The 57,671-nt window shown below is 64.9% G+C and carries 48 protein-coding genes, 1 tRNA gene and 1 other annotated feature (1 of these 50 running past the window's edge); of the genes, 33 read left to right on the forward strand and 16 right to left on the reverse strand.

The features are described 5' to 3' along the window. The coding region (locus ACWIVK_RS11410; protein ID WP_448576831.1) for a DODA-type extradiol aromatic ring-opening family dioxygenase at window positions 1-860 on the reverse strand (860 nt) is incomplete at its 3' end. A 159-nt stretch (window positions 861-1,019) separates the two neighbouring features. Between ACWIVK_RS11410 and ACWIVK_RS11415 the strand changes: the two genes are divergently transcribed. From ACWIVK_RS11415 to moaD, 19 genes are all read left to right on the forward strand, one after another. Then, window positions 1,020-1,571 carry a heme-binding domain-containing protein gene (locus ACWIVK_RS11415; RefSeq protein WP_448576832.1) on the forward strand — a complete coding sequence of 184 codons (552 nt, stop codon included), beginning with the start codon at window positions 1,020-1,022 and terminating at the stop codon, window positions 1,569-1,571. A 156-nt stretch (window positions 1,572-1,727) separates the two neighbouring features. Then, window positions 1,728-1,956: a binding site (T-box leader), on the forward strand. Between the two features lie 194 nt (window positions 1,957-2,150). Beyond that, entirely contained in the window at window positions 2,151-3,689 is a 1,539-nt protein-coding gene (locus ACWIVK_RS11420; RefSeq protein WP_448576833.1) for a 2-isopropylmalate synthase, read from the forward strand. A 5-nt stretch (window positions 3,690-3,694) separates the two neighbouring features. Further along, window positions 3,695-4,954: a 3-isopropylmalate dehydratase large subunit gene (gene leuC, locus ACWIVK_RS11425; protein WP_448576834.1), complete on the forward strand. Its 1,260-nt coding sequence runs from the start codon at window positions 3,695-3,697 to the stop codon at window positions 4,952-4,954. Between the two features lie 74 nt (window positions 4,955-5,028). Continuing rightward, on the forward strand, window positions 5,029-5,547 hold the full coding sequence (gene leuD / locus ACWIVK_RS11430) for a 3-isopropylmalate dehydratase small subunit (RefSeq protein ID WP_448576835.1): 519 nt from the start codon (window positions 5,029-5,031) through the stop codon (window positions 5,545-5,547). Continuing rightward, window positions 5,544-6,665, forward strand: coding sequence for a 3-isopropylmalate dehydrogenase (gene leuB / locus ACWIVK_RS11435; RefSeq protein ID WP_448576836.1), 1,122 nt, complete (start codon window positions 5,544-5,546; stop codon window positions 6,663-6,665). Before leuD ends, leuB begins: the two co-directional genes overlap by 4 nt. Window positions 6,666-7,196: 531 nt before the next feature. Next, window positions 7,197-8,429 (forward strand): hypothetical protein, encoded by a 1,233-nt coding sequence (locus tag ACWIVK_RS11440; RefSeq protein ID WP_448576837.1) that lies wholly within the window; start codon window positions 7,197-7,199, stop codon window positions 8,427-8,429. A 26-nt stretch (window positions 8,430-8,455) separates the two neighbouring features. Beyond that, window positions 8,456-10,129: a glycosyl hydrolase family 18 protein gene (locus ACWIVK_RS11445; protein ID WP_448576838.1), complete on the forward strand. Its 1,674-nt coding sequence runs from the start codon at window positions 8,456-8,458 to the stop codon at window positions 10,127-10,129. Beyond that, on the forward strand, window positions 10,126-10,581 hold the full coding sequence (aroQ, locus tag ACWIVK_RS11450; protein ID WP_448576839.1) for a type II 3-dehydroquinate dehydratase: 456 nt from the start codon (window positions 10,126-10,128) through the stop codon (window positions 10,579-10,581). The genes ACWIVK_RS11445 and aroQ overlap by 4 nt, the downstream gene beginning before the upstream one ends. Further along, on the forward strand, window positions 10,578-11,681 hold the full coding sequence (locus tag ACWIVK_RS11455; protein ID WP_448576840.1) for a M24 family metallopeptidase: 1,104 nt from the start codon (window positions 10,578-10,580) through the stop codon (window positions 11,679-11,681). The genes aroQ and ACWIVK_RS11455 overlap by 4 nt, the downstream gene beginning before the upstream one ends. A 96-nt stretch (window positions 11,682-11,777) precedes the next feature. Further along, the gene (gene efp / locus ACWIVK_RS11460; protein ID WP_448576841.1) at window positions 11,778-12,338 is read left to right on the forward strand and encodes an elongation factor P; all 561 of its coding nucleotides are present in this window, start codon (window positions 11,778-11,780) and stop codon (window positions 12,336-12,338) included. 2 nt (window positions 12,339-12,340) lie between these two features. Beyond that, complete coding sequence (gene accB / locus ACWIVK_RS11465) at window positions 12,341-12,820, forward strand: acetyl-CoA carboxylase biotin carboxyl carrier protein (protein ID WP_448576843.1); 480 nt, start codon at window positions 12,341-12,343, stop codon at window positions 12,818-12,820. Window positions 12,821-12,832: 12 nt separating this feature from the next. Beyond that, window positions 12,833-14,050, forward strand: coding sequence for an exodeoxyribonuclease VII large subunit (gene xseA / locus ACWIVK_RS11470; protein WP_448576845.1), 1,218 nt, complete (start codon window positions 12,833-12,835; stop codon window positions 14,048-14,050). 12 nt (window positions 14,051-14,062) lie between these two features. Next, window positions 14,063-14,353, forward strand: a complete 291-nt coding sequence (gene xseB, locus ACWIVK_RS11475; protein WP_448576846.1) for an exodeoxyribonuclease VII small subunit — start codon at window positions 14,063-14,065, stop codon at window positions 14,351-14,353. Between the two features lie 1,276 nt (window positions 14,354-15,629). After that, window positions 15,630-17,564, forward strand: a complete 1,935-nt coding sequence (locus ACWIVK_RS11480) for a S8 family serine peptidase (protein WP_448576847.1) — start codon at window positions 15,630-15,632, stop codon at window positions 17,562-17,564. 333 nt (window positions 17,565-17,897) lie between these two features. Beyond that, complete coding sequence (locus tag ACWIVK_RS11485) at window positions 17,898-18,485, forward strand: protoglobin domain-containing protein (RefSeq protein ID WP_448576848.1); 588 nt, start codon at window positions 17,898-17,900, stop codon at window positions 18,483-18,485. Window positions 18,486-18,687: 202 nt separating this feature from the next. Further along, on the forward strand, window positions 18,688-19,362 hold the full coding sequence (locus tag ACWIVK_RS11490; protein WP_448576849.1) for a MarR family winged helix-turn-helix transcriptional regulator: 675 nt from the start codon (window positions 18,688-18,690) through the stop codon (window positions 19,360-19,362). A 341-nt stretch (window positions 19,363-19,703) separates the two neighbouring features. Next, window positions 19,704-19,776 (forward strand) — tRNA-Arg (locus ACWIVK_RS11495). Between the two features lie 117 nt (window positions 19,777-19,893). Next, complete coding sequence (locus tag ACWIVK_RS11500) at window positions 19,894-20,109, forward strand: hypothetical protein (RefSeq protein WP_448576850.1); 216 nt, start codon at window positions 19,894-19,896, stop codon at window positions 20,107-20,109. A gap of 17 nt (window positions 20,110-20,126) precedes the next feature. Continuing rightward, window positions 20,127-20,840 (forward strand): molybdopterin converting factor subunit 1, encoded by a 714-nt coding sequence (moaD, locus tag ACWIVK_RS11505; RefSeq protein ID WP_448576851.1) that lies wholly within the window; start codon window positions 20,127-20,129, stop codon window positions 20,838-20,840. A gap of 9 nt (window positions 20,841-20,849) precedes the next feature. Here moaD and ACWIVK_RS11510 read toward each other — a convergent pair whose 3' ends face one another. Beyond that, window positions 20,850-22,076, reverse strand: coding sequence for a molybdopterin molybdotransferase MoeA (locus ACWIVK_RS11510; RefSeq protein ID WP_448576852.1), 1,227 nt, complete (start codon window positions 22,074-22,076; stop codon window positions 20,850-20,852). Between the two features lie 354 nt (window positions 22,077-22,430). Here ACWIVK_RS11510 and ACWIVK_RS11515 point away from each other — a divergent pair, with 354 nt between their 5' ends. After that, window positions 22,431-24,686 carry a RelA/SpoT family protein gene (locus tag ACWIVK_RS11515; protein ID WP_448576853.1) on the forward strand — a complete coding sequence of 752 codons (2,256 nt, stop codon included), beginning with the start codon at window positions 22,431-22,433 and terminating at the stop codon, window positions 24,684-24,686. A 7-nt stretch (window positions 24,687-24,693) separates the two neighbouring features. Here ACWIVK_RS11515 and obgE read toward each other — a convergent pair whose 3' ends face one another. From obgE to lysA, 3 genes are all read right to left on the reverse strand, one after another. Further along, window positions 24,694-26,097 carry a GTPase ObgE gene (gene obgE / locus ACWIVK_RS11520; protein WP_448576854.1) on the reverse strand — a complete coding sequence of 468 codons (1,404 nt, stop codon included), beginning with the start codon at window positions 26,095-26,097 and terminating at the stop codon, window positions 24,694-24,696. A 62-nt stretch (window positions 26,098-26,159) separates the two neighbouring features. Further along, the gene (gene rpoD, locus ACWIVK_RS11525; protein ID WP_448576855.1) at window positions 26,160-27,689 is read right to left on the reverse strand and encodes an RNA polymerase sigma factor RpoD; all 1,530 of its coding nucleotides are present in this window, start codon (window positions 27,687-27,689) and stop codon (window positions 26,160-26,162) included. An 81-nt stretch (window positions 27,690-27,770) separates the two neighbouring features. Next, a complete protein-coding gene (lysA, locus tag ACWIVK_RS11530; RefSeq protein WP_448576856.1) occupies window positions 27,771-29,120 on the reverse strand; it encodes a diaminopimelate decarboxylase in 1,350 nt (449 codons plus the stop codon). 32 nt (window positions 29,121-29,152) lie between these two features. Here lysA and ACWIVK_RS11535 point away from each other — a divergent pair, with 32 nt between their 5' ends. From ACWIVK_RS11535 to ACWIVK_RS11550, 4 genes are all read left to right on the forward strand, one after another. Continuing rightward, a complete protein-coding gene (locus tag ACWIVK_RS11535; protein WP_448576857.1) occupies window positions 29,153-31,138 on the forward strand; it encodes an ABC-F family ATP-binding cassette domain-containing protein in 1,986 nt (661 codons plus the stop codon). A 1-nt stretch (window position 31,139) separates the two neighbouring features. Beyond that, window positions 31,140-31,889 (forward strand): dephospho-CoA kinase, encoded by a 750-nt coding sequence (gene coaE, locus ACWIVK_RS11540; RefSeq protein WP_448576858.1) that lies wholly within the window; start codon window positions 31,140-31,142, stop codon window positions 31,887-31,889. Next, window positions 31,834-33,024, forward strand: coding sequence for a dipeptidase (locus ACWIVK_RS11545; protein ID WP_448576859.1), 1,191 nt, complete (start codon window positions 31,834-31,836; stop codon window positions 33,022-33,024). Before coaE ends, ACWIVK_RS11545 begins: the two co-directional genes overlap by 56 nt. A 126-nt stretch (window positions 33,025-33,150) precedes the next feature. Further along, window positions 33,151-34,320 (forward strand): CBS domain-containing protein, encoded by a 1,170-nt coding sequence (locus ACWIVK_RS11550; RefSeq protein WP_448576860.1) that lies wholly within the window; start codon window positions 33,151-33,153, stop codon window positions 34,318-34,320. Between the two features lie 7 nt (window positions 34,321-34,327). On the opposite strand, the gene ACWIVK_RS11555 is transcribed toward ACWIVK_RS11550, so the two are convergent. From ACWIVK_RS11555 to pyk, 10 genes are all read right to left on the reverse strand, one after another. Beyond that, window positions 34,328-35,440: a hypothetical protein gene (locus ACWIVK_RS11555; RefSeq protein WP_448576861.1), complete on the reverse strand. Its 1,113-nt coding sequence runs from the start codon at window positions 35,438-35,440 to the stop codon at window positions 34,328-34,330. After that, complete coding sequence (locus tag ACWIVK_RS11560; RefSeq protein WP_448576862.1) at window positions 35,437-37,089, reverse strand: hypothetical protein; 1,653 nt, start codon at window positions 37,087-37,089, stop codon at window positions 35,437-35,439. Before ACWIVK_RS11560 ends, ACWIVK_RS11555 begins: the two co-directional genes overlap by 4 nt. A 30-nt stretch (window positions 37,090-37,119) precedes the next feature. Then, window positions 37,120-37,728, reverse strand: a complete 609-nt coding sequence (locus ACWIVK_RS11565) for a zinc ribbon domain-containing protein (RefSeq protein ID WP_448576863.1) — start codon at window positions 37,726-37,728, stop codon at window positions 37,120-37,122. A 78-nt stretch (window positions 37,729-37,806) separates the two neighbouring features. Then, window positions 37,807-38,271, reverse strand: coding sequence for a D-aminoacyl-tRNA deacylase (gene dtd, locus ACWIVK_RS11570; protein ID WP_448576864.1), 465 nt, complete (start codon window positions 38,269-38,271; stop codon window positions 37,807-37,809). Between the two features lie 5 nt (window positions 38,272-38,276). Beyond that, window positions 38,277-38,786, reverse strand: a complete 510-nt coding sequence (gene ispF / locus ACWIVK_RS11575) for a 2-C-methyl-D-erythritol 2,4-cyclodiphosphate synthase (protein WP_448576865.1) — start codon at window positions 38,784-38,786, stop codon at window positions 38,277-38,279. After that, a complete protein-coding gene (gene ispD, locus ACWIVK_RS11580; RefSeq protein ID WP_448576866.1) occupies window positions 38,783-39,478 on the reverse strand; it encodes a 2-C-methyl-D-erythritol 4-phosphate cytidylyltransferase in 696 nt (231 codons plus the stop codon). Before ispD ends, ispF begins: the two co-directional genes overlap by 4 nt. After that, window positions 39,478-40,611: a hypothetical protein gene (locus tag ACWIVK_RS11585; protein WP_448576867.1), complete on the reverse strand. Its 1,134-nt coding sequence runs from the start codon at window positions 40,609-40,611 to the stop codon at window positions 39,478-39,480. The genes ispD and ACWIVK_RS11585 overlap by 1 nt, the downstream gene beginning before the upstream one ends. A gap of 33 nt (window positions 40,612-40,644) precedes the next feature. Then, window positions 40,645-41,502, reverse strand: a complete 858-nt coding sequence (locus tag ACWIVK_RS11590; RefSeq protein WP_448576868.1) for a PHP domain-containing protein — start codon at window positions 41,500-41,502, stop codon at window positions 40,645-40,647. 52 nt (window positions 41,503-41,554) lie between these two features. After that, window positions 41,555-41,953, reverse strand: a complete 399-nt coding sequence (locus ACWIVK_RS11595; RefSeq protein ID WP_448576869.1) for a stage V sporulation protein S — start codon at window positions 41,951-41,953, stop codon at window positions 41,555-41,557. Between the two features lie 542 nt (window positions 41,954-42,495). Then, on the reverse strand, window positions 42,496-43,935 hold the full coding sequence (gene pyk / locus ACWIVK_RS11600; RefSeq protein WP_448576870.1) for a pyruvate kinase: 1,440 nt from the start codon (window positions 43,933-43,935) through the stop codon (window positions 42,496-42,498). Between the two features lie 237 nt (window positions 43,936-44,172). Between pyk and ACWIVK_RS11605 the strand changes: the two genes are divergently transcribed. The 6 genes from ACWIVK_RS11605 to ACWIVK_RS11630 all read left to right on the forward strand — a co-directional run bounded on the left by ACWIVK_RS11605 (window position 44,173) and on the right by ACWIVK_RS11630 (window position 51,535). Next, window positions 44,173-44,478 (forward strand): alcohol dehydrogenase catalytic domain-containing protein, encoded by a 306-nt coding sequence (locus ACWIVK_RS11605; protein ID WP_448576871.1) that lies wholly within the window; start codon window positions 44,173-44,175, stop codon window positions 44,476-44,478. Between the two features lie 750 nt (window positions 44,479-45,228). After that, the gene (locus ACWIVK_RS11610) at window positions 45,229-45,726 is read left to right on the forward strand and encodes an adenosine-specific kinase (protein ID WP_448576904.1); all 498 of its coding nucleotides are present in this window, start codon (window positions 45,229-45,231) and stop codon (window positions 45,724-45,726) included. 115 nt (window positions 45,727-45,841) lie between these two features. Further along, entirely contained in the window at window positions 45,842-46,855 is a 1,014-nt protein-coding gene (pdhA, locus tag ACWIVK_RS11615; RefSeq protein ID WP_448576872.1) for a pyruvate dehydrogenase (acetyl-transferring) E1 component subunit alpha, read from the forward strand. Between the two features lie 18 nt (window positions 46,856-46,873). Further along, window positions 46,874-47,878, forward strand: a complete 1,005-nt coding sequence (locus tag ACWIVK_RS11620) for an alpha-ketoacid dehydrogenase subunit beta (RefSeq protein ID WP_448576873.1) — start codon at window positions 46,874-46,876, stop codon at window positions 47,876-47,878. A gap of 30 nt (window positions 47,879-47,908) precedes the next feature. After that, a complete protein-coding gene (locus ACWIVK_RS11625) occupies window positions 47,909-49,237 on the forward strand; it encodes a dihydrolipoamide acetyltransferase family protein (protein ID WP_448576874.1) in 1,329 nt (442 codons plus the stop codon). A 198-nt stretch (window positions 49,238-49,435) separates the two neighbouring features. Beyond that, window positions 49,436-51,535 carry a DUF4815 domain-containing protein gene (locus ACWIVK_RS11630; RefSeq protein WP_448576875.1) on the forward strand — a complete coding sequence of 700 codons (2,100 nt, stop codon included), beginning with the start codon at window positions 49,436-49,438 and terminating at the stop codon, window positions 51,533-51,535. Between the two features lie 1,098 nt (window positions 51,536-52,633). Here ACWIVK_RS11630 and ACWIVK_RS11635 read toward each other — a convergent pair. Further along, a complete protein-coding gene (locus ACWIVK_RS11635) occupies window positions 52,634-52,801 on the reverse strand; it encodes a hypothetical protein (protein WP_448576877.1) in 168 nt (55 codons plus the stop codon). 102 nt (window positions 52,802-52,903) lie between these two features. On the opposite strand from ACWIVK_RS11635, the gene uvrA reads away from it, so the two are divergent. The 3 genes in view from uvrA to serS are tightly spaced (at most 57 nt apart) and all read left to right on the forward strand, a layout consistent with a single transcriptional unit that may run on beyond the window. After that, complete coding sequence (gene uvrA, locus ACWIVK_RS11640) at window positions 52,904-55,789, forward strand: excinuclease ABC subunit UvrA (protein WP_448576878.1); 2,886 nt, start codon at window positions 52,904-52,906, stop codon at window positions 55,787-55,789. Between the two features lie 53 nt (window positions 55,790-55,842). Then, window positions 55,843-56,556 (forward strand): HNH endonuclease, encoded by a 714-nt coding sequence (locus ACWIVK_RS11645; RefSeq protein WP_448576879.1) that lies wholly within the window; start codon window positions 55,843-55,845, stop codon window positions 56,554-56,556. A 57-nt stretch (window positions 56,557-56,613) separates the two neighbouring features. Beyond that, a protein-coding gene (serS, locus tag ACWIVK_RS11650; RefSeq protein WP_448576880.1) for a serine--tRNA ligase crosses the window boundary here: on the forward strand, window positions 56,614-57,671 show its 5' portion. It continues 280 nt past the right edge of the window; the window shows 1,058 of its 1,338 coding nt (coding positions 1-1,058); it begins with the start codon at window positions 56,614-56,616; its stop codon lies beyond the right edge, outside the window.

The following is a 57,671-nucleotide window of genomic DNA, read 5'->3' on the forward strand; positions in this document are numbered from 1 at the left end:
GGGCTGAACGCGGCGACGATCATGCTGTAGTAGCTCGGCGCCTCGTAGCAGAGAACCTCGCCGCGCAAGGGAACCCGTCGCATCACCCCGGCCAGCATCAGGGTCTGCCACAAGCCATCGATCGCCGCGTTCGTCGCCTTCTCCTCTGGTAGCTCGATCAGTCGGCCCGGATCGTTAGCTTCGAGCGCTTCCACGACCAACCGGTCGACCTCGGCGGCATCGGGATGAAATCCGTAGGGGCCATCGGCGCGGTGGGTATGGGCCCAGTCACAGCTGGCGATGAAGGCGATGCGCCGGCCGTCTCGCTCAGCAGCGAGCGCCACGGCTTCACCGAACGTCACCAAGCGTTCGCGCGGCAGCCGACGGGAGGGAGTCACGATCACGACTGGCGGGCCACTCTCTTGCTCGGGCGGCGGCGCCAGGACATCGCCATGGCCGACCAGATTCCGGCCGTGCCCGAGAAACCAGAGCGGCGTCATCGTCCCCCAATCGAGCGGAATGACCGATTGATCCCAGCGATTCCCGGCAAAACCAGCCAACGCCACCGGAACACCCAGTTCGCGCGCTGCTCCCGCGATCGCCTCCGTCGCTGCCCGATCCAACGGGACGTTCATCTCGATCTGTCGCCCACGCCAGCGGAGTGTCCCTGCTCCCCGCGCTGTAAAGGCCAGGCAGACCATGCTATCCACGCGCACACCATGCGGTGTCGCCACGACGAGAACGTCCGGCTGGGCCGCAGCACAGCGCCGCCCCAGCTCGAACATCGCGACCCGCGTCGCCAACCCGCCTTCGGCATCCTCGGAAAGCTCAGGGATGATCGGAAAACCGTGCGGTGCCACGGCACCGAAAACGATTCCCATCGCCGTTGCCTCCTTCCCCAGGCAGTATCCCATGACAGCGAAGGCAGGACAACGTGTCTCAACCGGTTCGTTTACGCAGCGTTGACCGAGGGTAGCGAGACTCCGTCTCGAAAGCCAGATGACGACCGGCTCGGGAAGACCAGAACAGGGAGGTGACCGATGGTCCAACCGCAAACGCTCCGACGAGCCGAGCGCTCCAGTCGCGGCAAACGGATCGCACTCGTTGTCGGAGGGATGCTGCTCACTTTCTTCGTCGTACTGCAGGGCGTCGCCCTGGCGCTCCCGCGCACCAATCCACCGGTAATCGCTGAGCCCGCCTGGGACAGTCCCCAGACACGCGAACTCTTCATGCGTGCCTGTGGCGACTGTCACTCCAACCAAACCAACTGGCGCTGGTATACCTACGTCGCACCGGCTGCTTTCCTGGCCTATCGCGACGTCACCGAAGGACGGCAGAAGTGCAACGTCTCGGAGTGGGGAAGCGGAGGCGAAGCGGAGTGTGACGAATCGGTCGAACAGATCCGCAAAGGCAAGATGCCGCCGTGGTTCTATCTCCCGCTCCACCCTGAAGCCGACCTCTCAGCCCAGGAGAAGGACCAACTCATCCGTGGCCTCCTGGCGACCTTCGGCGAAGGGGGCGGCGAACGAGAGCGACGTGGCGAACCCGGCACATGGCCAGGCGAGGACGAATCACCTGAGGAAGACGAATGAAATGAGGAAGGGGCACGCACCGGCCCGCTCGCTCTCCGCCTCACCTGAGCGTGGCACTCGCTAACTCGGAGCATGCCGGCATGCTCCAGCGGCGGGTGAAACGAGTTCGACGACACAGCACTTGACGAAGCGTGTGCGGATCTGCTAGTCTCAGAAACAAAGGCGCGGAAGGGAAGCAGTAGCGCGCCGAACCCGGTCAGCGAGCCGGGGCTCGCGGTGGAAGCCCGGTCCGGTGCGGTGCGCGAACTCGTCCCAGAGCTGCGCTCGCGAACCTGGTCGAGTAGCGAGCGTCGGGTTGCGCCCGTTATCGCGCAGCGAGTGGGCGTCGCTTCTTCGGAGGCGACGGCCAAGTAGGGTGGTACCACGGGAGCGGCCCGTCCCTTCGCGGACGGGCCGCTCGGCATCTGAGGGGAACGATGTTCTATCGGGTCTCGAGCCTGCTCCGACTCTCCCTTAGTCGGCCCCGGGGAGGGGCCAGGATGATCGCGGGACGGTCGTGATAGCCTCTCGGAACGGGTCACCGGCCTCCCGCACGAGAGGGCGGTTCCATAAGCTGAATCCAGGTACTGGAGGGAGTCGATGAGCGAGCGATTGATCATCTTCGATACCACACTGCGGGACGGTGAGCAGTCACCGGGCGCAACGATGACCGAGGACGAGAAGATCGAAGTCGCCCGGCAGTTGGTCAAGCTCGGGGTAGACGTCATCGAGGCAGGCTTTCCTGCGGCCTCACCCGGTGACCTTCGCGCCGTCCAGCGGATCAGTCGCGAGATCAAGGGTGTGACGATCTGTGCGCTGGCGCGTGCCAATCAGCAGGACATCGATGCGGCGTGGGAAGGGGTGCGCGACGCTGAACAGCCGCGCATCCATACCTTCATCGCGACCTCGCCCATCCATATGGAATACAAGCTCCGCAAGACACCAGAGCAAGTTCTGGAGGCTGCCCGCTTCGCGGTGCGGACCGCCAAGCGCTATGTCAGCGACGTCGAGTTCTCCGCGGAGGACGCGACCCGCTCCGATTGGGACTTCCTTTGCCGTGTCTTCGCTGCCGCCATCGAGGAAGGCGCCACGACGATCAACATCCCGGATACCGTCGGGTATGCGGTGCCCTATGAGTTCGCCGAACTCGTCCGCTACATCATGGAGCACACGCCGGGCATCGAGAAGGTCACGGTGAGTGTCCACTGCCACAACGATCTCGGTCTGGCCACCGCGAACACGCTGGCTGCGATCCGGGTCGGAGCACGGCAGGCGGAGGTGACGATCAACGGGATCGGCGAGCGCGCCGGGAACACCGCGCTGGAAGAGGTCGTGATGGCGCTGCACGTGCGCCGCGACGTCTTCGGGGGCATCCTGCCACGCGTCGTGACCGAACAGATCGTGCCGACCTCCAAGCTGGTCCAGCGGATCACCGGTATCCAGGTCCAGCCGAACAAAGCGATCGTCGGGGCCAATGCCTTCGCGCACGAAGCGGGCATCCACCAGGACGGGATGCTCAAGCACCGCATGACCTACGAGATCATGACCCCGCAGTCGGTCGGCTGGGAAGCCAGTCGCCTCGTCCTGGGCAAGCATTCCGGTCGTGCCGGATTCACCGCCCGGCTCAAGGAACTGGGCTACGGCGATCTCTCGCGCGAGCGGATCGAGCAACTGTACCAGCGTTTCATCGATCTCTGCGACCGGAAGAAGACGGTCACCGATGCCGACATCATCGCGATCGTCGAGGATCAGCTGGCCCAAGTGCCGCAACGCTACACCTTGAAGGGCTGGCGCGCACACTCGGGCTCGGAGGGCCGAGCCGAAGCCTGGGTCAAGCTGGACATCGATGGTGTCGAGCGAGAAGCATCCGCCTCCGGTAACGGGCAGATCGATGCACTCTTCAAGGCGATCGACCGGCTGGTGGGTCGCCACTGTGAACTGGAGGCATTCCATGTCGATGCCGTGAGTCCGGGCGAAGACGCGCAAGGGCAGGTCACTGTCCATCTGCGTTGTGGCACGCAGGTCTATAATGGCCGGGGCGTCGCGACGGACGTCATCGAGGCCAGCCTCCGTGCCTATCTCATGGCCCTCAACCGGGCTGCGCTGACGACACCGGTCACGGTCAGTGGAGGTGAGTGACGAGCATGGGTATGACGATGGCAGAAAAGATCCTGGCCCGGGCGGCAGGGCGTCGCCGCGTCGAGCCGGGAGAAATCGTCGAGGTCGCGGTCGATCTCGTGATGACCAACGACATCACTGCCCCACTCTCCATCGCTGAGTTCAAGAAGCTCGGCGTCGAACGCGTGTTCGACCCGAAGAAGGTCGTCTTCGTGCCCGACCACTTCGTGCCCGCAAAGGACATCAAGGCAGCGGAGCAGTCCAAGATCATGCGCGAGTTCGCGCTCGAGCAGGGGGCGATCTACTTCGAGATCGGACGGGCGGGTATCGAGCACGTCGTTCTCCCGGAGCACGGGCTCACCCGCCCGGGCATGGTCATCATCGGTGCCGATTCCCATACCTGCACCTATGGCGCCTTCAATGCCTTCGCCACCGGGATGGGATCGACCGACATCGCTGCCGCGATGGCCACCGGCACGACCTGGATGCGTGTCCCGCAAACGATCAAGTTCGTCTACACCGGCACGCTCCCCCCGTACGTGACCGGAAAAGATCTCATCCTCTACACCATCGGGCAGATCGGCGTCGACGGGGCGTTGTACGCCTGCATGGAGTTCACTGGCCCGGTGATCGACCAACTGCCGATGGACGACCGGATCACCATGGCCAACATGGCCATCGAGGCCGGTGCCAAAACCGGCATCTTCGCCTGCGACGACAAGACGCGCGCCTGGCTGGCTCAGGTCACTACGGAACCGTACGAGCCAGTGGACAGCGATCCGGATGCCCACTACGCCCAGATCATCGAATTCGATGTCTCCAACCTGCGACCGTTGGTGGCGCTTCCTCACCTGCCGTCCAATGTGCGCCCCGCCGACGAGGTGCGTGATCTGCCGATCGACCAAGTGGTCATCGGCTCCTGCACCAACGGTCGGCTGAGCGATCTCCGCATCGCCGCCGAGATCCTGAAAGGGCGACAGGTGCACCCGCGCGTTCGCTGCATCGTGATCCCGGGCAGTCAGGAAGTGGCCAAGCAAGCGACCAAGGAGGGGTTGGTCGACATCTTCTTGGAAGCCGGCGCTGTCTTCTCGGTCTCGACCTGCGGCCCCTGCCTCGGCGGATACATGGGCGTGCTGGCCAAGGGCGAGCGCTGCGTCTCGACCACCAACCGCAACTTCCGCGGGCGCATGGGACACCGCGAATCGGAGGTCATCCTGGCCAGCCCAGCCGTGGCGGCAGCGAGCGCCGTTCTGGGTCGTGTCGCCTCCCCGTTCGAACTGAACTGAAGCGAGGAGCGGAGAGCGGAGCAGGTTTCCGCTCTCCGCAGGCAGTCGACGTGCAAGCGAGGAGGGCAGTTCCCGTGCCGATGCGCGGGCGTGTCTGGAAGTTCGGTGACAACATCGATACCGATGTCATCATCCCGGCCCGGTACCTGGTGACGATCGATCCCCAGGAACTGGCACAACACGTCATGGAAGATATCGACCCCGAGTTCGCTAGTAAGGTGCAACCGGGGGACATCATCGTGGCTGGGCGCAACTTCGGCTGTGGCTCGTCACGCGAACATGCACCGATCGCGATCAAAGCTGCCGGTGTCCAAGCGGTGGTGGCCGAATCGTTCGCCCGGATCTTCTTCCGCAACGCCATCAATATCGGGCTTCCGGTCGTGGAGGCTCCCGAGGCGGTCCGCGAGACCGAAACGGGCGACGAACTCGAGATCGACACCGAGAACGGAACCGTCCGCAACCTGCGCACCGGTAAGACCTACAAGGCGTCGCAGTACGACGAGTTCATCCAGCACATCATCCGCGCTGGTGGGCTCTTGAATGCCGTCCGGGAGCGCCTCGCCGCGCGCCAGGCAGCGGGGGGAAGCCAGTGAGCGAGGTGCACGTGCTCCTCTTGCCGGGCGACGGTATCGGCCCAGAGGTAGTCGCCGCGGCCCAGCGTGTCCTCGAACTGGTAGGGCGCCAGACTGGCTATCGTTTCGTCTTCTCGGAAGACCTCGTCGGTGGGGCAGCGATCGATGCCTACGGCACGCCGCTCCGCGACGAGACGATCGAGATGGCGCTTCGTTCCGACGCCGTTTTCCTCGGGGCGGTCGGAGGTCCCAAGTGGGATCATCTCCCGAAGGCTACTCGCCCGGAAGCCGGTCTCTTGCGCTTGCGGAAGGAACTCGGACTCTTCGCCAACCTGCGACCAGTGCGCGTCTTCGACCCGCTCGCTGATGCCACGCCGCTCAAGCCGGAGATCGTGCGCGGCGTCGACCTCATCGTGGTTCGCGAGCTGACCGGGGGACTCTACTTCGGTCAGCCGTCCGAGCTGCGCCGCGAGCCGACTGGCCGTTGGGCGATCGACACCCTTCCCTATCGAGAGGAGGAGATCGCGCGGATCGTCGACCTCGCGTTCCAGCTCGCCCAGGCACGTCGCCACAAGGTGACGAGCGTCGACAAGGCGAATGTTCTCAACACCTCGGCGCTCTGGCGCGAAGTCGCCAGCGAGATCGGTCAGCGCTATCCAGACGTCACGCTCGAGCATGCGCTGGTCGATTCCTGCGCGATGCGTCTGGTCGCCCGGCCGCGCGATTTCGACGTTCTCGTCATGGAGAATCTCTTCGGTGACATCTTGAGCGACGAGGCGGCAGTCTTGGCCGGTTCGCTCGGCATGCTCCCTTCCGCGAGCTTGCACGGTCAGCCACCGCAACGGCCTGGCTCGCCGGCGGTCCGCTTCGGCCTGTACGAACCGGTGCATGGCTCAGCCCCTGACATCGCAGGCAAGGGAATCGCCAATCCTATCGGCGCCATCCTGAGCGCGGCCCTGCTCTTTCGCTGGACACTCGGGAACGAGCGTGCTGCTGCGGCGATCGAGCAGGCAGTCGAGGAAACGCTCGCCTCCGGTGCACGGACGGCTGACTTGGCCCATCCTGGAGAGCCAGCCATGGGGACCGAGGCCTTCACCGATCGGTTGCTGGAGCGACTCGCGACGATCCTTTCTGCTTGACACGCTGCGGCAGGTGCCCCGACTCGTTGCACTGATGGCTGGACCATCGCGACCAGCTCGTCACCCACGAGCGTGTTCGATCCGACCCCGGTGCGTGCAGCGTACTGGGGTCGGTTTCGTTCCCTGACGACCAGAGAAGCTGGTCCATCCGGCTGCGTTCGGCGTGACCGGTTTCGCGAGCTGAACAGGCATTCTCGCGCTGCCGCAACCGGTACCGATCGCACGCCGGGATCGTTCCTCGGGGACGACCGCTGCACCGGCTCCTCCCCCTCGCTCGCGTTCGTCGCACGGCACCAGGAGAGAGCGATCGATCGGTTCGCACACCAGGAGGCGTGGAACACGGTCGGGCGTGCATCACGAGCTGCCCCGCTGCGAAGGACCTCCCGTCGGCAGGCGATCGGCCCGATCGGTTCTGTCTGTCGTCCGCCGCGACGGTCGTCAGGATGACGACCCACGATCGACCAACGCGCCACGCTGCGCATGCCCCCTCGCCAGTGGTACCCTCTGGGGATGAGCGGGAAGGGGAGGGACGTGGCGAGCAGCAAGCGTCCGCGGCGCAATGACCGCCGCACCGCCAGGCGAGCCAGCACGCCCCAGAGCAGCAGCGAGCGTGGCCCGATCGTCTTCGCAGCGCTCGCGTTGATCGCCATGCTGCTCGTCGCTGTCTGGGCCATCCGCGGTCTCTGGCGCACTGCCCCATCAGAAGCTCCAGGGGCGGCAACGACCCCATCCGTCGGGTCTGCCTTACCGGTCGTGACCGCTCCCGCGGGTTCGCCAAGTAACCCGACTCTGTCCGTGGTGGAAACGCCGGACGTTGAGGCGACCCCGACACCGGCTCCGACTCCGACACCGCCTCCACCGATCGTCGTCGGCGCCTTCGGCGAGTTGCCCGTTCCGAACATTCCACAACCGGCCTACCCGCCGAACTTCCTGAACATGACCTACGAATTGGCCCTCGATCTCGCGCGCCTGCCGCAGGACGCTCCGGTCTATCGCTTGGTTCCTCGCCAGTGGGAGGAGACCACTGTCATGGCTCTCGCCCGCTCGCTCGGCATCGACGGAACAGTCGAGCGGACAGCCGGTGGCGGTTTCCTCGTCCGCAGCGCGCAGGGACAGCTCATCGTGAACGAGCTGACGATCCAGTACCAGGCCGAACTCCCCAGCCCGACACCTCAGCCGACGAACTCGCCTGCAGCCCCTCCCGAGACGACACCGACGGAAACCGCGCTCCCGGACGACGCGGAACTCCGCCGGATCGCCCGCGACTGGCTGCAGAGTCACCAGCTGGTTTCCACGCCGATCGACGAGGGACAGGTACGCGAGCGCCTGCCCGATCGCGGTTTGGCTATCGTCACCTTCGGTCCTGCTGAACCGACACCGGTCCTCTCCGCGCTTCCCGGAGCGACCGTTACGGTCGCGAGCGATGGAACGGTCCGCCAGGCATTCGTGGCCTGGCCAGCAGCACTCGAGCCATCCACCTACAGCCTCCGGCCAGCCCAGGCGTTGTGGCAGGATGTCCAGAGCGGGCGCGCGACGGTCGAAGTCGACGAGCGTCTTTTCGAGCGAGCGAGCCTGCCGCTGCGCGGTGTGGCTCGTCTCACGAGTGCCGAACTGGCGTGGGTCGATGCCGGGCAAGGAAGCGAGCGCTATCTCACGCCGGTCGTCCGTTTTCGCGGTACCGCGACCTTCGAGGGCTATCCGGAGCCGGTCGAGGTCGTAGTCACGGTCGTCGCCGTCGCTGCACAAGCCTCGCCGCGCGGGTGAAAAGCGAGCAGGGGAACGGAGATGCCGTGAAGACGATACGTGCTGGCCAGCAAACGCTCCGACTCGGGCTTTTGCTCGCAGTGCTGTCGATCGTGTTGTCCCCCGCGACGCACATCCACAGCGTACGAGCAGCACCATCGTTCGTCCGCTGGGGATACTACGTGACATATGACCGCACCTCGTGGGCGACCCTCCAAGCGCACCTCGGCACGCTCGATATCGTGTCCCCGTACTTTTTCCAGCTGCGCGCTGACGGGACGATCGAGGAACTGAGCGACCCCACCGCCGACCGCTTCCTCCGCCAGAGTGGGCTCACGGTCGTCCCGATGATCAAGAACGTACCGCGCTGGAACGACTTTACCCCCCTGATCGCCGATCCCGTGCAGCGCAGTGCCGTGATCGCTCGCCTCGTGCGACTGGTCGAGGAGCGCGGCTACAGTGGCATACACATCGATTTCGAGGCGGTGAATGCCAGCGATGCTCCGCACCTCACCGCCTTCATGCGCGAACTCGCTGCCCAACTCCGACCGCGCGGTAAGTTGGTGACACAAGCGGTCGTGGCCCGCACCTCGGACACCCCGACCACCTGGGGTGGTGCCTACGACTATCCGGCACTGGCCGAGGTAAACGACTACATCATCGTCATGGCCTACGATTTCCACTATGCCGGAGGGTCACCTGGTCCAGTCGCCCCTTATACCTGGGTGCAACGTGTCGTCAGCTATCTCACGACGCGCGTCCCCCGCGAGAAACTGATCCTGGGCATTCCTTTGTATGGTTACGACTGGAACGTGACTGCCGGACCGCCAGCCCGCTCGGTCCGCTATGACCAAGTACGCGAACTGCTCGGCCGACCAGGAGCGAGCAGCGGTTACGACGAAACGGAAAAAGAGGCGTGGATCCGCTACACCGACGATCAGGGACAGCAGCACGAGGTCTGGCACGCTGACGCGCGGAGCGTGGCCGCACGCGTCGATCTGGCGCTCGACCGTGGTCTCGCGGGTGTCGCGCTCTGGCGGCTCGGACACGAGGACCCAGCTGTTTGGGATGATCTCGCTCGCCTGAACACACCAGCCACTCGCATCCCCGCATTTCCGTCGACGCCGGAACGACGCTACTTCCCGGAAACCGGCCACTCGCTCTCCCAGGGCTTCAAGGCCTTCTGGGAACGGAGCGGCGGGCTGCCGATCTTTGGCTACCCGCTCACCGAGGAGTTCAGCGAAGTCAATCCGGATCTCGGCAAACCCTTTACGGTCCAGTACTTCGAGCGGCAGCGGTTCGAGTATCATCCGGAACTCGCAGGGACCCCCTACGAAGTCCAGCTCGGCCGGTTGGGAGTGGAGGACGCAAAGCAGCGTGGCCTTCTCGGACACCCAGCGTTTCAGCCGATCCCGCCCAGCGCTGCCTCCGGGGACTGTTGGTTCTTCCCGGAGACCGGACACGCCGTCTGTGGCCGCTTCCTCGCCTATTGGCGCTCCTATGGACTCGAGTTCGGTGACCCCGGAATCTCCTTCCGCGAGTCGCTGGCGCTCTTCGGCTACCCGATCTCGGAACCCTTCACCGATCCCGTTACCGGTCTGACCATTCAGTACTTCGAGCGGGCGCGCTTCGAGTATCATCCGGAGAATCCGGAGCCGTACCGCGTGCTCCTCGGCCTGCTCGGTCGCGATCTGGTTCGGGCGAAAGGATGGATCCGGTGAGTGGAGCCAAACGCCTCCTCGTCCTCCATGGTCCGAACCTGAATTTGCTGGGCCGGCGCGAGCCAGAGGTCTATGGAACGACGACACTGGCCGAGATCGACCAGCGCCTGCAGGAACTGGCACAGGCACACGGATTCGAGGTCATCTGCGCGCAATCCAATCATGAAGGGGAACTCGTTGACCTGATTCAGCGCTACGGCTGGGAAGTGGCTGGCATCATCCTCAACCCCGGAGCCTTGACCCATTACAGCATCGCCTTGCGCGATGCGGTCGCTGCGGTCCCCGCACCGGTCGTCGAAGTCCATCTTTCCAACATTCATGCCCGGGAACCATTCCGGCATCGGTCGGTCATCGCACCCGTTGCGGTCGGACAGATTTGTGGTTTCGGTCCGATGAGCTACGAACTGGCACTCATCTATCTCCTCCGACGAGTGGAAGGAGCGACCAGGTGAACACAGTGGAACGCTTGGCGCGGCTGCGAGAACGGCTGCGCGAACAGGAACTCGAAGCGATCGTCATCACGCACCCTTCCAATCGGTTTTGGCTGAGCGGTTTTACCGGCGAGGATATTCCTCCCAACGAATCCGCCGGCCATCTCGTGATCAGCCACCAGGCCGCGGTCGTCGTCACCAGCCGACTCAACAGCGTCCTGGCCCAGCAAGAGGCCGTCGGTTTTCAGGTGTTCGATCGGGAGCGCGACTTTGCCCGCGGCGACGCGATCGTTCTCCAAGAAATGGGAGTGCGGCGCGTCGGCTTCGAGGACCGCGCTATGCTCTATCGCGACGTCCAGGTTTTGCGCGAGACCTTGGGCCCCGCCGTCGAGTTCGTCGCGGTGGGAACGCTGGTCGACGATCTTCGCGCTCGCAAGGCACCGGACGAGTTGGAACGAATCAGGCAGGCTCAGGCGGTCACTGACACAGCCTTCCAGGCAGTGCTCGCCGAACTCCGGCCCGGGTTGAGCGAGCGCGAGGTCGCACTCCGCCTGGAGCAGGCACTCGTGGAGGCTGGTGCCGATGGAGTTGCCTTCCCCATCATGGTGGCCTCCGGCCCACACGGCGCACTCCCGCACTATCGTCCCACGCAACGCCGACTGACCGCTGGCGAACCTATCGTCATCGACATGGGAGCCGTCGTCGCCGGCTACTGCGCCGATCTGACGCGGACCGTCTGGATCGGCCAGGCCGACGAGCGGCTGGAGCGCATTTTCTCCATCGTGCTCGCGGCCCTGGAAGCCGCGGAAGCCGGCATACGACCAGGCATGACCGGACGGGAGGCGGATGCACTCGCTCGCCAGGTGATCGCCGAGGCCGGCTACGGGGATGCCTTCACCCACTCGCTGGGGCATGGCGTCGGCGTGCGCGTGCACGAGGCACCCGCACTGTCACCGGCATCGGATCAGGTCCTCGAACCCGGGCACGTGGTGACGATCGAGCCGGGGATTTATGTGCCAGGATGGGGTGGTGTCCGGATCGAGGATCTCGCAATCGTCCGTGAAACCGGCTTGGAGATCGTGACCCGCACCCCCAAGCGGATCGACCTCGCGAGCTCGTGAGGGAAGAACCGCTTGCGCGTCCGGAAGAACGACTCGTATCTCGTATACTGAGCGACAAGAGGTCGATCACGTTCGGCACAGCAGGGGGATTCCGGGATGATCGAGACCGGTGATCTCAGGAAGGGCTTGACACTGCTCATCGACGGGGAACTGGTTCGCGTCCTCGACTACCAGCACGTCAAGATGGGACGCGGCAGCGCCTTCGTCCGCTTGACCCTCAAGAACCTACGCACCGGAGCCACGACGACGACGACCGTCCAAGCGGGGACACGCTTCGAACTCGCCCCGCTCGAGCGGCATCGGGTGCAGTTCCTCTATGAGGACAGTGGCCAATACCACTTCATGGATACCGAAACGTTCGAACAGTTCGCGATCGATCGAGAAGCACTCGGCGATGCAGTCTCTTACCTGAAGGAAGGTCTCCAGCTCGACCTCCTGACCTACAACGGCCAGCCTGTCGAAGTCGAGTTACCGGTCACGGTCGATCTCAAAGTCGTGGATACCCCACCCGGCGTGCGCGGTGATACGCAATCCGGTGGTGGAAAGCCGGCAACTCTCGAAACAGGACTGGTCGTCACGGTTCCCTTTTTCATCGAGATCGGGGATATCGTGCGCGTGGATACGCGCACTGGCGAATATATCGAGCGGGTGAGCTGACGATGTCGGAAGAGACCCGACCGGAACCGTCTCGCGCTCCCGACTACGGAGCACTGACGCGTACGGTCCGCGAACTCGTCGAGGTGATGCGAGCAGCCGGACTCCAGCGCCTCGAAGTCAGTCACGGGGATTTGCGCATCCTGCTCGAGAGCGCCGCACTCAGTGAAGCAGCGACGCTCGCGTCACCGGCAGCAGTATCGCCCGTGCGAACAGCGGAGCAGGACACAGCGGCACTCGAGCAGCTGGAGGCGATCACCGCACCGATGGTCGGAACCTTCTATGCGGCACCACGGCCAGGTGCCGAGCCCTTCGTTCGCGTCGGCGATCGGGTCGAGCCAGGGCAAGTCGTGGCGATCATCGAGGCAATGAAGGTGATGAACGAGATCGTGGCGGAACGCGCTGGCACCATCGTCGAGATCCTGGTCGAGAACGGTCAGCCGGTCGAATACGGGCAGCCGCTGATGCGACTGCGACCCGATTGACGAGGGACCGGGATGTTGCCGAGCGAAGTCATCGGGGTCGCCGCTCTCACCCGCTTCATCAAGGATCTCTTGGAACAAGAGCCGACCCTCCGAATGCTCCGCGTGCGCGGTGAGATCACCAACGCTCGAACCTATGCCAGCGGGCATTGGTACTTCAGTCTGCGCGAGGGAGACGCGACCCTGCGCTGCGTTCTGTTCCGGAGCCAGGCACAACTCCTCCCGTATCTTCCTCGCGACGGGGACGACGTGATCGCCACCGGGTCACTGGGCGTCTATGAGCGCGACGGTGCCTACCAGCTGTATGTCGAGCACCTTCAGCCGCTCGGCGACGGGGCATTGCGCCAGCAGTTCGAGCGCCTCAAGGAAAAGCTGGAACGCGAGGGATTGTTCGATCAGCGGCGCAAGCGCCCCCTGCCGCTGCGTCCCCGGTGCATCGCGGTGGTGACCTCCCCCCATGGGGCAGTCTGGCACGACATCCAAACCGTGCTGCGCCGCCGCTACCCCTATGTGCAGCTGTTGCTCGCCCCGGCCCGCGTCCAGGGAGACGATGCGGTCGAGACGCTCATCGCCGCTCTGGAATCGGTCCAAGCGGACGGACGGGCGGAGGTCGTCATCATCGCCCGTGGTGGCGGATCGCTCGAAGACCTCTGGTGTTTCAACGACGAGCGACTGGCTCGAGCGATCTATGCGAGCACGATTCCCGTCGTGTCAGCCATCGGTCACGAGACGGATTGGACGATCTGCGACTACGTCGCCGACCTCCGTGCACCGACACCGTCAGCGGCGGCCGAACTCGTCACGCCGCACGACCGTCGCACCCTGATTAGGGAACTCGTCGATTGGGAAGAGCGGCTGGAAGCACTGGTCACCAGCCGGCTCGCGCGGTCGCGTGACCATGTCGGGCAGCTCCAGCATCGACTCCACCGCGCAGCGCCCCTCCACCGCATGGACAATCTGCGGCAACGACTGGATCAGTCAGCCCGGCGGATCGACCGGGCGATCCTGCTGCGCTTGGCACGCCAGCGCCAGCACGTGCAAGCACTCGGCCGCGAACTGGAATTGCTCAGCCCCTACGGTCCACTGGCACGCGGTTATCTCCTGGCCGAGGACAGTGCGAGTGGCGAGCTCGTCCGTTCCATCCGTCAGGTCAGTCTCGGCCAGGGGCTCCGCCTTTACTTCAGCGACGGTCAGGCTGAGACGATCGTCCGATCGATCGAGTCGAGCGAGTGAGAGGGGGACAGGATGGCCGAGCGAGCGGACGGCGCGGTACCACACCCGATCGATCTCTTCGAGCAGCTCGTCAGCGAAGTCGAAGCGATCGTCCAGCGACTGGAGAACGAGAACCTGCCCCTAGCCGAGGCGATCCGCGAGTACCAGCGAGGAGTCGAGCTGATCCGCCAATGCAACGCCATTCTCGATCAAGCCGAGCTGCAGATCTCTCAGTTGCGTACCAGCTCGCCGGAGGCCGGACTCGCCTTCCCGGCCGAGCTGCTCGGCTTTCTCGACGACGAAGACGATTCTTCTCTCGCTTGAACGGGGTCGGTCAGCGACAAAAAGACGAGCGCGCGAACGCTTCGTTCGGCTCGAGGAGAACCAGCGGATGCGTCGCGTGCGGTCCTCGTTCGACCGACCCCGCTCGCCACCGTGCTGGTCTGGACGCAGGCTCGCTGGCTCTTCCCGCTCGAGACCATGTACGTTCTCCCGAAGCTTCTGCAAGGGCTGGACTTCTCCGACCTGGCTGACCCAGCGACGTGCGGCAGAGGCCGGCGGGTCAGGCACCGCCTGACCCCTACGATACGGGGGCAGTTGCGCCGACTCGTAGTGCACGGATATCGAACCGCGGACATGACGGTCAATCCTGTAGGGGGCGAGGCGCTGCCTCGCCCGCCGCGCCATCAGGCGCGGCAAACCCACGAGACGAACCGAGGAACCGTGACGCGAACGGGTCCCTGGCGATCAGCGCACGGGCACGGGGTGTTGACCGGCCCTGGCGAGCCGGCGGGTCAGGCATCGCCTGCCCCCTACCGGACGGGGGCGCGCACCGCTGACTATGGCGCACCACTGCCCGACCGGGGATGTGCCGTCCACCCCATGGAGGGGCGAGGCGCTGCCTCGCCCGCCGTGCCGGTGGTGCGACAATCCACACCCTTCCATCATCGCGCGGCGGATTTTCGCGCGACCAGGCCTGTGTGATCCCAGACACAGCCATTCGACACGCCATACCGGTCACCGGCGACGGGTGGGTATGCCGGCCCGGCCGGGCCTGCGTGTTAGGCATCGCCTGACCCCTACAGGACAGGCGCACGCACCACCGACCGGTTGCAGGAATCGGCCACACTGGGGATGCACCACCTCACCTCGTAGGGGCGAGGCGCTGCCTCGCCCGCCGTGCCGGTGGCGCAGCCACCCCTCCCGCGCGCCGCTCGCCGAGCGCCAGGATGAGCGGCGGGACGAGACGGCGCTGTCCAGGCACAGGACCGCGACCGCGATACCGCTTTGGGGACCGTATCAGGCTTCCCTCGCAGTGCGGGCGCCTACGAACGATGGACACTTGCGACCGGTCCGAGTGGACCTCTCTCGAGTACCGGTCCTTTCGTCGACTCACCGATGATCAGGGAATAGGACCGAGAACCGATAAGACCGGGAAAGACTGGTCAGCACGATCGTTCTGACCCCACTCGGCTAGCCGCGGTCTAGGCTCTTCCGCTCAGTCGACACCGAGACTCTCGATCCCTCTGACCGACCGGCACAGCAGACGACTTCCTCCACTGAGCGAGGCCGCAAGGCCGTCCATCAGTCAGGGGGTCACATGGCACGCCGAGTCGTCCAGATCGTGTTGAGTCTCCTTCTCGTTGTGCAACTCTGCGCGGCAGCTGTAGCAGTCGCTGCTGCCGAAGGACCACCGGCTCGCTACATCGTCGTCCTCGATGACGCTGAGACGAGCGTCGATGCCTATGCTCCAGTCCGCCGGAGCGAGGCGATTCGCGTCGCGAGCGAGTTCGGCATCGAGCCGGAGCAGGTCTACGGCACAGCGTTCGCTGGCTTCGCTGGACACCTGACTGGGCGACAAGTGCAGCGCTTGCTCGCAATGGGTCGCATCGCCGCCATCGTCCCCGATGCGGAAACAAAGTTGGCAGCACAGACGACTCCGACCGGTGTCCAGCGGATCGGTACGCTGGCGAACGGGACAGCCAAGATCGATGGCCTCGACGATCCGATGCCGATCGACATCGCGGTACTGGATACTGGGATCGATCCGAACCACCCGGACCTCAATGTGGTCGGGGGATACGATTGCTCCGGCAGCGGGAGTTGGATCGACCGACACGGACACGGCACGCATGTCGCGGGGATCATCGGCGCTCGCGACAACAGCACCGGTGTCGTCGGTGTGGCACCGGGCGCCCGCTTGTGGGCTGTCAAGGTCTTCGGCGATAACGGCACCGGCTATGTTTCGTGGCTCATCTGTGGCCTGGATTGGGTCGCCGCCAACGCCGCGACGATCCGCGTGGCCAATTACAGTGGTGGTGCGAGCGGGACCGATACGCCCAACTGCGGTGGAACGAGCGATCCGCTCCACCGTGCCGTCTGCCGCGTCGTGCAGGCTGGCGTGACGCTCGTCGTCGCGGCCGGGAACGATGGTCGGGATGCCGCCAACACGATCCCTGCTGCCTATCCGGAAGTCATCGCGGTCGGCGCGATCGTCGATACCGACGGGAAACCCGGTGGACTCGGACCGAGTACCTCGTACGGTGCCGACGATACACGTGCCTCGTTCTCCAACTATGGACCGGTCGTCGATCTCTACGCGCCGGGAGTGTCGATCCTCTCTACGGTCCCGGGGGGCGGTTACCAGCGCTGGAGCGGCACCAGCATGGCGACTCCGCACGTGACCGGCGCAGCTGGCCTCTATCTTCTCCAAAATCCCGGTGCTTCGCCAGCTCAGGTGCGCAGCTTCCTCCTCGCCAACGGGGAAGCTGGCCCCTGGGACAGCTACGGCCAGCCGTTGATTCGCGTCGACTGGGGTGGTGGGAGCGGCAACGAGAGTGGCGGCGACCAGGGCAACGGCAACGATGGCGGTACCACTCCTCCGACGAATCGCGATGTGGCGGTCACCGGCCTCGACGTTCCCACCTCGTTGACGACCGGGAGCAGCGCAACCATCAAAGTCACTGTGCGCAACGAAGGCACCACGAGCGAATCGGTAACCGTCACGCTCAACGCGAACGGTGCCGCCATCGGCTCGCCGCGCAGCATCTCGCTCGCGTCAGGCTCCAGCACGACGGTGAACTTCACGTGGCAACCGACCACTGCAGGCACTTTTACACTGGAAGCACGAGCCGATATCAGCGGTGAGGACAGCGACCCCAGCGACAACAGTCGGACCGCAACGGTCACCGTCACACAAACCGTCCGCGATGTCGCGATCACCGACCTCACTGCTCCCACCCAGCTCCGGCGCGGTCAGAACGGAACCGTCTCCGTCACGCTCGAGAACCGCGGCACCGTCAGTGTCACCGTCACGGTCACGCTGACGACGCAACCGCGTAACGCCGCCATGGGAACAGTCAGCAGCAAGGTCACGCTGTCTCCTGGTGCCACGCGGACGATCTCCTTCACCTGGCGGACCAACAGCCGGACTGCGCTCGGGACCTACACCGTGACAGCGAGTGCGCCCCTGAGCGGCGATGCCAACCCAGCCGATAACACCCGCTCGGTGACCATCACCGTGACCTCCCGCTAGGTCGCTGAGCGCCCGCCACGACCGCACGGGCCGGCCGAGAGCTCGCTCCGCCGGCCCGTGTCGTTTCGCACGACGGCACTGACTATGCCCTAACGAGCAGTCAGTTCATCGTCACGGTCGGCCAGTCGTTCGACCAGGTGCCCACCAGCACGATCGCTCCTGCCCGCTCGGTTGGCGACGAGCAGGCAGCAGAGCCGGGTCGAGCGATAGCCGGGGCCAGACTCGCTCGCGGCCTCCCCGAGGAGAGCGCGGGAAAGGCTTGACAACTCTCTCGCGAACCGCTACTATGTCGGTAACCGACGTATTGGGTCGATGCTTTCGGGAGGTGCGATCGTGGCAACACAGGCGATTCCCGGCTATCGGTTCGGCGATCCATCTTTGCCGCGCGCCCCGTACAGTGAGGCCGATCTCGCGCTCTTGCAGCGAGTACTCCTCTTCACTGAGGAAGACGCGACTGCCCTTCGCCGAGCCGGTGAGATCCTCGCCCCGCACATCGACGAGCTGCTCGATGTCTGGTACGGCTTCGTCGGCAGCCATGATTTCCTCCTGCAGTACTTCTCGACACCGGAGGGGCCGCACGGCGAGTATCTCGCTCGTGTACGCCAGCGCTTCGGGCAGTGGGTCCTCGATACCTGCCGGGCCGAGTTCGACCAGCGCTGGCTCGACTACGCGTACGAGATCGGTCGCCGGCACTTCGACAAGAAGAACCAGACCGACAACGTTCACGGAACGCCGCCGTTCGTCCACTACCGTTACATGATCGCGTTGGTCTACCCGATCTACGCAACCGTGCGCCCCTTCCTCGAGCGAGGCGAATCCGATCCCGCTCGAGTGGAACGGATGCATCAGGCCTGGCTCAAGGCGGTGCTCCTGCAAGCGATCCTCTGGACCTATCCCTACGTGAAAGACGGTGTGTTCTGATCGAGCGCGACGAGGGCACCGGGTAGCGAGCGTCGTCACTCGCTACCCGGCCTGCTGTGCCCGAACGCGCCGGACCGGCATCAGTCACTTCCGCGTCGGACAGTCGGATCCCATCCTGCCGCGGATAGGCACGACACACCCGGTCGGCAAGCGACACAAGCGTTTGCTATACTGGTTTCTGTGTGCTGCTCGTTTCGGATGGATGAGCATCGTGGAAGGCGAATCGTTTCCGATGTCCGTCTTCGATCCCGAACGCCGGCAACGATCGCGGGCTGCCCGCGTCGCCATGGCTTTGCTGCGACTGACCCACGCGATCAAGGCCATCTCGACGGAAGAAGTCAAGGGGCTCGGTCTGACTCCGATGCAGGCCCAGACACTTCTCTGGGTCCGCTACACCAAACCATTTCTCGCATCGGTCGGACGCCTCGCTCAGGCACTCGGTGTGACGCATGTGACCGCGATCGGGATCATCGACGCATTGGAGCATGCCGGCTTGCTCGCTCGTGAAATCAGCCGCGTCGACCGCCGAGTGACGCTCCTCCGCTTGACTCCGGCTGGCGAGGCGGCAGTGCAGCGGCTCGAACGTTTCGGCCACACGCTGGAAGAAGCCTTAGCAGGGCTGAGCGAGAGCGAGCTCACGGCGCTGGAACGTGGCCTGGGGGCCGTCGTCTGGAGCCTGCGCGCTTCCGGCCTCTTGCAAGTGGCTGAGGCATGCCGCGGGTGCGTCTACTTCCGCGAGAACGTGGCACCAGGCACGGACGAGCCGCATCGCTGCGAGCTGATCGAGCGTTTCCTCAGCGAGCGAGAAGCGCGTCTGGCCTGTCCGGACTACCGCCCCGAAACACCGGAAGGCTTGTTGCCCTTAGCAGCAGAGTGATCGAAAGACCACTCGCGGTTCAGGGGCATCGCAGACGAGAAGTCGCTTCGCCCCGCGCACGCGCTTTCCCCTCCATCGGGCTGCCAGCGCACGTCTCGGTACTGACGAGAACGCTCCCGACGAGTCGGGGTCGCCTGGCCAGCGACTCGCTGGTCGCACGAGCCCTCTCGAGTGGACGCTGCGCTCCTCGGCCGGTGAGTATCCCGAGCAGCTCGTTTCCGATCATACGCGGAGCCGCATCGCTCACCTCCGACTGTTGCCTCGACAGCGTCGTACCCTGTCGTTTGCCAGTCGACTCGTCCCTGCAGTACTATCGTGATCGACAGGATGAAAGGCGTCATGCCCCCGTAGTTCAGTGGATAGAACGGCGGCCTTCTAAGCCGCATGTCGCAGGTTCGAATCCTGCCGGGGGTGCTGCTCTCTTCGGGGATGATCTCGTGATCGGTGCTCTCGCTCCCCTGATCGCTCTGCGATGCGAGCACTCGTCACGGGGAGAGCCAGCAGGAACATCGACCAGAGAGCGAGAACGGCATGCGCCAGCGCGCCAACCAGTTATGGCTCATTTTCTTCGTTCCGGGAACCACGCTCGTCCTGATACCGTTCGTGCTCACCCGTGTCTTTGGTCTGACACTCTCCGAGACGACGAGTAGCATCGTGGGGGGAACCGGGCTCCTCTTGCTCTTTCTCAGCTTGCTCACCCAACTGCCGCTCCCGCGCCGCCGCAACCGGGAACGAGGCCGGAAGTGAAAGAAACGAGGGAAGCCATGCGCGTCACGGTTCGTTACTTCGCCATCGTGCGCGAACTCCTCGGGCGAGATCGCGAGGAACGCGACCTCCCCGAGGGGACGACGGTCGGACAACTCCTCGCGCAACTCTGCGAGTATCAGCCGTCCCTCGCGCGGCTCCAGCGTTCGATGCTGGTCATGGTCAATCGCCGCTACGCCCGCCCGGATCAATCACTCCGCGAGGGGGACGAAGTCGCGCTCGTCCCGCCTGTTTCGGGCGGCAGCACCCCATTCTCGATCGGTCCGGATCCCCTCGACCCGAGCAGGATCGAGCAGCTGGTCGCCGATCCTCGAGCGGGGGCAGTGGTTACCTTCATCGGTACCGTGCGCGACCACGCCCGCGGCAAACGCGTCCTCTACCTCGAATACGAGGCCTATGCGGAGGCTGCACTCGAAGCGTTCGCGGAGATCGCCGAGGAAATCCGACAACGCTGGGACGTGCTCGGTATCGCGATCGCTCACCGCACCGGACGCGTCGATATCGGCCAAGCCAGTGTCGTCATCGCGGTATCCAGCGCGCATCGCGCGGAGGCGTTCGAGGCTTGCCGCTACGCGATCGAGCGCCTCAAGCAAGTCGCACCGATCTGGAAGAAGGAAGTGTACGAAGACGGCGAGATCTGGGTCGGGAGCGAAGCGCTCTACCAAGAACTCTACGCTCGTCGCGGCACGGAACCATCGGCTCCGCCCGAGTGACGAGGCATCTCAGCGCGCTTGTCCGTGCACCGGACCACGCAGGATCGCACGGAGCCGCTCGCCGGGACGGTATGGTTCGGCCCGCGGCGGCACGATCAGATAGGCATTCGCTCCGACGGCCGAGAGCAAGCGGGCCGACGACTGCGGCCCAGTGTTGCGGGCGAAGAGCGTCCCTGTCTCGTCGCACCAGACGATCGCCCGCTGGTACTCGATGCGATCGCCTGGTTCGATCGAATGCGCGAGCACGACCGTAACCGGCTCCGGGACGACCGGCTGCTGCCCGGTCATCGCCCGCAACGCCGCCATGACGAAGATCTCGAAGCCGACGAGCGCCGAGACGGGGTTACCCGGCAAACCGAAAAGGAGCGTCCGGCCAACCGTCACGAAGTGGAAAGGCTTGCCGGGCTTCATGAAGAGCCGTTCGATGTGCACCGTGCCGAGCGTGCGGAGCGCCGCACTGATCAAGTCGCGTTCCCCGACTGACACACCACCGGACGAAATGACGACGTCGCTCTCAACGATGCGCTCTCGCAGGAGTTCGGTCAGACGCTCCACATCGTCGGGGCCTCGCCCCGCCCAGATCACCTCGGCACCGGCCTGCTGCAACGCTGCGACCAGCATGAAGCGGTTCGAATCGCGGATCTGACCGGGACCGAGCGGCTGTCCGGGATCGACTAACTCGTCACCGGTGCTCAACACGGAAACACGCGGTCGGCGTGAGACGGGGACACTCGCGATACCCAAGCTCGCCGCGAGACCGATCTCCGCGGGGCCGAGCACTGTCCCGGCCGGCACGATCAGTTCGCCACGGTGCACGTCCGCCCCGACCGGCCGCACGTTCTCGCCGGGCCGGATCTCTTCCCGCCGAATCACGATGTGATCGTCCACGAGCTCGACATCCTCCACCGGGACGACCGCGTCCGCGCCCGCTGGCAACGGCGCCCCAGTCGTGATGCGCACGGCTGTCCCTGGAGTCACCGTGACGTCCGTGACGTGACCAGCGAACTGTTCGCCGATCACTTCGCGCCACGGTGAGGTATCGTCGTAGATCACCGCGTAGCCATCCATCGTCGCGGCCGGAAACGGGGGATGGTCCTCCGGCGCATACAGCGGTTCCGCCAGCACGCGCCCAGCTGCATCCATCAGCCTGACCTCTTCGCTCGGGAGGCGCTGGACGTGAGCGAGAATGACGTCGAGCGCTTCCTGGGGGGTCAACATCCGGCTCGTTCGCTGCATACCGTGCTCCTCGCCGACCGCTATCGGCACGAAAGCGATTCTATCCTACACCTCCCCAGGAGCCCAGGAGCGAAGGCGGCTCCACCCCCGCGGCTGTCCTCTCCGCATCGCCCTCGCGACGCACGCCGGTTGGGCTGCTGCAGCTTCATCGACGCGAACAGCATCGGAGCGCGCGGCGCGACCAGCGCTACCGCTTCGGTCCACCGCAGCAGAACGCGACGAGACCAGTTTGCCGATTCGGCCACGAGAAGCAGCGAGCCCGTGAGAGGATTGCGGGAGCAGTCGTTTCCACCGTATCATTGGAGAATGAAACGATCACTCCTCCCCAGCGGGCGATCGCGCGATCGAGGCGACATGGCAACGGCGGTACCGCGTGAAAGCGACCACGAAGCGCACTCCCAGGACACTCCGGTCGTCGGGCCGAGCGACGAGCCGGTATGGGAGGACGTCGCTCCCGAGTTCCTCAAGCGGCTGCCGCATGCCGATCTCGAGCTGATCCACCGTGCGTTCGAACTCGCTCGGTCAGCGCATGCCGGGATGCGCCGGCGCTCCGGTGAGCCGTACCTGTCCCATCCCCTAGCGGTCGCCCTGATTCTGGCCGACTTGCAACTGGACCAGGAGACGATCGCTGCTGCGCTGTTGCACGACGTGCTCGAAGACACCGACGTCACGCTCGAGCAACTCCGGGAGCGCTTCGGTCCGCGGGTCGCTCGCCTGGTCGATGGTGTCACGAAGCTCGGTAAGATCCGCTTGAGTCCGGAGAACGAGCCGGTCAGCCTCGAACGCGAGAAGATTCGCCAGGCGGAGAGTCTCCGCAAGATGCTCCTGGCCATGGCTGAGGACGTCGGCGTCGTCCTCATCAAGCTCGCCGATCGCCTCCACAACATGCGAACATTGGAGCATTTGCCGCCCGAAAAGCAGCGTCGCATCGCGCGCGAGACGATGGAGATCTATGCCCCGCTGGCGAACCGACTCGGTATCGGCCAGCTCAAGGCGGAACTCGAGGATCTCGCTTTCAAGTATCTCGAGCCGCAGACCTACGAGACGATCGCACGCGCGCTCGAGTCGCGCGGACACGATCGCGAGCAGTATCTCCAGGAAGTGATCGAGCAGGTCAAGCGCGCACTCGCTGATGCCGGCATTCGGGCGGTCGTGACCGGGCGCGAGAAGCATATCGCTTCGATCGTTCGGAAGATGCGTGAGAAGCAGCGCAACTTCGACGAGATTTACGACGTTCTGGGGATCCGCGTCATCGTCGATGAGCAGCGCGATTGCTATGCTGCGCTCGGAATCATCCACGGCATGTGGCATCCGATCCCGGGCCAGTTCGACGACTACATCGCCAATCCAAAGGAGAATCTCTACCGCTCCCTGCACACAGCGGTGATCGGCCCGCGCGGCATCCCGCTCGAAGTACAGATCCGGACCCATGAGATGCACCGGGAAGCCGAGTACGGGATCGCCGCTCACTGGCGCTACAAAGAGCAGCTGAAACCCGATAGTGGTGATCGGTCGATCGAGGCCAAGATCGCGTGGTTCCGCCAGATCCTCGAGTGGCGCGACGAACTGCTCGATGCCCAAGAGTTCGTCGACTCGGTCAAACAGGATCTCCTGCCGGAGATGATCTATGTCTTCACCCCCAAAGGGGACGTCGTCGAACTGCCAGCGGGTGCGACACCGATCGACTTTGCCTATCGCATCCATACCGAGGTCGGACACCAGTGCGTGGGCGCCAAGGTCAATGGGCAGATCGTTCCGCTCAATTACAAGCTGCAGAACGGTCAGGTCGTGCAGATCATCACCTCCAAGTCGCGCACCGGTCCCAGTCGCGACTGGCTCATCCCCAGCAATGGGTATGTCACGACGGCCTCAGCGCGCGAGAAGATTCGCCAGTGGTTCCGCAAGCAGGAACGCGAGGAGAACATCGCGCACGGCCGCCATCTCCTCGAGCAGGAACTGCGACGCCTCGGTGTCGAGATGAAGCTCGAGGATGTCCTCAAGCTCTTCCCTCGCTACCAAAAGCTCGAGGATTTCTTGGCGGCGATCGGCTACGGCGCCATCACGCCCCAACAACTCGCCGCTCGCATCGCTGAACACGAGGACCAGCGCACACGAGCGGGCACAGCTCAATCCCCGTCCAAAGCACCGCCGCTTCAGGTGACCGGCCTCCGCGACCTGCTGACCCGGCTCGCGAATTGCTGCAAGCCGGTCTACGGCGATCCGATCGTCGGTTTCATCACGCGCGGACGCGGCATCACTGTCCACCGCGCCGATTGCCCGAACATTCTGCATACCAACGAGCCGGAGCGGGTCATCCCCGTCAACTGGGGAGAGACACCACAGCAGTACCCGGTGACGATCCGCATCGAGGCATGGGATCGAGTCGGACTCCTCCGCGATATCACGACGCTGGTCGCTGACGAAGGACTCAATGCCCTCTCTGTTCTCACCAATGTGCACGAAGATCGCACCGTGACGATCCTCATGACGCTCGAAGTGACCAGCGTGCAGCAATTGAGCCGCATCCTCCAGAAGCTGGAATCGGTCAGGGACGTCTACGACGTCCGCCGCATCACCGGCGACCAAACACCGACCGCGGTCTCCCGCTGAGCGCACGTCACTGCTCGCCGATCTCTTCTTCCGGTTCTTCCAAAAGTCCAGCCCGCTTGAGGAGCCGCTCGCGTTTGGTCAAGCGCCGGCGCGGCCGAGTCTGCTCGGCTTCCGCCAACTCGGGTTCCCACACCAGCTCTCGCCCAGCCACGTGCACGATATCGCCCGGCTGAATGCCGAGCGCGAGCAACCGCCGGGAGATGCCCCAGCGGGCCAGCAGCCGCTGGTACCGTTCGGCCGCCTCCGGGTTAGAAAAGTCGGTCATCAGCGTGAGTCGCTCGATCTTCGGGCCCCGCAGCGCGAAGTGGTGCGGAGACAAGCGGATCGCTTCCCAGCGTTCCGGCGAGCGATCGAGCGTATAGACTCGGTGACTGCGCAGGGGCGGCGCGACCCGTTCGGGGCGAGGCAGTTGCTGCAGGCGCTCCCAGGTCGCGCGGATCAGTTCGCCCAGCCCTTGCCCCGTAGCCGCCGAGATCGGATAGGCTGTGTAACCGAGTTCGTCCAGTGCTCGCGCGAGGCGCGGCCAGTTAGCCTGTGCCTCGGGGAGATCCATCTTGTTGACCGCGACGATCTGCGGCTTGCCAGCCAGCGACGCGGAATAGGCAGCGAGTTCCGCATTGATCGTGTGAAAATCCTCCAGTGGATCGCGTCCCTCGAGTCCACCGGAGCCGTCCAGCACATGGATGAGCAGGCGTGTCCGCTCTACATGGCGCAAGAACTCATGACCGAGCCCAGCACCACGCGAGGCTCCAGCGATCAGTCCTGGCAGATCGGCGAGGACGAACGTTCCCCCCTCCCGACCCGGCACACTCACCACGCCGAGCATCGGCTCCAACGTCGTGAAGGGATAATCAGCGATCTTCGGTCGAGCAGCGCTCACTGCAGCCAAGAGCGTCGATTTGCCAGCGTTGGGCAAACCGACCAGCCCGACATCGGCCAAAAGCTTCAGTTCCAAGCGCAGCCAGCGCTCCTCACCAGGCTCTCCCTTTTCCGCGAAGCGCGGAGCCTGCCGGCTCGGCGTCGCGAAGTGCTGATTGCCCCGTCCACCGAACCCTCCACGAGCGACCAGCAACACCTCGCCCGGCTCGAGCAGATCGCCGAGGACCTCACCGGTGGCCTCGTCGTACACCACGGTTCCCGGTGGAACGTCGATATAGAGATCCGCACCGTCCCGACCGTTCTTGTTGTTTCCCTGCCCCGGCTGTCCATCCTCGGCCCGGAACTGCCGCTGATAGCTGAACGGGAGCAACGTGTTGAGCGAGGGATCGACGCGGAGATACACGTTCCCCCCGCGCCCACCATCGCCTCCATCGGGCCCACCACGCGGGACGTACTTTTCCCGGTGGAAACTGACCGCCCCGTTCCCACCGTTTCCGGCTTTCACGAAGATCTTGGCTTCGTCGTAGAACATGAACCCTCCGGCCTGCTGCTCCGCAGGCCTGCTCGCAACGTTCCGTTGACACATGATCAAGCTTACTCGAGGAAATCGCGGAGTGCTCGAGCCCGCTGCGGGTGACGGAGTTTGCGAAGCGCCTTCGCCTCGATCTGGCGAACGCGCTCGCGCGTGACACCGAACGCTCGACCGACTTCTTCCAACGTGTAGGTCTGCCCATCTTCGAGACCGAAGCGCATGGCGAGGACCCGGCGTTCACGCTCGGTCAACGTCGCCAGGAGCGACTGCACCTGCTCTCGCAAGAGCGAAAGCGCTGCTGCATCCAGCGGAGCGACCGTGCGCTCGTCTTCCAGAAAGTCACCCAGGGTGCTCTCCTCTTCCTGCCCCACCGGCGCTTCCAACGAAACCGGATCCTGTGCCGCCTGGAGCAATTCGCGCAGGCGATCCACCGGCATGTTGACTGCAGCCGCGAGTTCGCTCGTCGTCGGCTCGCGCCCGAGTTCCTGCGTCAATTGGCGTGCCGTACGGCTGACACGGTTCAGGGTCTCGACGAGATGGACCGGCAAGCGGATCGTCCGTGCATGATCAGCTAGGGCACGCGTGATCGCTTGGCGGATCCACCAGGTCGCATAGGTCGAGAACTTGAACCCCTTGTGCGTTTGGAACTTGTCGACCGCCCGCATCAGCCCGAGATTTCCCTCCTGGATAAGATCCAGGAGCGTCAATCCCCGGCCGGTATACCGCTTGGCAATGCTGACGACGAGCCGGAGATTCGCCTCGGTCAGTTTGCGACGAGCCGCCTCTCCGTCGCGCCGGAGGCGCTGCCAGTGTGCGCTCAGCACTGCTCGATCCAGCCCGAGCTCGGTCAGCGGCGGAATCGGGGGAAGCGTGCGTTCGAGTGGATCACACCACCGTTGCAAGGGCTCGGGAAAGAGTGCGAACTCCAGGCGCCGGCGCCGCAATGCGTCTTCGAGTTCCTCGACGCTCCTGCTATCCTTCCCGCGGAACTGTCGCAGCAGCGCTGGCGGGAGGGAGCGCAGCGGCAAGATCGCGGCGAGCACCGCGCTGCGTGTCTCCCTCTGTCCTGGAAGACGTTGACCCAAGCGCTCGACGAGCGGCCAACCGGTCACGAAGCGCTCCCACGCTGCGAGCAGCAGCACGAGCGGATCGTCACCGGAGCAGCGCCGAAGTTCGTCCAGATACTCCGCCAACTCCACCGCCCGGCCGAGCTCCACTTCCTGCTCGGCCGTCAAGAGCGGGACACGCCCGATCTCCGCCAGGTACAAGCGCACCGGATCCTCGACGAGCAGATCCGGATCGGCCTCCCTCTCGGTCTCCCAGGAGCGGGAAGTGCCATCCGGGTCGAGTGCATCCTCGATCGCGACCAGGACTCCCTCGGCTTGCAACTCAGCGAGAGCCGTCTCGGCGGCATCGGGGCCGAGCGTGTCGATCAAGGCCAACCATTGGTCACGAGTGAGCCGACCGTGCAGGCGAGCAGTCGCCAGGATCGTATCAGCCCCCGCGAGCAACGGGAAATCGACCGATCCGTTCGCCCTGGTCACCACCTCACGTGACCGATTGGGCTTCCCGCGCCGTTCCGTCTTGGTCACCGCGCGCACTCCTCACGGCCTTCGAGGAAACCAGCGCCTGCTCGTGCGGCATCCCAGTGATACTACGGAGCAGAGCAAAATTCAACGGTATCGCGCCCCTTCGATCCCCGCTTCTCGTGCCAAAAGATCCGCGATCGTCTCCCGGCGCTGCCAGAGTTCCACCCTTCCCGCTTCCAATGCGACCACGGCTGGTCGGCGAGCGAGGTTGTAATTGCTCGCCATCGCCAAGCAGTACGCTCCGGCGGCAGGGATGACCACCAGATCCCCCGGAACCGGTTCCGAAAGCACCGCATCCCTCACCAACACATCGCCCGACTCGCAATACTTACCCACGAGGGTGACACGCTCGCGGCGTCGATCCGCTCGCTCGATGACCGGAAGTGCCAGATAGCGTGCCCCATACAGCGCCGGCCGGATATTGTCCGCCATCCCGCCGTCCACTGCCACGTAGGTGCGGATCCCGGGCAAACGCTTGACGCTCCCCACCCGGTAGAGCGCCATGCCAGCACGTCCGATCAACGAGCGGCCCGGCTCGAGCACGAGGCGGGGGAGCGGCAACCCGACCATGCTCGCTGCTTCCGCCACCCATCGGCTGACCTGCGCTGTCGCCTCGGCCAGATCCAGGACCGGGTCTTCGGCCGTGTACGGAATCCCGAAGCCACCACCTGGCGAGAATTCCTCGAGGGAAAAAGCGAATCGCCGGCAGAGCTCACCCGCGAAAGCGAAGACCTCCTCGATCGCTCGCTGGTACGGGATGAGATCGAACAATTGCGAGCCGATATGGACATGGAACCCGAGCAACGTGAGCTCCGGTATCGAGAGGCAGCGCGCGACTGCTGCCTCCGCGTCCCCAGTGACGAGAGGAAGACCGAACTTGGAATCGAGTTGGCCGGTGCGCCGGTAGGCGTGGGTGTCGTGTGGCTCGACCCCCGGATTGAGGCGCAGGAGAATCGCAACAGTCTTTCCGCTACTCCTGGCGATCGCTGCCAACCGCTCGAGTTCATCGTGGTTATCGACCACGATCCGCCCGACTCCCAGTTCGAGCGCGAAGCGGAGCTCGTCCTCTGACTTGTTGTTGCCGTGAAACACCAGTCGCTCAGCGGGGACACCGGCTGCTCGTGCCAAAGCGAGTTCCCCATCGGAGACACAGTCCACGCCGAGCCCCTCGCTCGCCAGCAAGCGGAGCAGTCCGACCGTCGCAAAGGCCTTGGCTGCATAGACCAGCGCCGTCTCTCCCGGATAGCTCTCCAGGCCGTGCCGGTAGGCCGCGACGGCGGCGCGGATCGTCGCGACATCGTACAGGTAGAGCGGGGTGCCGTACTGCTCCGCGAGCTGAGACAGCGGAACTCCCCCGATCCACAGCTGTCCGGACTGGTCACGTCGAGCCGTTTCCGGCAGGATATGCGCCAGTTCGGTCACGAAACTGCACATGTCCGACCTTTCGCGCCACAGTGGGCACGGCGATGAGTATAGTTGCCATTTTGGAAGCGCGCCAAGGTATTCGGCGCCAGCAGACGGGAAAGACGCGACCGATGCCTGAGACCATTTTGACTGTCGAGGGAGCCAGCAAGCGTTACGGAACGCAGGAACTGTTCCGAGACCTCCGCTTCCAACTCCTCGAACGCGAGCGAGTCGGACTCGTCGGCCCCAACGGGGCTGGCAAGAGCACCCTGTTGCGGATCATCGCCGGGCTCGAGCGACCGGACAGCGGACAGATCGTCGCTCGCCGCGGGCTCCGTATCGGCTACGTTCCTCAGGAACCGGATCTTCCGCGCGGCCACACGGTGCTGGAAGCAGCGCTCGACGCGCTGGCTCACGTGCGAGCGCTCGGCGATGAACTGCTTGCCCTCGCCGAAGCTCTCGCTGCGAGTCGCGACGAGGAGGAGCATGCTCAGCTGCTCGCCCGCTACGAGGTGGTGAGCACTCGTTTCGAGGCGGCTGGCGGCTGGGACCTGGACGTGCGGGCTCGTACCGTGCTGGCCGGACTCGGGTTCGCGGAGTCCCAACTCGCCTGGCCGGTCGAGCACCTCAGTGGTGGTCAACGGACCCGCCTCGCTCTCGCCCGAGCGCTTTTGAGCGATCCCGATCTGCTTCTCCTCGACGAGCCGACCAATCACCTCGATCTTCCAGCTTTGTCCTGGCTGGAGTCCTTCCTCCAGCGCTGGCGAGGGACCGTCCTCGTCGTCGCGCACGACCGATACTTCCTCGACCAGATCACGACGCGGACACTCGAGCTCAGCTTCGGTCGACTCGAAGAATATCCAGGTAATTATTCCGAGTATCTCGAACTCCGTGCCCAGCGCTTCGCGGAGCGGCTGGCCGCGTACGAACAGCAACAGGAGTTCATCCGCAAGGAGGAAGCGTTCATCCAGCGTTACCGAGCTGGCCAACGGGCTCGCGAGGCTCGCGGCCGCGCAACGAAGCTGGCGCGACTCGAGCGACTGGAGCCCCCGCGCGAAGCGGAGCGACTCCAACTCGCGCTCGTTCAGGGCGGGACGAGCAGCCGGACAGTCCTGACAACGACGCCACTGGTGATCGGGTATCCCGGCACCATGCTGCTGCGGACACCGGAGCTCGTCGTCCAGCGCGGCGAGCGGATCGCGATCGTCGGCCCCAACGGCGCCGGGAAGACGACACTCCTCCGCACGCTCGCCGGAGAACTCGCGCCACTGTCCGGTTCGCTCCGTTACGGCAACGGTGTCAAGCTCGCCTTCCTTCGACAGGAGCCGCACTTGGACGAGCGGCGTACCGTCCTCGAGACGTTGCTTCGCCAGCATGTATCGAGCGAGCAGGAGGCGCGCCGTTTCGCCGCGCGCTTTCTTTTCCACGGAGACGAGGTCTTCAAGCCGGTCAGCGCCCTGAGCGGTGGCGAGCGACGTCGCCTCGCCCTGGCGCTCCTCGCGCTGGAGCGCCCCAACCTTCTTTTCCTCGACGAGCCGACGAACCATCTCGACCTTCCCAGCCGCGAAGCCCTCGAAGCCGTCCTCGAAGAATTCGCCGGGACCCTGCTCTTCGTTTCCCATGACCGGTACTTCATCGATCGGCTCGCGACGATGCTCTGGGTGATCGAAGGAGCAGAGCTTCGCGTCTGGTTCGGGAGCTATAGCGAGTACCAGCGTGCGCACCACGCGACCGCGACAGTTCAGCCCCCGCGTCATCCTTCCCCTGAACAGCCACGCGCACCAGAGCCGGGACGGCCGCGCCGCTCACGCTCGCCACGGCAGATCGAGCGAGAAGCAGCACAGGTCGAACGCGCGATCGAGCACCTCGAGGCACGCCTGCGCCAGATCGCCGACGAACTGGACGAAGCCACGGCTCGCCACGATGTCGATGCGATCGCCGAGTTGGGGGCGACCTACGATGCGCTGACGCGCGAACTCGAGCAGGCCTACGCGCGCTGGGAGCACCTCCAAGAGGAACTCGCTGGCGCGCGGGTCGGAGAGTTCTGAGATGGCACGACGCCCCTATGTGATCGGCCTGACTGGCAATATCGCCTGTGGCAAGACGCTCGTCCTCAGGGAATTGGCCGCGCTCGGTGCGGAAACGATCGACGCGGACGAGGTTGCCCGCACCCTCGTTCGCCCGGGAAGCCTCGTTTTGGCAAAAATCGTCGAGGCGTTTGGCCCGTCCATCCTCCTCCCTGACGGTTCACTCGATCGGCGCGCGCTCGGTGCGATCGTTTTTCGCGACCCCCGGGCGCTCCGTCGCCTCGAGGAGATCACGCATCCCGTCATCGTCGCCGAGATCCGACGTCGTCTCGCCGCGACCGAGCGTCCGGTCGTCGTCATCGATGCGATCAAGCTCTTCGAGTCGAGTCTCGCTCGGGATTGCGACGAGGTCTGGGTCGTCACCTGCCGACCGGAGCAACAACTCACCAGACTGATGAGTCGCAACGGCCTCAGCGAGGAAGAAGCGCTGGTCAGAATCCGCGCCCAACCACCGCAAGAGGAAAAGATCGCCCGCGCCGATCGCGTGATCGACAATAGCGGCACGATCGACGAGACACGTCGTCAGGTGCGCGAACTGTGGCAGGGAGTTCTGCGCAAACTCGGCTACCCTCAGCCGAACTCGCTTGCCGAACGCGATGTCTCCCCCTACACTGCCGGTGAGCGGCCTGACCAGACCGAAAGGAGAGGCGATCGCGATGGGACGGCGGAAACCGAGCCTGACGCCGGAGGAAGCCCGAGCCCTTCACCATGAAGCGCTCGTCATCGACTCGCAACAGCCGCCGATCACGAGCGGTGCGCTCTTTACCCCTCGCATGCGGCAACTCGTCAGCGAGTACGCGCGGCTCGGTCGCACGCGTGCCGAGATCCAGCCGCTGCTCGAGGCGATGATCGTCCGCGAACTCCGCGATTCCGCCGAAGCACGCGAGTCGTACCTGAACCTCTGGCGGCGAGCCGGCGTCACGGTCGCCTGCGGCACGTTCTCCGGCCCTGGACCGATCAGCCAGGCTTTCGAGCAAGCAGTCCGGCGTATCGCCAACGCCCACGCGATCGTCGACCTCCTCACGGACCATCTCGTGCTCGTCCGCGAAGCTGCCGATATCGAGCGGGCGCATCGCGAAGGCAAGCACGGGATCGTGATCGATTTCCAAGACACACTCGCGTTCGGCGACGATCTCGATCGCATCGAGTTGTTCCATAACCTGGGCCTGCGCATGGTCCAGCTGACGTACAACCTCCAGAACCTGGTCGGCGACGGCTGCACCGAGCGGTATCAAGGCGGACTGACGACCTTCGGCCTCGAGGTCGTCCGCCGGCTGAACGACCTCCGCATTCTCGTCGATATCAGTCACTGTAGCGAGCAGGTAGGGTGGGACGCTCTCGCCGTCTCCACGGCACCCGTCGTCGTGTCCCACTCCGCAGCCAAGGCGTTATCTGGCCACCCTCGTGCCAAATCGGACGAACTCGCCCGTGCTGTCGCCGAGCGCGGGGGATACTTCGGCATCGTCGTCGTACCGGGCTTTCTCAGTGCGCATCCCCGCGTCACGTTGGAGGACTTCGTACGGCATGTCGAGCACATGGTCGATGTCTGCGGTATCGATCATGTCGGTATCGGCACAGACAAGATGGGACCACCGAGTTCCCGGACTGGATCGCTCATCGAGTACCCGCCCGAAATGCCCGCGACACTACCAGGAAGCTTCGACTGGACAGGTTTCCGGCTCGAGGAGCACCGTTTGACTCCCGACTATCGGATCGAGGGCTACGAGACATTCGCCGATTGGCCGAACCTGACCGTCGCGCTCGCCCAAGCGGGCTTCACTGAGGAGGAGCTCCGGAAGCTGCTCGGACTCAATTTCTTGCGCGTTTTCCGCGAGGTCGTCGGCTGAATTCGATACTGCGAGTGTTAGGATTAGCGAGGAACTCGGCGGCGCAGGGCGGAGATCGGTGCGGTCTCTCGGCCCCGCGCATGTTCGCCAATTCCGCTGGCATTACTCCGATGTTGGAGGATGGTCATGGAAGCCTCGATTCGGCTGGGACGGCTCCGCGGAATCGAGATCGGCGTGCACTACAGTTGGCTCCTCGTCTTCGCCCTGTTGACCTACTCCCTGGCGGTCGGCGTCTTTCCGAGTTGGTATCCCGGGTGGAGTTCGGGAACCTATTGGGCGGTCGGCGCACTCGCGAGCGTCCTCCTGTTCGCTTCTGTTCTGGCCCACGAACTGGGACACTCGCTGGTTGCGCAGTCCCGTGGCGTACCCGTCATCAGCATCGTGCTGTTCATCTTCGGTGGTGTCGCGCAACTGGCTGACGAAGCACGCCGCGCGCGCGACGAGTTTCTCATCGCTGTCGCCGGACCGCTCGTCAGCATCGTGATCGGTGTCGTCTCGCTCGGTCTCTGGCCGATCGTCGAGGATATCAGCCAGCCCCTCGGGGCGATCTTCGAGTACCTGGGGTGGGCCAACCTGATCCTCGTCGCCTTCAACTCGATCCCGGCTTATCCGCTCGATGGCGGACGTGTCCTTCGAGCGCTTCTGTGGGGGACACTCGGCAATGTTCTCCGCGCAACGCGGATCGCAGCCGGGATCGGTGTCGCGATCGGGTTCTTGTTCATGGCGGGTGGACTCTTCCTCGTGTTCCGTTCGCCGCTTTCCGGTATCTGGCTCATCGCGCTCGGCTGGTTTCTCCAGAATGCTGCTCAGCAGTCATACCAGCAGCTGGTGATCCGCCGCTTGTTCGAAGGGGTGCGTGTCGGCCAGCTCATGGATCCGGATCCACCGACCATTCGCCCCGACGTGACGATCGACGAACTCGTCGATGCCTTGCTCGCCTACAACGTGCGCAGCTTCCCAGTCGTCGAGGACGGGCGGCTCGTCGGAATCGTCACGTTGACCGATGTGCGACACGCACCGCGCGAGCAATGGCCGATCCGGCGTGTCCGCGACTTGATGACTCCGCGCGAGCGGCTGATCACGGCGAAACCGGAAGACGATCTCGAGCGAATCCTCCGCCTGATGGCGACGCACGAGATCCACCAAATCCCGATCGTCGATGACAGTCGCTTACTGGGTTTACTGACGCGCAACGCACTTCTTCGTTTCTTGCAACTCCGGCAGGAACTGGGTCGCCTACCCGACGAGGTCGCTCTCCTGTACGCGCAACGTCAACGCGAGCGCCGCGCCAGCTGAGCGAGACTCAGGCATCAGATGCGACCGGATCGACGAGATCGACCGGCACGATCTCACGGTTTCCGTCCCGCTCGACCCAGACTGCCCAGAATGCCAAGCTGTCCCGCTGGCGAGCCACGAACGGCACGCTCACCAGGCGACCGAGACCCGGCCGGGCCGGCAGCCGGAGATGCACCATCGCACCGGGAACCAGCGCGATCGGTTGGACGGGTTGTCCTTGCAAGCCCCGCGAGGACACGAAGCAGGCTGGGCGATCGAGGCCGAGACTCGTGCTCGGCAGGAGTGCGACCCACCGCCCGGCACGCTCGGCCAGAAAGTCGAAGGCCGGTTCCGGCACGGAGAGTCGACCGAACCCCTCGAGCATGAGCACACCGAAGGGAAACGGCCAGTCCGCACTCGGGCCGGCCAGTGCCCGCTGGAGACGGATCGGCGTCGCGCTTCCCCAGAACGGCTCGAGCGCGTGCGTCGAGAGACCGCCCACGATCACACCGGCTGCTCCCACATCGTGGAGACGTCGGAGCGCAGCGCTGCTCACCGTCAGACCGGCCAGAACGATCGCTCCGCGACAGCGCTCGTCGAACTCCTCGACAGGGAGCTCACGATCCGGCCGATCAGCCAAAACGATCAGTGGGCCAGCGCTTTCCCGGCCGAGGAGGCTCGCTCCGAGCAGAAGATCACCGATGGCACGAATCGTCACTGCATCGTCGGCAACGCTTCTCACCTCGCCGGCGACGAGAGCAGGCACCGCACGCCGCGGTGGATCAGCCACCACAGTCAAGAGACCGGTTTCGGCATCCAGCGTTGCCAATCGCCCAGCGATCGGGCTGGTCACCTCTTGGCTCCGCAGCCCTCGTCGACGCACTGCTACCACTTCACCTGCCTCGACGCGCTCCCCGAGCGCACGCACCAGGTAGCGCGCTGCCTCCACTGGTGCGACTCCGAGTTCCGCCGCGAGCGCGATCCGTGCACTGCGTGGCAGGCCATCGGCCGCCATCGCCAGGATCGTCTCCGGCTCCACCAGTTGCCCAACAGCGACACGCAGTTCCGGGGCAGCCAAGCGATGCCGCACGAGACATTCCACATCTCGTGTGACCAAGGGCAGGCGCCCGAGAGTGCTCACCGCATCACCCCCTCCGCCACGCCGAGGTCAGCCAGCCAGGAACGGATCCGCCGAATTCGTGCTGGCGGATCGTCCGGTATCCGCAGGGGACGTCCTCGTGCATCGATCACGATCCCGAGTCGCGTCCAGCCGAGCGCTGCCTCGCCAGCGAACTCGATCGCGACTCCTGGCTCGAGGCTCCCGATCCGAATACCTGCCTCCGGCTCCACGAGAAGTTCCGCTGAACGGCCGGAGGGAAACGGGAGCACGTGCAAGCTTCCCCAGGGCACCGCGAAACGGTGCACGAGATCGCCCGCACGGAGCTCGCCGCGGACGGCGATCGCTCCCTCCACTCCGTCGCCAGCCACGACGACGACATGAGCCAACGGAAAGAGCGCATCCCGTTCCAGGAGCCTCGCCGCGTACCCCGGATCGATTTCCGCGAGCGCACCGCACGTCGCCAACAGATCTGCCTCGTCGAGCGCGACACTGACGAGCCCGCCCGCCGGAAGCGGCGCGAACCCATCGAGCGCGCACAGCAACGCGAGTTCCGCAGGAAGCCAAGCCAGACGTGGCCCGAGTGCGACGAGCGTGAGGTCCTCGCGCATTCCGCTCGGTGGCCCGGAGTTCGCCAGATCCTGCACGAGCGCTCGCACCGCTGCAGTCGCGATCAGTTGGTCACGCGGCTCGAATAGGAAAGGAGATGCCGTCATGGCGCGATTGGCGAGCCAGTCGAGGATGTCTTCTTCGGTCATCGGAAAAGGAAGCCAGCGCACGATCGCCTCCAGACCGAGCGCAGCCAGTCCGAGCGCCCCCTGCTCGAGGTCACGCCCAGCTCGATAGAGCGTCAACATCCCCTCGGAACGCGCCCAGATACCGAGCATCCCCTGTTCGAGATCGACGAGAGCGACACGCTGGTCAGCACGCCGGACGAGAAAGGCGAGCGCACGCTCCAATGCCGTGGCACGATCGACGAAGCGATCCAGTTCCAGTGCTTTCAACTCCGCTGACAGCAGCGTTGCCACCCGGGAGCGAAACTCGCTCGTCACCGCTCGGACGATCTCAGCCGGTTGGGAGGTAGCCGGATCGACGCCCATGAGTTCGACCTGATTGCCGATCGTTCTCGCCACCAGTTGCTGGATCGTTTCCGGCGCGATGACGATACCGAGTTCGAGATCGAATGCGTCGCCGAGGGCGTTGCTCACTGCCACCATCGCCGACTGCCAGGCACGCTCATCGGGTCCCCCCGTCAGGAGGAGAAAGCGAGGACGCAGTTCCACGAGCTCTTGCGCCAACGCGGTCACGCTCGCTGCTTCCGTCGCGTCGATCCAGTGGGTCTCGACCATGGCTGCTTCGGCAGCACGCTTGGCGAGGTCTGCCAGAAACGGGTCCGGTGCGATACCCAGCACTGCGAGGAGCGGAACGCTCGCCGGACTACCGACTGCGATCCAGGCATCGGCGCCATCTCCCAGCAGGCCGCGCGGACGGATCGGGCGCTCCTCGGCGAGCAGTCGGCGACCGAAGCGCTCTTCGGCGAACGCCAGTCCTGTCTCGACATCCCGGCCAGGAACCGCCACCGTTCCGAGCAGTCGTGGCTCACCCTCGACGCGGTCGGCCAGCACGACCCGCGTCATCCCCTGACTGCAGGAGATCGCTACAGCACTGTGCATGCGCGCTCTCCTCACTACCTCACGGGCGCGCTACCGGCTCTGCCACAAGATGTACAAGACCACACCGATCAAGACTGCCAGTGCCAGGAGCAGAGCGATTCGTACCAGGCGACGATCTTCGGCAGGCTCAGCAGCCGCAACAGCGACCCCACCGAGTGCCGGCGCGATCGGCAAGAGCAGGGGTGGAAGCGGCTCGAAAAGCGAAGGATCGGCCGTTTCGCTCGCGATCGGCTGCGACCAGGCGAGTACCACTGGCGGCACGACGAACGCCGAAGTCGTCGGCAAAGGTGGCGCTTCCGCTGCCGACTCGGTCGGCTCCCGCAACCACTCCGGCAGATCCAAATCGCTCAGCAACTGGAGCTCGCTTCCTGGAGTTCCCGGTTCCTCTGCCCGAAGCCACTCGGGAATCGGCACATCACCGAGCGACTCCCCCGGAGCCTGTTCGAGCTGCTCGAGCGCACTCAGATCGAAGGGAAGGAGGATTCCACACTGGCGGCAATAGGTATCCTCGGGAGCACGCAACGCTCCACAGCTGGAACACACTGCCGTACCGGCGACCGGTTCACGGATCGCAGCACCACAGATGGGACAGGTGCCACGTTGCTCACCGATCCGCTGTCCACACTGTGGGCAGTACACCGAAGCTTCTCCGTTCGCACACGATCCTCTGGGAGCGAGTGTAACACCGGATACGGATCGACAAGAGCCCCAGAAGTCCTAATCGAGGGAGCCTCCACGGAGTTCCGCACTGTCCAGCCAGATCGTGACCGGCCCATCGTTGACGAGCGCGACGTCCATGTGCGCACCGAACACACCGGTCTCGACTGGCACACCGAGTGCCCGCAGCGTCTCCGCGAAGGCATCGACGAGCGGTCGCGCCTCGTTCGGCGGGGCCGCCTCGATGAAGCTCGGCCGACGTCCCTTGCGCACATCGGCATAGAGCGTGAACTGCGAGACGACCAACGCACTGCCACCGATGTCGAGAAGCGAGCGGTTCATTTTGCCGGCTGCGTCCTCGAAGATCCGCAAGTGCGCGACTTTTTGCGCTAACCACTCAGCCGTCGCCCGGTCGTCACCACGCCGCACTCCGACCAAGAGCAGGACTCCCTGGCCGATCGAACTCACCACTGCTCCGTCCACCGTGACACTGGCTTCGCTCACTCGCTGGAGGAGAACCCGCACTGCCGTTACCTCCCGTCCGGATCGGAGTCGCGTTCCTGGACACTGCGCTGGAGCGTCGCCACCGCCAGTGCAGCGATCCCTTCACCGCGCCCGATGAATCCGAGTCGCTCGTTCGTCGTCGCTTTCACGCTGATCTGCTCGACTGTGAGGGACAACGCCGTCGCCAACCGCTCGCGCATTCGCTCCCGAAAGGGTGCGATGCGGGGAAACTCGGCGATGACCGTCGCATCGACAAAGACCACGCGCCAGCCAGCTCGGCTGACCGCCTCCCGAATGCGGCGGAGGAGCTCGAGACTGGAGGCATCCCGCCACCGCTCGTCGTCCGACGGGAAATGCGTTCCCAGATCACCGAGTCCAGCCGCCCCCAGCAGCGCATCGCCGATCGCATGAGCCAAGACATCGGCATCCGAGTGCCCAGCAAGGCCGACCGTTCCCGGGATCTCGACACCACCCAGCACCAGCCGCCGCCCCGGCACGAGGGGATGGACGTCGTACCCCAAACCGACTCGCATCATGCGTTCCCCCGCATCCTACGCTCGAGGATCAGCTCGGCGATCGCCACGTCGAGCGGCGTCGTCAGCTTGAGATTCTCGGGATCGCCCGGAAAGATAAATACTGGAAAACCAGCACGTTCGAGCAGCATCGCTTCGTCCGTGACGGTCACCCACTGCGCGCCAGCCCGGCGGTACGCTTCGCGAAGCCAGTCCAACCGAAAGACTTGTGGCGTTTGCGCCGCTACCAGCGTCGCGCGTTCCGGGGTCGTCACGACTCGCCCATCACTGGCCACCTGCTTGATCGTGTCGGTCACCGGGATCGCTGCGACCGCTGCACCGTGTCGCTGCGCCGCCACGACGGCTCGCTGGACGAGTTCGGGTGTCACGAGCGGCCGAGCAGCATCATGGATCAGCACATACCGTCTGTCGTCCGGTACACGCTCCACTCCCGCTCGAACCGAGAGGGCACGCTCAGCCCCACCGATCACGACCTGGACAGGAAGCGACAGCCCGAGCACAGTGCACAACGACTCGACCGCTTCCCGGTTCGCCTCGCTGGCCACGACGATGATCTCCGCGATGACACCGGAAGCACTCAGTGCCTCCAAGACCCAGGCCAAGGCAGGACGACCAGCCAGGGGGAGCAGTGCTTTCTCGCGCCCGCCGAGTCGTTGACCTCGCCCCGCCGAAGGAACGACCGCACTGCACGTCATCAGGACTCGCTCTGCGCGACCAACTGCGCGAAGACCAGACGTCCGGCCGGTGTACGCAGGATCCGCATGACTTCGACCGGCACGTCCTGGCCGATGCGCGATCGTGCTTCCTCGACGACGACCAGTGTCCCATCATCCAGATAGCCGATCGCCTGCTGCGGCTCGCGTCCCGGGCCACTCAGGTGAAGGACGAGGCGATCCCCCACGTGGACCGGACTGCGGAGTGCTTCTGCCAGCTGATGAGGATTCCACACCACGAGTCCCTGGACACGAGCCACGTCCGCCAGACGCTGATCGCAGGTCACCAGCCGACCGGCGAACTCTCGGCAGCAGTCGACGACTGCATCGTCCGCTTCCGTTTCGGGAACGCGCTTAGGAACTACCACGAACTGGGAACCGAACTCCTCACGCAAGCGCCGCAGAAGCTCGAGACCACGCCGGCCACGCGCTCGTCGGGAAGAGTCGCTGTGCTCAGCCAGCCGATGGAGTTCCCGCACGACTTCTTCCGGGACGAGAAGCTGCGCATCGGGTACGGCAAGCCGGACGAATTCCCCGATCCGCCCGTCGATCAACGCGCTGGTATCGAGGACGAGGGCGAGGCCCGGCCGCTGGGAACGGAGCCCCATGACCTCCATCAACTCGCGGCGCCGGCTGCTCACCAGCGCTGCTCCGACCAGCATGGCCAGCAGGGCCACAGCCGGGGGGATCAGTTGCCCGGCGGGGCGAGGCAGGAGCGCCAACGGCCAGGCCAACAACAGCCCGAACACTCCGCCAGCGAAGGCACCGATCCCGCCAGCGATCAGGGCATCGATCGTCAACGCACGCAAGCGCGCCCAGATCGCATCCGAGAGATCGAACAGAAGATAAGGTGTCACCAGAAAACCGAGTGCAGCGAGGACCGAGGCGAGAAAGAACTGCGTCACCACGACTAGTTCTGGACGCGCAGCGAGGAAGCCGCCGAACGACCAGCCTAGGAGCGCGCCGATCGAGAGACCAGCATATCGGAAGAGACGGCCGAGCGGCCCCCGCGCCCGTTCAGCGCGCATGCGCCGCCGGTCAGCTGGGGAACGAGCCCCCGCTTCACCAGCCGTTTCCGCTTCGGTGGTTTCTCGCGAAGATCCGACCACGACCATCGCGCCCGCACCATCGCTCGCTGGCACCGACTCTCACTGCTCAGGCAGTGTAGCAGCACCTCCACGACCCGAGCGAGCCCGTGCTGCCAGCATGTCCACCGACTGGCGAGGGACATCGACACTCCCGAGTTCGCGTTCGGCTCGGAACCCGGGTCCGTGGTAATCGCTTCCGCCCGTCGGGATCAATCCCCAGCGCACAGCTAACGCAACGAGTTCTCGTTGGATTTCCGGCGCATACTCGGCATACCAGGCTTCCAACCCTACGAGCCCGACCGGCACGAGTTCCTCCAAAATCGTCTCCGGATCGCCGACACTCAGCGGATGAGCGAGCACCGGAGCGCCCCCGGCAGCCAGTACGATCTCGACGGCACGCCGAGGAGAGGGATACGTGCGGGGCACATACGCCGGTCGGTTGCGCCCCAAGAACCGCTCGAACGCCTCGTCGATCGATCCCGCGAACCCTCGCGCGACGAGCAAGCGCGCTGCGTGAGCGCGGGTGATGGTTCCCCCTCGGGCGATCGCTTCGAGATCTCCGATCGTCACGGGAAGGCCGAGGTGGCGGAGTCGCTCGACCATCCGCTGAGCGCGCTCCCGACGCGCGGCAGCGAGCGACGCCAGATGCGCCTGGAGCACCGGATCCGCTGGATCGATGAAATAACCGAGGATATGGACTTCGCCTGTTTCGACCGCTGTGCTCAGCTCGATGCCCGGAACGATATGCACACCACGATGAGCAGCCGCGGATTGGGCAGCCGGAAGACCAGCGACCGTATCGTGATCGGTGATCCCGAGCACTTCGATACCGCGCAGCGCGGCAAGCTCGACGAGATCCTCGGGCGAGAGGCTGCCGTCCGACGCGGTCGTGTGCGTGTGAAGGTCGATCGAACCCATGAGCGGGAAAACGAACTGCCCCCAGTCAGGAGTGACTGGGGGCAGCGAGTTCTCAGCGCGGTTCGACGATCAAGCGGATCGCGGTGCGATCCTCGTTCCCGATCGTCACCGTGATGAACGAGGGAAGACAGACCGCATCGATACCGGATTCCGCCAGGTAATCGCGGGCGATCGCCACCGCCTTGATCGCCTGGTTGGCCGCGCCAGCACCGATCGCCTGCACTTCAGCACGCCCGACTTCACGGACGACACCAGCGATCGCACCAGCGACGGCACTCGGGCGCGAGCGAGCCGAAACCTTGAGCACTTCGCTGCGGCGCGGACGCTGCCCACTACTCCCTTGCGCGCTCGAGCGCACCGGCCCCTGATTCGCCTCCTCCTCGGGCGGGAAACTCGCTTCGGTCCCGATCTTGATTTCACGCAAATCCAGTTTGCTGAAGAAGCGCTCCATGCTGTCTCCTCCGATGGATGTGGGTCACTGCCACGCTTGTCGCCGAGCCTGATACCGATTCCGAGCAGCGTGTCCGACGCTTCGCGCTGTCCCCACTCCTCTCCTGTGTCGCTTGTCCCGAAATCCCCTTCCAATCGCCGTCGCGACGGCTACTGCGCAAAGCTGCAGCCGCGTGTAGGCGTACCATACCGCGATCATGCCGTCAATAGGGAGCGCCCAGCATATTCGACAGCGCCCATCCACGCTGCTGCTGCGCCCGCATGCCCAGCTTCCGCAGCGAGAAAGGTCGAGAAAGCAACGCCACAACGGGAAGGCATTCGCGAGGCGCAGCGTCGCTCGTCCCCGGTCAGGCCTCGTCGGGGACTCCGTGCGCCCGGAGAGTACCACCGAGTGCTCGCGCGCCCAAGCCCGTCAGGCTCTGGCAGGATCACTCGGCTGATGCCCAGCCTTCCCGGCACGCGGCGAGAGCGGCGCGACTCTCCGGACTCGCGAGGCCGGAGTGCATCGGCGCGATCACCCCGAGCTGCTCGCGCGGTAGCAGTTCAGAGTTGGCGGAGATGGAGCGTATCGGCGTGGCCGGGTTCGGGAAAATAGCGGAGACTCGTGATGAAGACAGCATGATCACCGCTCCTGACCAGCCCGCTCGCACGCGCTGCCCCTGCTGCCTGCTCGATCAGCTCCTCACTGGTCTCGGCGAACGAAGGAAGCGCCAGCGACGTAACCCCCCAAACCAGGGAGAGTTGTCGGGCAACCATGGGATCGCAAGTCACTGCGACGATCGGTGCGGCTGGTCGCTCACGAGCCACTTCCCGGGCAGTAAACCCACTTCGCGTGATCGCCACGATCGTGCGAACCGCTCGCCAACGCCGAGCGAGATCGGTGGCGGTACGCGCGATGGTCGCCGCGATCGTCGTGGGCTCTTCTTCTTCGGGAACCGGTGCAGGGGTCAGCTGCTGCTCGGTGGCGACGATGATGCGATGCATCATCGCGACCGCCTCGATCGGATACTGGCCAGTCGCGGTTTCCGCACTGAGCATCAGAGCGTCGGCTCCCTCGAGAACGGCATTCGCCACGTCGCTGACCTCCGCGCGAGTCGGGATCGGCTGCGTCGTCATCGATTCCAGCATCTGCGTGGCGATGATGCTGGGAATACCGAACGCACGGGCGACGCGGATGATCCGCTTTTGCGCGATGGGCACTTCCTCTGGCGGCAGCTGAACACCGAGATCGCCCCGAGCGACCATGACAGCGTCGCTCTCGCGTGCGATCTCGCGGATCGCTGTCAGAGCCTCGGGGCGCTCGATTTTCGCGACGAGCCGAGCGCGCCCACCGCACTCGCGCAGGATCGCTCGTACCGACCGGAGATCATCCGGCCCAGTGACGAAGCTCACACCGATGTACTCCAGCTGGTGCTCGGCAGCGAAGGCGATATCGGCTCGATCGCGCTCGCTCAATCGGAAAGGACGGCCAGGGACTCCTGGCACAGCAACTCCCTGTCGCCCCCGGATCTGGCCACCGCGCAGGACACGAGCCAGCAGCTCGTCCCCCACGCGCGACTCCACGACCAGCTCGATCAACCCGTCGCTGATCAGGATCCGATGTCCGGGCTGCAGCTGAGCGACCAGTTCGGCATCGTCGATACTGAGCCGCTCCGGCGAGAGCGGCTCAGTGCCCGCAACGATCCGCACACGCGTATCGCGAATCAGTCGGAATGAATCACCCTCCAGCGGACCAGTCCGTGGCTTCCAACTCGCCAAATCCTGCAGGATGGCGATCGGTCGCCCTGCCCGGTCAGCAGCGGCCCGCAAGTCAGCTACGATGGGCCGGCGTTCCTCTGGCGAATTGTGTGCTGCGTTCACCCGAAAGACATCGACTCCAGCGGCGATCAGCTGGTCCAACATCTGCGGACTCCAGGATGCCGGCCCGATCGTTGCCACGATCTTGGCGCGACGCCGCCAGCACGATGCTCGCTCTCCCGACACGAGGCACCTCCTCGCTCCCCCAGCCCAACACGACGAGCAGACGAGGATAGCCCGCGGGACACTGACAGGCAATGCAGGCCACCCTGCACCGCTCCTGATCGGGCATATGGCGGCAGTGACCTGGATAGGCAGCGTTCGACGGTCACCAGCGAGCGTGCTAGGATCATGAGCGCACCGGAACACGAGTGCTGCGTAAGGATATGGTAAAGCTGATGCGCGCTGCGCGCTCGCACCGATATGACAAGACGCTCGAAGCACGAGCGTGCTCGATCCGGGAGGACATGCCGGATCCAACCATCAGCGCACCCGGGCGAAGGAGTCGTGACGATCGACGGTGCTGGGGCGTGTCGCACGAATCTCCCTATCATCGACAGCCAGTTCACCGACCGGATTCTGGTCGAACTCCCGTTCATTCCTGGGCACGAGCATGCCGGTTTCGTCGTCGCGTTCAGCGCCGCGGTGCGACGCGTCCGCCCCGGTGCTCCACTCGTCGTCTCTCCACCGATCACCGATGGCACCTCCCGAGCTCGCCGACTTGGCTAAGACATGGTCTGCGAGCGGGATGCTTTCCAGCACTCACGTGCGACGGGGAACTCGCCGATCATCTTTTGACGAAGGAGCGGACTCTCGTGCGGATACCAGAAGGACTGTCACCGCGTGCGGCGGCGCCTCATACCGATGCCGGACCGACTGCCTACCGTGTGGTCAAGCGGGTGCGCTCCTGGCTCGAATCGGGCGACACCGGCGTGCCCATCGGCTTCGGTGGGCTCGGGCAGAGCTCGTTTCCGATCCCGCACGTGCTGGCCCTGGTCCACAGTATCGTTGTCCATCGCCCCGAGCAGACCCGTGATGACGCCCAGGACCTCCGCGCAGGCTCGACGGAGCGAGCTGACGTCGAGCCGACCAGTGACGATCGGCACAGCTCGGGAAGGCAGGGTGCAGCGGTTCCCCTGGACGTCGTCAGCAGAGGATCCAGACGCCAGCGAGGATCGACGATGACGTGCCGCGGCGTCGCCTCTCGCGTCGTGGGCTATGGTGGACGAATCGATATCCTCACTGGAGAACTCGTCGACCGAGGAAAGACAGTCGTGGGCGAACCTGGTCGGGACGGGAAACGAACTGGTCGAACTCATGGAGCTCGTTGCCGAGATGGGGATCACTTCCTCGCCCAACGACGACCCACTCATCCAGATCGACCAGACACTCCGGGACCTCCGGGACAGTGACAGGAAGGGGCGCGCGGTACCCGTGTCTCGAGGACTGCGAGCGATGGAAAGGAGGCGGACGATGCCGATCGAGCTGGTGACCGTGCCCATCGAGAAGCCGGACCACGTGAACGTGATCTTCGGGCACAGTCATTTCATCAAGACGGTGGAAGACTTGCACGAGGCGTTGGTCAATGCGGTACCCGGGATCAAGTTCGGGCTCGCCTTCAGCGAAGCATCGGGACCCCGCTTGGTCCGCTGGAGCGGAACCGATCCGGAGTTGACCGAGCTGGCGCGGCGCAATGTCTTGAACATCGCGGCTGGACACTGCTTCCTGATCATGCTCGGCAACGCGTATCCGATCAACGTTTTACCGGCCGTTCGCAACGTGGTCGAGGTGTGCACGATCTTCTGTGCCACCGCCAACCCGGTCACGGTCGTGCTGGCCGACCTGGGTGAGCAGCGAGCCGTCCTCGGAGTCGCCGATGGCTTCAAGCCGCTCGGCATCGAGGGAGAAGAGGACATCGCCAAGCGGATGAGTTTCCTCCGGCAGATTGGGTATAAGCTCGGCCCTGGAGTATCATAAGCCAAGGTTGTGCCGGGACACCGAGCCGAGCGGTCGCGACGACCACGACGGAGTGGAACCGGTCAGGGAGGCCGGGCCAGTCGCGACCAGGCAGGCGCAAGACAGGAGGGATGCGATGACCAGCACAGTCGATGGTCAGCTGCCCGGGGTAGCGCTCTCCAAGAGCGAGCTTCTCGAGATGTACCGCCTGATGGTGCTGATCCGGCGCTTCGAGGAGGTCGCAGCGGAACAATACGCGCTCGGCAAGATCGCGGGCTTCTTGCACCTCTATATCGGGGAGGAAGCGGTCGCAGTCGGCGCGATCCGTGCCATGGATCCGGACGATCACCTGGTGACGCATTACCGCGACCATGGCTACGCGCTGGCGCTCGGTCTCGATCCGCGCCGTTGCATGGCAGAACTCTTCGGCAAAGCGACCGGTCTGGTCGGCGGGCGCGGTGGCTCGATGCATTTCGCCGATGCATCCAAGCACTTCTGGGGTGGCTACGCGATCGTGGCTGGCCTCCTGCCGATCGCGGCTGGGCTCGGCTTGGCCAGCAAGTACTTGAACCAGCGGCGCGTCGCAGTGGCGATCTTCGGCGATGGCGCGACCAATAACGGCGCCTTCCACGAAGCACTCAACTTCGCTGCCCTGTGGAAGCTTCCCGTCCTGTTCCTCTGTGAGAACAACCAGTACGGCATGGGCACCGCCGTCCAGTATGCCTCGGCCGTGCGGGAGATGTACCGGAAAGCCTGCGCCTACGACATCCCCGCCGAGCGAGTCGATGGCCAGGATGTCCTCGCCGTCTACGAGGCGACGAAGCGAGCGCTCGAGCATTGCCGGTCCGGGAATGGCCCCTACTTCCTCGAAGCTCTCACCTATCGCTACCGTGGGCACTCGATGGCCGATCCGGAGACGTATCGGTCCAAAGAAGAGGCCGAAGAGTGGCGACGTCACCGGGATCCGATCGAGCGCTTCCGCCGACAGTTGCTCGCCCACAATGTCGCCACCGCGGAGGAACTGACAGCGCTCGACCAGGCAGTCGAGGAGGCGGTCGCCGAGGCCGTACGCTTCTCCGACGAGAGCCCCGAACCGGACCCGGAGACACTCACCCAGTACGTGTATGCCGACCCGATCACCGTGCGCTAGAGAGGGATGGAGACGACGATGACACGAGAGATCACCTACCGCGACGCGCTGCGCGAGGCGCTGCGCGAGGAGATGTACCGCGACGAGCGCGTCTTCCTCATGGGCGAAGACATCGGCGCGTACGGTGGCTCCTATGCCGTCACCCGCGGCTTCCTCCAGGAGTTCGGGCCGGATCGGGTCCGCGATACACCGATCGCCGAACTGGGGATCGTCGGGCTCGGGATCGGGGCCGCGATCGGTGGTCTCCGCCCGGTCGTCGAGCTGATGACAGTCAATTTCGCACTGCTCGCCTTGGACCAGATCGTGAATCACCTGGCCAAGATTTACTACATGTTCAATGGGCAGTTCACCGCACCGGTAGTCGTGCGCACCGCCGAGGGTTTCGGCCAACTCGGTGCGACGCACTCGCAGTTCTTCGAGAATTACTTCGCCTATGTTCCCGGGCTCCGAGTCGTCGCTCCGGCCGTCCCGAAGGACGCCAAGGGGTTCCTCAAGGCCGCGATCCGCGGGAACGATCCGGTCATCTTCATCGAGCATTCACTGATCTACCGTAACCGCGGTGAAGTACCCGACGGGGAGGACTTCCTCCTGCCGCTCGAGGGAGCCGAAGTCCGGCGCGAAGGGCGCGACGTCACCATCGTCTCTTGGCTCCGCGGCTACTACCTAGCGCTCGGTGCAGCCGAGGAACTCGCCCGCGAGGGGATCGAGTGCGAGGTGATCGATCTGCGCGTCCTGCGCCCGCTCGATATCGAGACGATCGTCCGCTCCGTGCAGAAGACGAACCGTCTGGTGATCGTGGAGGAAGGCTGGAAGTCGTTCGGCGTCGGAGCCGAGATCGCTGCATCGGTCCAGGAACAGGCACTCGACTACCTGGACGCGCCGATCATGCGCGTCGCGAGTGTCGAAGTCCCGATGCCGTACGCGCGTAATCTCGAACGCCTGGTCATCCCGAACAAGGACAAGGTCATCGAGGCGGTGCGGGAGGTGCTCTATCAGCGGCTCCCCGCACCGGTCGCGCGGTAGCGCCAGGCACCTAGGGACGGAGGAAACGACATGGCACGACCGCTCGTCATGCCCCAGATGGGGTATGACATGAAAGAAGGCACCATCCTCCGCTGGCTCAAGCATGAGGGAGATCGTGTCGAGCGCAGCGAACCGATCGCCGAGATCGAGACCGACAAGGTCAATCTGGAGATCGAGTCGTTCGCCTCGGGCGTGATCCTGAAGCTCCTGGCCAAGGAGGGAGAGACCATTCCGGTCGGGCAACCGATCGCCCTGATCGGTGAGCCTGGTGAGAAGGTGGAAGAAGAGGTTGTACCAGCCCCTGCGGCTGTCGGCGCTGCCACCGCGGTAGCGACCGTCACCGCACCAGAACCGAAAGCGCCGGAAGCCGCACCGCTCGAGGAGGCTCCCATCGCACCCGGTGAACGAGTCCGCGCCTCTCCGCTCGTCCGGCGGCTCGCTGCCGAGCACGGTATCGACCTCAGCAAGATCCGCGGGAGCGGCCCTGGCGGTCGCATCGTCAAAGAGGACATCTTACCGCTCATCGCTGCACCACGCGCACCGTTGGCCCCGGAGCAGCCGGCTCCGGCCGCCGCACCGCCTCCACCGCCGCCACCCTCAGCCGCTCCGGCACCAGCGGCGGCACCCACAGTGACCGCTGCACCGGTGCCGGGATTGCCCGAGTTCGAAGTGATCGAACTCTCTCGCATCCGGCAGACGATCGCCCGCCGGATGGCCGAGAGCTTCCAGCAAGCGCCGCACTTCTTCGTCACCACCGTCGCCGAGGTCGACACGCTGCTCGCCCTGCGCGAGCAAATCAACGCGCAGGTCCCAGAGGACGAACGCGTCTCGGTGACCGATCTCCTGATCAAAGCCTGTGCGCTGGCACTGCGCGACTTTCCGATGCTGAACGCGAGCTTCGTCCCCCCGAGCCAGCTGCGCATCTATAAGCGCATCGACATCAACATCGCGGTCGCGACCGAGCACGGCTTGATCGCACCCTACGTGCCGGACGCTGACCGCAAGCCGCTCGCGGAGATCGCGCGACTGACCAAGGATCTGATCGCGCGCGCCCGCGAGGAACGCTTGCGTCCCGAGGAATATCAAGGAGGTACCTTCACGATTTCCAACCTCGGGATGTTCGGGCTGGTCGAGCACTTCACGGCGATCATCAACCCGCCCCAGGCAGCGATCCTCGCGGTGGGAAGCATCCTGCGCGAACCGGTCTATCGTGAGGGAAGCGAGGAACCAGTGCCGGTACGCCGCATGCGCCTGACCCTTTCGGTCGACCATCGCGTCGCCGACGGCGCCACTGCTGCCCGCTTCCTCGAGACAGTGCGCACGCTCCTGGAGCAGCCGATGTTGCTGCTCGTCCGCTGAACAGGGTCCGGGCACCTCGGGCGAGCCTGCCGGCTGTAAGCGGTCGGCAGGCTCGCGCGTTGTTTCGACAGAGCCGGAAACGATCCGGCCGGCTCGCGCCCCGGGGACAGCGGTCGAGAGGGATCCGCCAGTGAGGAACGATGTGTTACACTCGCCTCGTCCGGCACGGTCGGTAGCCTGCAGAAGGGGGACAACAGCATGAGACATTGGCGAAGACGCTTCGGCGTGGTTCTGCTCGCGCTCGGTCTAGTCGTGGCCTCGAGCGCTCCGGTCACCGCGAACTGGTCTGCCCCTGCCCCCACAGCGAGCCTCTGGGACATCGGTGAGCGACTCGTCGTCCCGTATCTGCCGAACAACGAGACGCTCGCGGGTACCGGCCCTTGGCACGGAACGGTCACCGTCGCCAACGCCAGCAGCTTCCCGGTGACCGTCGACATCGCCAAGGCGGATGGTTCTCCGATCACCAGCATCAACCTGCTCGGCAACGGCTCGACGACTTTGGCCGCGGGGACACTCTTCGGCACCAACCCTGGTGGCGGCCTCTTGCTCACGGGGCGGGAGCAAGGCGGCTGCGCACCGCAGGCAGTCCAGGAGTTCACGCGGACGCGCGGCACCCCAGCGAACTCGGCCGATACCATCGCGTTACCGATCCCGAGCGGCGTCAACGTCGCCCAGGTCGTCGTGAGCCAGGGAACGACGCTCTACACATCGCCGGCCGACTATACCTTCTCCCAAGTCGGCACGACGCTGAACATCAACTGGGCTCCACCAGGCGGAGCTGAGCCAGCTGGCGGCAGCGCCTACAGCGTGCAAGTCGCCTACGACTTTCCCTGCCGCCCGGCCCGACTGAGCGCGGCGGTCAAGCTCATGGCCCCAGCCCCCTCGACGAACGGTCGCACGAGCAGCACCCACCTCATGGTCAGTGGCTACGCCGGACTGAGCCAGGCCAGTGCGGTCGGCAGCACGCTGGTCGCACCGATCGCGCAGGCCAACTACAGCGGTTGGAAGACCGTCCTGCACGTCACCAACGTCGGCAACACGCTCTGCTCCGTCACCGTCAAGCTCTACCAGCACCCGAGCGGCACCCAGACGCACACGCTCACGCAGGCAGTGGCTGCCGGCGCGACCTGGAACCTGGACCTCGTCGCGGCCGGCATCCCGAACAACTGGCTGGGCACCGCGCGCATCGAAGGAGTCGGGTGTCAGCTGACCGCCAGCATCGACCGGATCAAGCCGACTCAGCCCTGGGGAGCCCCGGTCAACATGGCGCTCACCAACCTCGCTTTGCCGGTGAGCGCCCTGACCAGCACGGTCTACGTGCCGCTCGTCTTCCAGGCCTACTTCGATTGGAACACTGGCCTGGCAGTGACGAACGCTGGCGGCGCCCCCGCGACCGTGACGATCAACTACTACGGAACCAACGGGAACCTCATCACCACCAAGAGCCTGGGACCGATCGCCTCCAACTCGATGGACTTCGACTATCTCAGCGGGAGCGGCGGTCAACTCGCTCAGGCGGTCATCACCAGCACCCAGCCGATCATCGTCTCGGTCGATGCCGTCAAGTACACCGGGGGTGGCGCGGATGTCGGACAAGCGCTGACCTCGATGGGGATCAATGGGCCGCTCACCCTGACACCGGGTCTCCCGATGCCGCTCCTCCGTGTCCCGCTCTTCCAGAAGGCCGGCTCCGGCAGCAACGACAACAGCGGGATCCAGCTCTTCAACGTGGGTGGGGCAGCCGCAACGGTCACGCTCGACTTCTCCGATGCGAGCGGCGCACCGCAACCCCCCTCGCCCTTCACGGTCCCGGGGATCGCGCCCAACGGCGCCGTGACCATCTACGCGCCGAGTCAGGCGCCGCTCCCCGCCAACTTCCAGGGTCAGGTGCGCGTGGCCGTGACCGCAGGTGGACCGGTCGTCGCCATCACCAACAACGTCAACTACGACGTGCAAGCCGATGGCTCGGCCGCCTTCAACGTCGCGACCGGACAGCGCGCCCTCCGCGTCGACTTCGGTAAGGTCGCGAACAAGAACGGCGTGGATACGATCCTCGTCGCCCAAACGGTCGATGAGGACGGGGTGCAGATGCCCGCCCAACAGATCCTGGTTCAGGGACCGGCGGGCCTGACCATCACGACCTCACCCGCCTCCACGAACATGTTCGGAGCCGCGACCGTGCTCGTGAAGGGCACCAACACGTCGGCCCTCGTCACCGTCTGTTGGGACTTGAACACGAACGCCAGCTGTGACGCGACCGAGCCCACGGTCACGCAATCGATGAGCTGGACTCCCTGAGCGCGACGTGCATGGGCTCCCGCCCGGGACGAACTGACACTCGCTCCCGGGCGGGAGCGTCTTTTCGCTCGCCACGCTCGATCCTCCTGGCTCCGTTCCTGCTCGGCCGATCAGGCTGGAGTGCGTTTTCGGGCACGGAACGTGCTCGCCCGGCCGCTCACGGCGCGGCAGCAGGAGTCTTCGCACTGCTTCTCCCCGCACCCCCGGCTTCTCGCTGATCGCTCGCCCGCAAACCATCCGCGATTCCACCGATCGGTCCCACGATACATCCGAGACGGTGACGACCGGCAACGCGAGCGCAGCACCGGCGACGCACCCGTGATCGGCCTCTGCCAGAACGGCCAGCAGCGCTGCTCGGGAATGGCCAGCGAGTCGCTCCCACTCGACGAACGGAGCGATGACGAGCCCTTTTGCAGGCTGGATCAGGACCGAACTCGCGCTCGTCACCAGGAGCGGCAGCCACTCCGCCAGCAGCGCGAGCGCGAAGAGCCGCAGAGGCGTGCAGCGCGGTCCGACCGGCGACACGAACTCCCCTGGCGCCACGAGGCGACCGAGGAAAAGCACCGAGGAGACACCGAGCGGCTCGAGCACGAGCACAGTCGCTGCCCCGAGGAGGCTCATCACCATCAGCCGCGTCCCCGCCTCATCGTCGAGCCGGCTTCCACGATGCACGACGATGGCGCGCCGCAGTAGGTGCTGCGCGGGAGGCGCGGCTGCTCGCAGCGACGCGAAGGGCGCACGCCACCGCATCACCCGCCTGCTGCTCAGCGCCATGAGCGTGACCAGATCCGGCATAGTCGCGAGCGCCCAGTGTAGACGCAGCACGAACTGGCGAGCGAACGCGGCGAGCCATTGGCTCGTCATCGCCTCCAGCTGCGACTCGACCGGCGCTCGTTCCGCAGAGGATGCGCGGAAGTCGCGCCAGAGCGGCCGTCGCTGCGCCATTTGCTCGACCAGTCGAGGCAAGTCGTCCCGCAACGCGAGCGTTCGGGCGATCGGCACGAGAAGTACCAGCGACACGCTCGTCATCGCGACCGGACTGGTCGCCGCGAAGGTGAGCGACACTGCGACGCCCGCCGCGAGGCGATACTGTTCGAGTCAGCCGATCGAGCGAGCGATGGTGGCGGCGACCAGCACGGCGACGAAGAGAGTGACGAGCCGGCCGCGCCGGTCGAACAGGGGCTCACGGAGAGCCTGTCCAGTAGCAACCGAGAGGGTCCCGGAAGCGACGCTCGGAGCGAGACGCGGGTCGACGAACGCGCGCACCGTCCTTCTCCCCTCCATGCCGCCGTGACCCGCAGTCAACGATGGCTGGGTCGTTGCTACAATAGTCGAGTGCCCGTGTCCGGACACGGGTAGGGGAGTCTCATGGCCAGCGACAAGATCATCGTCCGCGGTGCCCGCGAGCACAATCTGAAGAACATCGATGTCGAAATACCGCGCGACAAGCTCGTCGTGATCACCGGCTTGTCCGGATCCGGAAAGTCGAGTCTCGCCTTCGACACGATCTACGCCGAGGGACAGCGACGCTACGTCGAGTCGCTCTCCGCCTATGCCCGGCAATTCCTCGGTCTGATGGAGAAGCCGGACGTCGACCAGATCGAAGGGCTCTCGCCAGCCATCTCGATCGATCAGAAGGCTGCCAGCCACAATCCGCGCTCGACGGTCGGCACGCAAACCGAGATCTACGACTACTTGCGGTTGCTCTACGCTCGGATCGGCAAGCCGCATTGTCCACAGTGCGGTCGCCCGATTCAGGCCCAAACCGTCCAGCAGATGGCCGAGCAGGTGGAAGCATTGCCCGAAGGGACGCGACTCTTCGTCCTCGCTCCGGTCATCCGGGACCGCAAGGGCGAACACCAGAGCGTGCTCGAGGAGTTGCGGCGTGCCGGTTTCACGCGCGTCCGGATCGACGGTGAGCTGCGCGATCTCGACGAGCCGATCGCCCTGGCCAAGACCAAGCGGCACAGCATCGAGGTCGTCGTCGACCGTTTGATCGTCCGGACCAGCGATCCGGAAGAAGCGCATGCCTTTCACCTGCGCGTCGTCGAAGCGTTGGAGACGGCAGTCAAGCTCGGCGGAGGAATCGCGCTGGTACAGCCGCTCGAGAGCGAGCCGATCGTCTTTTCGGAGCAGAACGCCTGCGTCCATTGTGGGATCAGTTTGCCTGAACTCGAGCCACGGAGCTTCTCCTTCAACAGCCCGCATGGCGCGTGCCCCGCCTGCGACGGGCTGGGTAGCAAGCTCGATTTCGACCCCGATCTCATCGTTCCCGACCCGGACCGTTCGCTCGAGGAGGGAGCGATCGCCCCATGGTTCCGCGAGGGACGGGAAAGTAACGCCTGGTATCTGGCGCTCCTCCGTGCACTGGCACGGGCCGAGGGTTTCCGCACCGATGTCCCCTGGCGCGAACTCCCTGAACGAGTCAAGCAGCTCATCCTCTACGGCGACGGCAGTCGGACCGTCACGCTGGTCTATGCTGGGAAGAGCGGCCAGGAGCGCTCCTACCGGGTCACCTTCGAGGGAGTCATCCCGAGTCTCCGCCGTCGCTATGCGAGCAGCAACTCCGATTCGGTGCGTGCCGAGATCGAGCAATACATGGCAGCGTATCCCTGCCCGGAATGCGGGGGATCCCGGCTCCGACCGGAGAGCCGCGCGGTGACCGTCGCCGGGCGCTCGATCGTCGAGGTGACGCGGCTCTCGATCGGCGAGGCGCTCCGCTTCTTCGACGAACTGGCTGACGACGCGCGCACGCCGCTTACCGAGCGAGAGCGGCGCATCGCGCAGCAAATTCTCAAGGAGATCCGCGAGCGGCTCGGCTTTCTCGTCGACGTCGGGCTCGATTACCTCACGCTCGACCGGCCGACCGCGACGCTCTCCGGCGGCGAAGCGCAGCGCATTCGGTTGGCGACCCAGATCGGCAGTCGGCTGATGGGAGTCCTCTACGTCCTCGACGAGCCGAGTATCGGGCTGCATCCGCGCGATAACGGTCGGCTCATCCGGACGCTCCTGCGCTTGCGTGACCTCGGGAATACGGTGATCGTCGTCGAGCACGACGAGGAGACGATCCGGGCCGCTGACTGGATCATCGATATCGGTCCGGGAGCAGGCGAGCACGGCGGGCGCGTGGTGGCGGCTGGCCCGCTCGAGGTGATCATCCGGACACCCGAGTCGCTGACTGGCCAATATTTGAGTGGTGCCCGCCGGATCGCTGTGCCGGAGCAGCGCCGCTCGGGCAATGGGCAGTGGCTCGTCGTCCGGGGGGCTCGTGAGAACAACCTGAAGAACATCGATGTCGCCTTTCCGCTCGGCTGCTTCATCTGCGTCACCGGCGTTTCCGGCTCGGGAAAGAGCACCCTCGTCGTCGACACCCTCTACCGGCGGCTGGCCCAGCTCTTTTACCGGGCGAAGGATCGTCCGGGCGCCCATGACGCGATCGAGGGGATCGAGCACATCGACAAAGTGATCAACATCGACCAAAGTCCGATCGGACGGACACCACGCTCCAATCCCGCGACCTATACCGGAGTCTTCACCCCGATCCGCGAACTCTACGCCTCGCTCCCCGAGGCCAAAGCACGCGGCTACGCACCGGGCCGGTTCTCCTTCAACGTCAAAGGAGGACGGTGCGAAGCTTGCGAAGGGCAGGGGGTCATCCAGATCTCGATGCAGTTCCTTCCTGATGTCTATGTTCCCTGCGAGGTCTGCCATGGCAAGCGGTACAACCGGGAGGCACTCGAGATCACCTACCGCGGCAAGAGCATCGCTGACGTGTTGGAGATGACGGTGGACGAAGCACTCGAGTTCTTCTCGGCTTTCCCGGCGATCCGGGCCAAGCTCCAGACCCTCTCGGACGTCGGCCTGGGATACATCAAGCTCGGACAGCCCGCCACGACGCTCTCCGGTGGCGAAGCGCAGCGCGTCAAGTTGGCGACCGAGTTGAGTCGGCGTGCCACTGGACGGACGTTGTACATCCTGGACGAACCGACGACTGGCCTGCATTTCGCCGATATCGAGCGGTTGCTCAACGTGCTCCAGCGTCTCACCGATGCCGGCAATACGGTGATCGTGATCGAACACAACCTGGACGTGATCAAGTGCGCCGACTACGTGATCGATCTCGGACCGGAGGGCGGCGCTGCCGGTGGATACGTGATCGCCACTGGTACCCCAGAAGAGATCGCGGCAATCGAGCACTCGTATACCGGCCAAGCCCTGCGCCGAGTCTTGCCAGTAGCGTCGCTCTCGCGGTAGGCCGTCACGCAACACCCACACAGGTAGTCAGCAAGCCCAGCGACTCGGTATCATTGAAGGCGACCCTCGAATGGGCGCAGCGCGCGCTGACCGGCAACGGCGGGCGCGTCGATTCCACAGAAGACTCGCCTGAACGGGATGCGAACGTGCTCGATAACGACCCTCTCCAACGCCACAATGGCCACCTCTCCCTGGACGGCCAGTCCGAGGGTATCAATCGATCATCCCAGAACGGCTACCACCCAGTTCTCGTGCTGAACCAGAACTACGAGCCGCTCCACGTCGCGACTGTCCGGCGTGCTCTCGTGCTCTGGCTGGCTGGAAAAGCCGAAATCCTGGAAACCTATGACCACGAAGTCGCGTCCGCCCAGCACCGTTTCCCCGCGCCCTCGGTCATTCGCCTCTACACGCTCGTCAAGCGGCCACTGGTTCGCGTCCGGCTGACCCGCCGCGAAGTCTTTCTGCGCGACAACTTCACCTGCCAGTACTGCGGCGTACGGACCCACGACCTCACCATCGACCACGTGATCCCGCGCTCGCGCGGTGGTCCGCACACCTGGGAGAACGTCGTCAGCGCCTGCCGTGCCTGCAATCACCGCAAGGGGGGCAAGTCGCTCACCGAGGCACGCATGCAGCTCTTGCGCCCACCCTTCGAACCACCGCCGAGCCGGTACTACACGATCCAGCGCCTGTTGCGCTCACCCGTGCACGAGAGCTGGCTGAAGTTTCTCCCCGATCTTGACGTCAAGAGTCAGCGCAGTCGATAACTCGAGCAGTCAGGCGGGAGCAGCTGACCCGCCCGAATCGTTGCCGAAGGGGGAGACATGCTCGACCTGAGGCTGATCCGAGAGCATCCGGATCTGGTGCGCGAGGCCTTGCGCAAGCTCAATACCGAGGCTCCGCTCGACGAGATCCTGGAACTCGACGAGCGACGTCGTCAGCTGGTCGCTGAAGTCGAGCAGCTCAAGGCTCAACGCAACGCCGAGTCCAAGCGGATCGGCCAGTTACCAGCTGGACCAGAGCGGGAAGCAGCCATCGTCGCGATGCGCGCACTCGGCGACCGGATCGAGGCACTCGACCGCGAACTCGCCGCGATCGAAGAGCAGCTCCAGGCGCTGCTCTTGGAGGTTCCCAACCTACCCGATCCCGATGTCCCTGTCGGTCCCGATGAAAGCGGCAACGTCGTCGTGCGTCACTGGGGAGAGCCGCGGCTGTTCGACTTTCCGGTCAAGCCGCACTGGGAACTGGCGGAGGAGCTCGGGCTGATCGACTTCGCCCGCGGAGTCAAGATCGCGGGTAGCCGATTCTACGTGCTCCGCGGTGATCTCGCGCGGCTCCAGCGCGCCCTCATCGCCTGGATGATCGATCTCCACGTCAACGAGCACGGGTATCTGGAAGTCTATCCGCCGTTCCTGGTCCGCCGCGAGGCGATGATCGGTACGGGAAATCTCCCGAAGTTCGGGGACAATCTCTATCACGACGAGGAAACCGATCTCTGGCTGATTCCCACCGCTGAGGTGCCCGTTACCAATCTCTTCCGCGACGAAATCCTCCCGCCGGGTTCGCTCCCCATCTATCTCGTCGCGGCTACTCCCTGCTTCCGCAAGGAGAAAGTTTCAGCCGGCCGCGATGTACGCGGCATCAAGCGCGTCCACCAGTTCGAGAAGGTGGAGATGGTCAAATTCGTCGAGCCGGATCGCTCCGACGAGGAACTCCAGCGACTCGTCGCTGATGCCGAAGACGTGTTGCGTCGGTTGGAACTTCCCTACCGTGTCGTCCAGATGTGCACTGGTGACCTTTCCTTCACGGCAGCCAAGAAGTTCGATCTCGAGGTCTGGGCACCCGGCTCCCAAGAGTGGCTGGAGGTCTCGTCCTGCTCGAA

It is taken from the genome of Thermomicrobium sp., assembly GCF_053493975.1.

Excerpts from the sequence above, each read along its gene's own strand:
- ACWIVK_RS11415 (WP_448576832.1), top strand. The coding sequence starts at position 1,020 with ATGGTCCAACCGCAAACGCTCCGACGAGCCGAGCGCTCCAGTCGCGGC.
- ACWIVK_RS11420 (WP_448576833.1), top strand. The coding sequence starts at position 2,151 with ATGAGCGAGCGATTGATCATCTTCGATACCACACTGCGGGACGGTGAG.
- leuC (WP_448576834.1), top strand. The coding sequence starts at position 3,695 with ATGGGTATGACGATGGCAGAAAAGATCCTGGCCCGGGCGGCAGGGCGT.
- efp (WP_448576841.1), top strand. The coding sequence starts at position 11,778 with ATGATCGAGACCGGTGATCTCAGGAAGGGCTTGACACTGCTCATCGAC.
- accB (WP_448576843.1), top strand. The coding sequence starts at position 12,341 with ATGTCGGAAGAGACCCGACCGGAACCGTCTCGCGCTCCCGACTACGGA.
- xseA (WP_448576845.1), top strand. The coding sequence starts at position 12,833 with ATGTTGCCGAGCGAAGTCATCGGGGTCGCCGCTCTCACCCGCTTCATC.
- xseB (WP_448576846.1), top strand. The coding sequence starts at position 14,063 with ATGGCCGAGCGAGCGGACGGCGCGGTACCACACCCGATCGATCTCTTC.
- ACWIVK_RS11480 (WP_448576847.1), top strand. The coding sequence starts at position 15,630 with ATGGCACGCCGAGTCGTCCAGATCGTGTTGAGTCTCCTTCTCGTTGTG.
- ACWIVK_RS11490 (WP_448576849.1), top strand. The coding sequence starts at position 18,688 with ATGAGCATCGTGGAAGGCGAATCGTTTCCGATGTCCGTCTTCGATCCC.
- ACWIVK_RS11500 (WP_448576850.1), top strand. The coding sequence starts at position 19,894 with ATGCGCCAGCGCGCCAACCAGTTATGGCTCATTTTCTTCGTTCCGGGA.
- moaD (WP_448576851.1), top strand. The coding sequence starts at position 20,127 with ATGCGCGTCACGGTTCGTTACTTCGCCATCGTGCGCGAACTCCTCGGG.
- ACWIVK_RS11510 (WP_448576852.1), bottom strand. The coding sequence starts at position 22,076 with ATGCAGCGAACGAGCCGGATGTTGACCCCCCAGGAAGCGCTCGACGTC.
- ACWIVK_RS11515 (WP_448576853.1), top strand. The coding sequence starts at position 22,431 with ATGGCAACGGCGGTACCGCGTGAAAGCGACCACGAAGCGCACTCCCAG.
- obgE (WP_448576854.1), bottom strand. The coding sequence starts at position 26,097 with ATGTTCTACGACGAAGCCAAGATCTTCGTGAAAGCCGGAAACGGTGGG.
- lysA (WP_448576856.1), bottom strand. The coding sequence starts at position 29,120 with ATGTGCAGTTTCGTGACCGAACTGGCGCATATCCTGCCGGAAACGGCT.
- ACWIVK_RS11535 (WP_448576857.1), top strand. The coding sequence starts at position 29,153 with ATGAGTATAGTTGCCATTTTGGAAGCGCGCCAAGGTATTCGGCGCCAG.
- coaE (WP_448576858.1), top strand. The coding sequence starts at position 31,140 with ATGGCACGACGCCCCTATGTGATCGGCCTGACTGGCAATATCGCCTGT.
- ACWIVK_RS11545 (WP_448576859.1), top strand. The coding sequence starts at position 31,834 with ATGGGACGGCGGAAACCGAGCCTGACGCCGGAGGAAGCCCGAGCCCTT.
- ACWIVK_RS11550 (WP_448576860.1), top strand. The coding sequence starts at position 33,151 with ATGGAAGCCTCGATTCGGCTGGGACGGCTCCGCGGAATCGAGATCGGC.
- ACWIVK_RS11560 (WP_448576862.1), bottom strand. The coding sequence starts at position 37,089 with ATGCACAGTGCTGTAGCGATCTCCTGCAGTCAGGGGATGACGCGGGTC.
- ispF (WP_448576865.1), bottom strand. The coding sequence starts at position 38,786 with ATGATGCGAGTCGGTTTGGGGTACGACGTCCATCCCCTCGTGCCGGGG.
- ispD (WP_448576866.1), bottom strand. The coding sequence starts at position 39,478 with ATGACGTGCAGTGCGGTCGTTCCTTCGGCGGGGCGAGGTCAACGACTC.
- ACWIVK_RS11585 (WP_448576867.1), bottom strand. The coding sequence starts at position 40,611 with ATGGTCGTGGTCGGATCTTCGCGAGAAACCACCGAAGCGGAAACGGCT.
- ACWIVK_RS11590 (WP_448576868.1), bottom strand. The coding sequence starts at position 41,502 with ATGGGTTCGATCGACCTTCACACGCACACGACCGCGTCGGACGGCAGC.
- ACWIVK_RS11595 (WP_448576869.1), bottom strand. The coding sequence starts at position 41,953 with ATGGAGCGCTTCTTCAGCAAACTGGATTTGCGTGAAATCAAGATCGGG.
- ACWIVK_RS11605 (WP_448576871.1), top strand. The coding sequence starts at position 44,173 with ATGACAAGACGCTCGAAGCACGAGCGTGCTCGATCCGGGAGGACATGC.
- pdhA (WP_448576872.1), top strand. The coding sequence starts at position 45,842 with ATGACCAGCACAGTCGATGGTCAGCTGCCCGGGGTAGCGCTCTCCAAG.
- ACWIVK_RS11620 (WP_448576873.1), top strand. The coding sequence starts at position 46,874 with ATGACACGAGAGATCACCTACCGCGACGCGCTGCGCGAGGCGCTGCGC.
- ACWIVK_RS11625 (WP_448576874.1), top strand. The coding sequence starts at position 47,909 with ATGGCACGACCGCTCGTCATGCCCCAGATGGGGTATGACATGAAAGAA.
- ACWIVK_RS11630 (WP_448576875.1), top strand. The coding sequence starts at position 49,436 with ATGAGACATTGGCGAAGACGCTTCGGCGTGGTTCTGCTCGCGCTCGGT.
- uvrA (WP_448576878.1), top strand. The coding sequence starts at position 52,904 with ATGGCCAGCGACAAGATCATCGTCCGCGGTGCCCGCGAGCACAATCTG.